The 57671-nt window shown below is 35.9% G+C and carries 61 protein-coding genes and 2 pseudogenes; 47 read left to right on the top strand and 16 right to left on the bottom strand.

Annotated features, from left to right (window positions below; genetic code table 11):
• A pseudogene (locus HCJ50_RS11985) lies at positions 1-221 on the top strand (transposase); the annotation flags it as partial.
• 148 nt (positions 222-369) lie between these two features.
• On the opposite strand, the gene HCJ50_RS11990 reads toward HCJ50_RS11985, so the two are convergent.
• Positions 370-981, bottom strand: coding sequence for a CPBP family intramembrane glutamic endopeptidase (locus HCJ50_RS11990; protein ID WP_185346539.1), 612 nt, complete (start codon positions 979-981; stop codon positions 370-372).
• Positions 982-1125: 144 nt separating this feature from the next.
• Between HCJ50_RS11990 and HCJ50_RS11995 the strand changes: the two genes are divergently transcribed.
• Positions 1126-1917, top strand: a complete 792-nt coding sequence (locus HCJ50_RS11995; protein ID WP_185346330.1) for a DUF422 domain-containing protein — start codon at positions 1126-1128, stop codon at positions 1915-1917.
• A gap of 4 nt (positions 1918-1921) precedes the next feature.
• Here the strand turns inward: HCJ50_RS11995 and HCJ50_RS12000 are convergent, their stop codons facing one another.
• On the bottom strand, positions 1922-3388 hold the full coding sequence (locus HCJ50_RS12000; protein WP_185346328.1) for a phytoene desaturase family protein: 1467 nt from the start codon (positions 3386-3388) through the stop codon (positions 1922-1924).
• Between the two features lie 107 nt (positions 3389-3495).
• Positions 3496-3711 (bottom strand): YkvS family protein, encoded by a 216-nt coding sequence (locus HCJ50_RS12005; protein ID WP_185346326.1) that lies wholly within the window; start codon positions 3709-3711, stop codon positions 3496-3498.
• A 368-nt stretch (positions 3712-4079) separates the two neighbouring features.
• Here HCJ50_RS12005 and HCJ50_RS12010 point away from each other — a divergent pair, with 368 nt between their 5' ends.
• The 4 genes from HCJ50_RS12010 to HCJ50_RS12025 all read left to right on the top strand — a co-directional run bounded on the left by HCJ50_RS12010 (position 4080) and on the right by HCJ50_RS12025 (position 8081).
• Entirely contained in the window at positions 4080-4346 is a 267-nt protein-coding gene (locus HCJ50_RS12010; protein ID WP_003719221.1) for a phosphocarrier protein HPr, read from the top strand.
• Positions 4346-6064 (top strand): phosphoenolpyruvate--protein phosphotransferase, encoded by a 1719-nt coding sequence (gene ptsP, locus HCJ50_RS12015; protein ID WP_185346324.1) that lies wholly within the window; start codon positions 4346-4348, stop codon positions 6062-6064. The genes HCJ50_RS12010 and ptsP overlap by 1 nt, the downstream gene beginning before the upstream one ends.
• Before the next feature lie 109 nt (positions 6065-6173).
• Positions 6174-7208, top strand: a complete 1035-nt coding sequence (locus tag HCJ50_RS12020; RefSeq protein WP_185346322.1) for a YdcF family protein — start codon at positions 6174-6176, stop codon at positions 7206-7208.
• A 12-nt stretch (positions 7209-7220) separates the two neighbouring features.
• Entirely contained in the window at positions 7221-8081 is an 861-nt protein-coding gene (locus tag HCJ50_RS12025) for an NAD(P)-dependent oxidoreductase (RefSeq protein WP_185346320.1), read from the top strand.
• 116 nt (positions 8082-8197) lie between these two features.
• Here HCJ50_RS12025 and HCJ50_RS12030 read toward each other — a convergent pair whose 3' ends face one another.
• A complete protein-coding gene (locus HCJ50_RS12030; protein WP_185346318.1) occupies positions 8198-9343 on the bottom strand; it encodes an aminotransferase class I/II-fold pyridoxal phosphate-dependent enzyme in 1146 nt (381 codons plus the stop codon).
• Positions 9344-9562: 219 nt separating this feature from the next.
• Between HCJ50_RS12030 and HCJ50_RS12035 the strand changes: the two genes are divergently transcribed.
• From HCJ50_RS12035 to HCJ50_RS12060, 6 genes are all read left to right on the top strand, one after another.
• Positions 9563-9784 carry a hypothetical protein gene (locus HCJ50_RS12035; protein WP_185346309.1) on the top strand — a complete coding sequence of 74 codons (222 nt, stop codon included), beginning with the start codon at positions 9563-9565 and terminating at the stop codon, positions 9782-9784.
• A 306-nt stretch (positions 9785-10090) separates the two neighbouring features.
• Complete coding sequence (locus HCJ50_RS12040; RefSeq protein ID WP_003719227.1) at positions 10091-10324, top strand: YkuJ family protein; 234 nt, start codon at positions 10091-10093, stop codon at positions 10322-10324.
• A gap of 201 nt (positions 10325-10525) precedes the next feature.
• Positions 10526-10978 (top strand): cyclic-di-AMP-binding protein CbpB, encoded by a 453-nt coding sequence (gene cbpB, locus HCJ50_RS12045; RefSeq protein WP_185346307.1) that lies wholly within the window; start codon positions 10526-10528, stop codon positions 10976-10978.
• Positions 10975-11853, top strand: a complete 879-nt coding sequence (locus HCJ50_RS12050) for a LysR family transcriptional regulator (RefSeq protein ID WP_185346305.1) — start codon at positions 10975-10977, stop codon at positions 11851-11853. The genes cbpB and HCJ50_RS12050 overlap by 4 nt, the downstream gene beginning before the upstream one ends.
• 47 nt (positions 11854-11900) lie before the next feature.
• On the top strand, positions 11901-12611 hold the full coding sequence (gene dapD / locus HCJ50_RS12055; protein ID WP_185346303.1) for a 2,3,4,5-tetrahydropyridine-2,6-dicarboxylate N-acetyltransferase: 711 nt from the start codon (positions 11901-11903) through the stop codon (positions 12609-12611).
• A 63-nt stretch (positions 12612-12674) separates the two neighbouring features.
• Positions 12675-13790 (top strand): N-acetyldiaminopimelate deacetylase, encoded by a 1116-nt coding sequence (locus tag HCJ50_RS12060; RefSeq protein WP_185346301.1) that lies wholly within the window; start codon positions 12675-12677, stop codon positions 13788-13790.
• A 44-nt stretch (positions 13791-13834) separates the two neighbouring features.
• Here the strand turns inward: HCJ50_RS12060 and HCJ50_RS12065 are convergent, their stop codons facing one another.
• Positions 13835-14680 carry a mechanosensitive ion channel family protein gene (locus tag HCJ50_RS12065; RefSeq protein ID WP_185346537.1) on the bottom strand — a complete coding sequence of 282 codons (846 nt, stop codon included), beginning with the start codon at positions 14678-14680 and terminating at the stop codon, positions 13835-13837.
• A gap of 359 nt (positions 14681-15039) precedes the next feature.
• On the opposite strand from HCJ50_RS12065, the gene HCJ50_RS12070 reads away from it, so the two are divergent.
• The 12 genes from HCJ50_RS12070 (at position 15040) to HCJ50_RS12125 (ending at position 25499) form a co-directional block, all read left to right on the top strand.
• Positions 15040-16233, top strand: coding sequence for a quaternary amine ABC transporter ATP-binding protein (locus HCJ50_RS12070; protein ID WP_185346299.1), 1194 nt, complete (start codon positions 15040-15042; stop codon positions 16231-16233).
• Positions 16226-17074 (top strand): ABC transporter permease, encoded by an 849-nt coding sequence (locus tag HCJ50_RS12075; protein WP_185346297.1) that lies wholly within the window; start codon positions 16226-16228, stop codon positions 17072-17074. The genes HCJ50_RS12070 and HCJ50_RS12075 overlap by 8 nt, the downstream gene beginning before the upstream one ends.
• A gap of 13 nt (positions 17075-17087) precedes the next feature.
• Complete coding sequence (locus HCJ50_RS12080) at positions 17088-17990, top strand: glycine betaine ABC transporter substrate-binding protein (RefSeq protein WP_185346295.1); 903 nt, start codon at positions 17088-17090, stop codon at positions 17988-17990.
• A gap of 114 nt (positions 17991-18104) precedes the next feature.
• On the top strand, positions 18105-18596 hold the full coding sequence (locus tag HCJ50_RS12085) for a PTS sugar transporter subunit IIA (protein ID WP_185346293.1): 492 nt from the start codon (positions 18105-18107) through the stop codon (positions 18594-18596).
• Positions 18597-18710: 114 nt separating this feature from the next.
• A complete protein-coding gene (locus HCJ50_RS12090) occupies positions 18711-19406 on the top strand; it encodes a copper homeostasis protein CutC (RefSeq protein ID WP_185346291.1) in 696 nt (231 codons plus the stop codon).
• A 78-nt stretch (positions 19407-19484) separates the two neighbouring features.
• Positions 19485-20357 carry a CvfB family protein gene (locus tag HCJ50_RS12095; RefSeq protein WP_185346289.1) on the top strand — a complete coding sequence of 291 codons (873 nt, stop codon included), beginning with the start codon at positions 19485-19487 and terminating at the stop codon, positions 20355-20357.
• A gap of 136 nt (positions 20358-20493) precedes the next feature.
• Entirely contained in the window at positions 20494-21207 is a 714-nt protein-coding gene (gene liaF / locus HCJ50_RS12100; protein ID WP_185346287.1) for a cell wall-active antibiotics response protein LiaF, read from the top strand.
• Positions 21204-22262: a sensor histidine kinase gene (locus HCJ50_RS12105; protein ID WP_185346285.1), complete on the top strand. Its 1059-nt coding sequence runs from the start codon at positions 21204-21206 to the stop codon at positions 22260-22262. The genes liaF and HCJ50_RS12105 overlap by 4 nt, the downstream gene beginning before the upstream one ends.
• A complete protein-coding gene (locus HCJ50_RS12110) occupies positions 22259-22897 on the top strand; it encodes a response regulator (RefSeq protein WP_185346283.1) in 639 nt (212 codons plus the stop codon). The genes HCJ50_RS12105 and HCJ50_RS12110 overlap by 4 nt, the downstream gene beginning before the upstream one ends.
• Before the next feature lie 17 nt (positions 22898-22914).
• Complete coding sequence (locus HCJ50_RS12115) at positions 22915-23574, top strand: potassium channel family protein (RefSeq protein WP_003719245.1); 660 nt, start codon at positions 22915-22917, stop codon at positions 23572-23574.
• A 156-nt stretch (positions 23575-23730) separates the two neighbouring features.
• Positions 23731-24651: a hypothetical protein gene (locus HCJ50_RS12120; protein WP_185346280.1), complete on the top strand. Its 921-nt coding sequence runs from the start codon at positions 23731-23733 to the stop codon at positions 24649-24651.
• Positions 24648-25499 carry an FUSC family protein gene (locus tag HCJ50_RS12125; protein ID WP_185346278.1) on the top strand — a complete coding sequence of 284 codons (852 nt, stop codon included), beginning with the start codon at positions 24648-24650 and terminating at the stop codon, positions 25497-25499. The genes HCJ50_RS12120 and HCJ50_RS12125 overlap by 4 nt, the downstream gene beginning before the upstream one ends.
• Positions 25500-25541: 42 nt before the next feature.
• Here the strand turns inward: HCJ50_RS12125 and HCJ50_RS12130 are convergent, their stop codons facing one another.
• The 3 genes from HCJ50_RS12130 to HCJ50_RS12140 form a co-directional block, all read right to left on the bottom strand.
• The gene (locus HCJ50_RS12130) at positions 25542-26507 is read right to left on the bottom strand and encodes an LCP family glycopolymer transferase (protein WP_185395735.1); all 966 of its coding nucleotides are present in this window, start codon (positions 26505-26507) and stop codon (positions 25542-25544) included.
• Between the two features lie 108 nt (positions 26508-26615).
• Complete coding sequence (gene rnjA / locus HCJ50_RS12135; RefSeq protein WP_185348916.1) at positions 26616-28283, bottom strand: ribonuclease J1; 1668 nt, start codon at positions 28281-28283, stop codon at positions 26616-26618.
• A gap of 6 nt (positions 28284-28289) precedes the next feature.
• Positions 28290-28499, bottom strand: a complete 210-nt coding sequence (locus tag HCJ50_RS12140) for a DNA-dependent RNA polymerase subunit epsilon (RefSeq protein WP_003719250.1) — start codon at positions 28497-28499, stop codon at positions 28290-28292.
• A 500-nt stretch (positions 28500-28999) separates the two neighbouring features.
• Between HCJ50_RS12140 and HCJ50_RS12145 the strand changes: the two genes are divergently transcribed.
• Positions 29000-29770 carry a Cof-type HAD-IIB family hydrolase gene (locus HCJ50_RS12145; protein ID WP_185348918.1) on the top strand — a complete coding sequence of 257 codons (771 nt, stop codon included), beginning with the start codon at positions 29000-29002 and terminating at the stop codon, positions 29768-29770.
• A gap of 52 nt (positions 29771-29822) precedes the next feature.
• Here HCJ50_RS12145 and HCJ50_RS12150 read toward each other — a convergent pair whose 3' ends face one another.
• A complete protein-coding gene (locus HCJ50_RS12150) occupies positions 29823-30851 on the bottom strand; it encodes a LacI family DNA-binding transcriptional regulator (protein ID WP_185348920.1) in 1029 nt (342 codons plus the stop codon).
• A gap of 264 nt (positions 30852-31115) precedes the next feature.
• Between HCJ50_RS12150 and HCJ50_RS12155 the strand changes: the two genes are divergently transcribed.
• Genes HCJ50_RS12155 through HCJ50_RS12180 form a run of 6 tightly spaced genes read left to right on the top strand, consistent with a single transcriptional unit; the run spans position 31116 to position 38904 of the window.
• A complete protein-coding gene (locus HCJ50_RS12155; RefSeq protein WP_185348922.1) occupies positions 31116-32519 on the top strand; it encodes an L-fucose/L-arabinose isomerase family protein in 1404 nt (467 codons plus the stop codon).
• 15 nt (positions 32520-32534) lie between these two features.
• Positions 32535-33359, top strand: a complete 825-nt coding sequence (locus tag HCJ50_RS12160; protein WP_185348924.1) for a transketolase — start codon at positions 32535-32537, stop codon at positions 33357-33359.
• Entirely contained in the window at positions 33352-34305 is a 954-nt protein-coding gene (locus tag HCJ50_RS12165; protein ID WP_185348926.1) for a transketolase family protein, read from the top strand. Before HCJ50_RS12160 ends, HCJ50_RS12165 begins: the two co-directional genes overlap by 8 nt.
• On the top strand, positions 34302-35765 hold the full coding sequence (locus HCJ50_RS12170) for an FGGY-family carbohydrate kinase (protein ID WP_185395736.1): 1464 nt from the start codon (positions 34302-34304) through the stop codon (positions 35763-35765). Before HCJ50_RS12165 ends, HCJ50_RS12170 begins: the two co-directional genes overlap by 4 nt.
• Complete coding sequence (locus tag HCJ50_RS12175) at positions 35762-37618, top strand: PTS beta-glucoside transporter subunit IIBCA (protein ID WP_185348930.1); 1857 nt, start codon at positions 35762-35764, stop codon at positions 37616-37618. The genes HCJ50_RS12170 and HCJ50_RS12175 overlap by 4 nt, the downstream gene beginning before the upstream one ends.
• A 20-nt stretch (positions 37619-37638) precedes the next feature.
• On the top strand, positions 37639-38904 hold the full coding sequence (locus HCJ50_RS12180; protein ID WP_185348932.1) for an apiosidase-like domain-containing protein: 1266 nt from the start codon (positions 37639-37641) through the stop codon (positions 38902-38904).
• A gap of 104 nt (positions 38905-39008) precedes the next feature.
• Here the strand turns inward: HCJ50_RS12180 and HCJ50_RS12185 are convergent, their stop codons facing one another.
• From HCJ50_RS12185 to HCJ50_RS12200, 4 genes are all read right to left on the bottom strand, one after another.
• Positions 39009-39824 (bottom strand): DUF817 domain-containing protein, encoded by an 816-nt coding sequence (locus HCJ50_RS12185; RefSeq protein WP_185348934.1) that lies wholly within the window; start codon positions 39822-39824, stop codon positions 39009-39011.
• A 66-nt stretch (positions 39825-39890) separates the two neighbouring features.
• The gene (locus HCJ50_RS12190) at positions 39891-40481 is read right to left on the bottom strand and encodes a molybdenum cofactor guanylyltransferase (protein WP_185348936.1); all 591 of its coding nucleotides are present in this window, start codon (positions 40479-40481) and stop codon (positions 39891-39893) included.
• Entirely contained in the window at positions 40453-41115 is a 663-nt protein-coding gene (locus tag HCJ50_RS12195; RefSeq protein ID WP_185348938.1) for an ATP-binding cassette domain-containing protein, read from the bottom strand. The genes HCJ50_RS12190 and HCJ50_RS12195 overlap by 29 nt, the downstream gene beginning before the upstream one ends.
• 2 nt (positions 41116-41117) lie before the next feature.
• Entirely contained in the window at positions 41118-41789 is a 672-nt protein-coding gene (locus HCJ50_RS12200) for a molybdate ABC transporter permease subunit (protein ID WP_185348940.1), read from the bottom strand.
• Between the two features lie 107 nt (positions 41790-41896).
• On the opposite strand from HCJ50_RS12200, the gene modA reads away from it, so the two are divergent.
• The 7 genes from modA (at position 41897) to moaA (ending at position 46631) form a co-directional block, all read left to right on the top strand.
• A complete protein-coding gene (gene modA, locus HCJ50_RS12205) occupies positions 41897-42667 on the top strand; it encodes a molybdate ABC transporter substrate-binding protein (protein ID WP_185348942.1) in 771 nt (256 codons plus the stop codon).
• A gap of 97 nt (positions 42668-42764) precedes the next feature.
• Entirely contained in the window at positions 42765-43988 is a 1224-nt protein-coding gene (locus tag HCJ50_RS12210; protein WP_185348944.1) for a molybdopterin molybdotransferase MoeA, read from the top strand.
• The gene (gene mobB, locus HCJ50_RS12215) at positions 43967-44452 is read left to right on the top strand and encodes a molybdopterin-guanine dinucleotide biosynthesis protein B (RefSeq protein WP_185348946.1); all 486 of its coding nucleotides are present in this window, start codon (positions 43967-43969) and stop codon (positions 44450-44452) included. Before HCJ50_RS12210 ends, mobB begins: the two co-directional genes overlap by 22 nt.
• Complete coding sequence (locus HCJ50_RS12220) at positions 44449-44871, top strand: molybdenum cofactor biosynthesis protein MoaE (protein WP_185348949.1); 423 nt, start codon at positions 44449-44451, stop codon at positions 44869-44871. Before mobB ends, HCJ50_RS12220 begins: the two co-directional genes overlap by 4 nt.
• Positions 44855-45103, top strand: a complete 249-nt coding sequence (gene moaD, locus HCJ50_RS12225; protein ID WP_185348950.1) for a molybdopterin converting factor subunit 1 — start codon at positions 44855-44857, stop codon at positions 45101-45103. The genes HCJ50_RS12220 and moaD overlap by 17 nt, the downstream gene beginning before the upstream one ends.
• A gap of 15 nt (positions 45104-45118) precedes the next feature.
• A complete protein-coding gene (moaC, locus tag HCJ50_RS12230) occupies positions 45119-45601 on the top strand; it encodes a cyclic pyranopterin monophosphate synthase MoaC (RefSeq protein ID WP_185348952.1) in 483 nt (160 codons plus the stop codon).
• Between the two features lie 28 nt (positions 45602-45629).
• A complete protein-coding gene (moaA, locus tag HCJ50_RS12235; RefSeq protein ID WP_185348954.1) occupies positions 45630-46631 on the top strand; it encodes a GTP 3',8-cyclase MoaA in 1002 nt (333 codons plus the stop codon).
• Between the two features lie 38 nt (positions 46632-46669).
• Here the strand turns inward: moaA and HCJ50_RS12240 are convergent, their stop codons facing one another.
• Positions 46670-47158, bottom strand: a complete 489-nt coding sequence (locus HCJ50_RS12240; protein ID WP_185348956.1) for a MogA/MoaB family molybdenum cofactor biosynthesis protein — start codon at positions 47156-47158, stop codon at positions 46670-46672.
• A 13-nt stretch (positions 47159-47171) separates the two neighbouring features.
• Positions 47172-48176, bottom strand: coding sequence for a ThiF family adenylyltransferase (locus HCJ50_RS12245; RefSeq protein ID WP_311769595.1), 1005 nt, complete (start codon positions 48174-48176; stop codon positions 47172-47174).
• A gap of 87 nt (positions 48177-48263) precedes the next feature.
• Here HCJ50_RS12245 and HCJ50_RS16025 point away from each other — a divergent pair.
• Positions 48264-48430: pseudogene (locus HCJ50_RS16025) on the top strand (flavin reductase family protein); the annotation flags it as partial.
• 49 nt (positions 48431-48479) lie between these two features.
• On the opposite strand, the gene def reads toward HCJ50_RS16025, so the two are convergent.
• On the bottom strand, positions 48480-49031 hold the full coding sequence (gene def, locus HCJ50_RS12250; RefSeq protein WP_185348960.1) for a peptide deformylase: 552 nt from the start codon (positions 49029-49031) through the stop codon (positions 48480-48482).
• 815 nt (positions 49032-49846) lie between these two features.
• Between def and pdhA the strand changes: the two genes are divergently transcribed.
• The 8 genes from pdhA (at position 49847) to HCJ50_RS12290 (ending at position 57470) form a co-directional block, all read left to right on the top strand.
• Positions 49847-50962 carry a pyruvate dehydrogenase (acetyl-transferring) E1 component subunit alpha gene (gene pdhA / locus HCJ50_RS12255; protein ID WP_185348962.1) on the top strand — a complete coding sequence of 372 codons (1116 nt, stop codon included), beginning with the start codon at positions 49847-49849 and terminating at the stop codon, positions 50960-50962.
• Between the two features lie 2 nt (positions 50963-50964).
• Positions 50965-51942, top strand: coding sequence for an alpha-ketoacid dehydrogenase subunit beta (locus HCJ50_RS12260; protein ID WP_185348964.1), 978 nt, complete (start codon positions 50965-50967; stop codon positions 51940-51942).
• Positions 51943-52053: 111 nt separating this feature from the next.
• Positions 52054-53682 carry a dihydrolipoyllysine-residue acetyltransferase gene (locus HCJ50_RS12265; RefSeq protein ID WP_185348965.1) on the top strand — a complete coding sequence of 543 codons (1629 nt, stop codon included), beginning with the start codon at positions 52054-52056 and terminating at the stop codon, positions 53680-53682.
• A 4-nt stretch (positions 53683-53686) separates the two neighbouring features.
• Positions 53687-55090, top strand: coding sequence for a dihydrolipoyl dehydrogenase (lpdA, locus tag HCJ50_RS12270; RefSeq protein ID WP_185348966.1), 1404 nt, complete (start codon positions 53687-53689; stop codon positions 55088-55090).
• Positions 55091-55251: 161 nt separating this feature from the next.
• The gene (locus HCJ50_RS12275; RefSeq protein WP_185348967.1) at positions 55252-55563 is read left to right on the top strand and encodes a hypothetical protein; all 312 of its coding nucleotides are present in this window, start codon (positions 55252-55254) and stop codon (positions 55561-55563) included.
• A 129-nt stretch (positions 55564-55692) separates the two neighbouring features.
• Positions 55693-56646, top strand: coding sequence for a Rossmann-fold NAD(P)-binding domain-containing protein (locus HCJ50_RS12280; RefSeq protein ID WP_185348968.1), 954 nt, complete (start codon positions 55693-55695; stop codon positions 56644-56646).
• Positions 56646-56918 carry a UPF0223 family protein gene (locus HCJ50_RS12285; protein ID WP_185348969.1) on the top strand — a complete coding sequence of 91 codons (273 nt, stop codon included), beginning with the start codon at positions 56646-56648 and terminating at the stop codon, positions 56916-56918. The genes HCJ50_RS12280 and HCJ50_RS12285 overlap by 1 nt, the downstream gene beginning before the upstream one ends.
• Positions 56919-56939: 21 nt before the next feature.
• Positions 56940-57470 carry a DsbA family protein gene (locus HCJ50_RS12290; RefSeq protein ID WP_185348970.1) on the top strand — a complete coding sequence of 177 codons (531 nt, stop codon included), beginning with the start codon at positions 56940-56942 and terminating at the stop codon, positions 57468-57470.
• Positions 57471-57671: the final 201 nt, after the last annotated feature.

The following is a 57671-nucleotide window of genomic DNA, read 5'->3' on the forward strand; positions in this document are numbered from 1 at the left end:
CTGATCAAGGCTGGGCGTATCAAATGAAGACCTATGTACAAACATTAAAGGATAACCGTATCTTTCAAAGTATGTCTAGAAAAGGAACCTGTTTAGATAATTCTCCTATGGAGAATTTCTTCAGTATTCTAAAGCAAGAATTGTATTATGGAAAAGTTTATCGAAGTCAAAATGAGTTACGACAAGCCATTGAGAATTATATTTATTATTACAATCATTATTGAATCAATGAAAAGCTTAACTGGAAAAGTCCGGTAGAGTTTCGACGTTTCAATCAAAAAACTGTATAAAAATAGAGTGGAAAAATCCACTCTATAAAAAGTCTAACTTTTTGGGGTCACTACAAATTAGGAGGCTTTTTAGGTATTATTAATAAATAGGTAGTGCTGCCAATAATAAAAATGCAAAAGTTAGATGAGAAAGATAAACCATGAGTAAGCTAGGACGATAGGAATACATCACATTCCAAGCGAGGGAAGCGACAAATATGCCGATAATAGCAGCAAAATTCCCACTTGGGAGCATCATTACCATACATAATAATGCAGCAAATATATTAGCAAACCAAGGATTAAAATAGTTATTCAAGCGTTTTAAAACAAAACCACGCCAAAATATTTCTTCACCTGGAATAATAGCAACAACTAAAAGTAGCCAAATCACCCAGGAATCTGTTGCATATTTATGGAAAGCGGATGCCACAGAATTTTCTAAACTTCCTGGCATAATTTTAAGAAGAAACGCACCTATGTAAAAGACAATATAGAGAACTATTCCAGAAAAAATACCGGGTAATATTCCTTTAGTAAAGGAATATTCTTTTTTTAAATCATCATTAAAAATCACAAAACTAAGTAAAAATAACATCCCAGCCCCATATAAATACCAAAAAACACGAGGAAACTGATATGTTAATATAACAAGTAGGGCACATAGAATAAGTCCCAGTACAAGTTTATAATCAATCTTGATGCTCTTCAAATACTTTACACCTCTTCTTAACAAATACTTATCATACTACTTTAAAACAAAAGAAAACGTTTGGCAACAATTATACTAAAGATAAGATAAAAGTTGTAGAATTTCATAATTCCTTTATAATGAAAAAATAGGAGTGGTTAACAGATGCTAGAAAAAAACTACAAAATTTTACTATGGATTTATATTTTTTGGTTTTTAGGTAACGTATTACTTGTTTCCTTAAATATTGTTCCACCATATTTAACAACTATCCAATCGCTGTTTCTTGTTTTTACAGGTATTTTTGCGGCAGTTTTCTTTATTATGCAATATGGTAAGTGGCTCGGTTCGGCAATAACATTACTCATTTTTGTTGTAAGTACTTGTATTGAATGGATGCAGTTAAGTTATACAGATGAATATGTTGGTTCTACACTTGGAGGAAGTATTTACGGAATTCCAATCACAATGGGATTTATTTGGGTGGGAATGATTGCTGGGACCCATATTATAGCACGTGAAATTACCTTGAAAATTAATATTGACTGGATTCGTGGTGGTATTTATTCCTTTATAGCTGCAACGATGGTGATGATTTTTGAAGTTTTAATTGAGCCGATTACCATGCAATCAAAACAGCTTTATATTACACAAAATGGTTTTACGATTATGCAACTATCAGATTTTATTAATTGGTGGTTATTAGGGCTTATTTTACATTTAATGATTTACTTTATTTTAAGTTTAACGGATAGCTGGGAACGGCTCAAATACCCCGATTTAAAATCAGAAATTGTCATTGTCTACTGGATTATAATTGCTTTTTTCGTCTTTTTATCTTTCTATCTTGATTTATGGACATCAATTGCAATTATTATTGTTTCAAATATTATTTTTACAGTCTGTTATTTTTTTAGTTTGGAAAAAGAACCCAAAAAAATAAAGAAATCTGAGTAATTAACTACTTGGATTTCTTTTCTTTTTGTAAAAATTTCTTTGTTGCGATTTGCGCATTTTCGATTATATATGGAAGCGAACTACCAGTCATTGCGCCAGCACTAATGACAAATAAATTTTTATAAGTAGGTATTTTTTTAGAGAAATGCAGAAAACCGTGTTGATTCCAAACATGTTGTAAGCCAAATACTGCACCATGTTTGATATGGTATTTTTCTTCCCAGTCAGCGGGTGTGATAATAAATTCTTCTTCAATAAAATCTTCTAAATCTGGAATATCCAGTCTCTCTTTTACAGTATCTAAAATCAATTGTCTAAAAGCCGGTGTTTCTTTTTCCCAATCGATTTGACTGGAATTATTTGGAACAGGAACCATGATTCGAATACTAGAATGATTAATTGGCGCCATGGTGTTATCTGTCGCAGAAGGGTTTGTTAAATGGATGGCCAAATCTTTTGAGAGGACATTCTTTTGCATTATATTGGTAGAAAATTCTCGGTAATTACTAGGAAAAATAATAGACTGATGTGAAAAGGGTAATTCTGTATTTAATCCCAAATAAAGCATGAAAGCAGAAGAGGAATATTCCCTTTTTTCAACATGTTTATTTTTTTCATTTGTCAGCGAATACATAAAATCCAAATTTGTAAAATAATAATCTGCTTCAATTACTTGACCATTTGCCAATCTAGCGCCAGTAATCTCTTTGCCATTTATTTCAAATTCTGTTACTTCTGAGTTGAAATAGAACTTACCTTTATTTTCGGTAATTACTTGTTGCATCGCTTCAACAATTTTATTTTGTCCACCAATAGGATGATAAGTTCCGTAGTAATATTCGGAAAAGGGGATAATACTGTAAGCTGCCGGAATATCCCATGGTGACATTCCTAAATAACGCATCTGAAGCGAAAATGCCAAACGAAGATGTTTACTATTAAAATATCTCGCTAAATCATCCATTAATGATCGGCCTAACGTTAAACTTGGAATTGCACGTATGGTGGTGGGGCGGAAAAAGTCAAATAATGAACTATAATTAAATTGATTGAGAGGTGTTATATACAGCATTTTTTTAGTATTTTCTTTCATAAAACGATCAAAACCTTCTTCTTCACCTGGGAAGTAAGTTGCGATAACCGATTTAGTCGCTGCATAGTCACTGTATAGTGGAAAAGTAATATCTTTAAAATAAAGGGTGTGTATTGGATTAATTGGTAGTAAAGAAACATAATCTAGTATATCTCGTTTGCAATCCATAAAAAGAGAAGTAAGAACGTGCGGCATTGTCAGCGCGGACGGACCAATATCAAACGAATATTTTCCCATTTTATGTAAGGCAGTTCGACCACCTATTCGATCATTTTTTTCATAAATGCTCACTTCATAATCTAACTGACTAAGGAGCATAGCAGCAGCTAGACTTCCAGGACCAGCACCAATAATCGCGATTTTTGTTTTACTTTCCATAAATAAGCCCTACTTTCCCGATTTTCACACATATAAAAAACGCAAAAACATAAAGCAAACGTACTTAAAATGCTTTATTTTTGCGCACTGAAAATGTAATTTGATTTTTATTCTTCGGTTTCTTCTTCATCCGTATCTTCTTCAACAGAATGAATAATTTGATAATTTTTGTGGTTCACAACGGTTTTTTCTTCAATGCCTAAATCTTTGAAATTTTCCATATAAGTTAAGTCGACTATAACAGAGTTTTCGTTTAGTTTTTCAACGATTCCAGTTAAGCCATCCTTAAATTCAATAATGTCTCCAACGTGTGCTTTTGCCATTATTATCACTCCTTCCAATTTCGGTGTTGCCACTATCTTGCTGAAAAAGAATGTATGCTTTTTGAACCTTCCTTAAATTTTGCACTAAAAAACGATGAAAATCAACTATAAGCCTTCCAAAAGTACTATTTTATTCTATAAAAGCGACGATTTCGTGACAATTGTTAAGAAAGTGGTTGCATTTTTATCTATAGAAAAAAGAGAAGGGAAGCACGCGCATGAAAAAACAATCTAAAAAATTTTAATCAAATAGTTGTAACAAAGGGTAAAACATGGTACTCTTTTTAATTGAGGGATAGTCTTTTTTGCTGAAAATTTTTTGGCTTAAAAGGTTACAACAAATTTCTTTACAAAGGAGAATGTAAATTATGGAACAAGCAAGTTTTGTAGTAATCGATGAAACAGGAATTCACGCACGCCCAGCAACTCTATTGGTGCAGGCTGCAAGTAAATACAGCTCGGATGTTCAAATTGAATATACTGGCAAAAAAGTAAACCTTAAATCAATCATGGGTGTTATGTCCCTTGGTATTGGTAAAGGCGCTGACATCACTATTTACACTGAAGGTAGCGATGAAAAAGAAGCAATTGAAGGACTAACTGAAGTTCTTAAGAAAGAAGGATTGGCTGAATAATGGCTAAAGAGTTGAAAGGTATCGCAGCATCTGATGGGATTGCCATTGCGAAAGCTTATCTGCTCGTTGAACCTGATCTTTCCTATGAAAAGGTAGAAGTTACGGATGTTGAAAGTGAAGTCAAACGTTTTGAAAGCGCGTTAGAAGTTTCTAGAACTGAACTTTCAATGATTCGTGAAAAAGCAGCTAAAGACTTAGGCGAAGATAAGGCTCAAATTTTTGATGCGCATCTTTTAGTTTTAAATGATCCTGAATTAACAGGACCAATTGAAGAGAGCATCAAAACTACGAATACCAATGCAGAAACAGCTTTACAAGAAACAACAGACATGTTTATTGGCATGTTTGAATCTATGGACAACGAATATATGCGTGAACGTGCAGCTGATATTAAAGATGTGCGCAAACGTGTTCTTTCACACTTACTTGGTGTAACTATTCCTAATCCAGCTTTAATTGATGAGGAAGTAGTTGTTGTAGCAGCAGATTTAACGCCTTCTGATACCGCGCAACTTAACCGTAATTTTGTTAAGGGTTTTGTAACGGATATTGGTGGACGTACTTCTCACTCGGCTATTATGGCACGCTCACTTGAAATTCCAGCTGTAGTTGGCACAAAAGAAGTTACTGCTAGTGTAGCAAAAAATGATATTGTTATTATTGATGGTTTGGAAGGTAATGTTATCATCCACCCAACAGAAGAACAAATCGCTCATTATAAAAAAATTAAAGCCGATTTTGCTTTACAACAAGCAGAATGGGATAAACTTAAAAATGAAAAAACCGTTTCTAAAGATGGTGTTCATGTGGAGCTTGCAGCAAACATTGGAACGCCAAATGATTTAGAAAGTGTAATTTCTAATGGTGGGGAAGCAATTGGACTTTATCGTACAGAATTTTTGTATATGGGTCGTGAGAATTTCCCAACAGAAGAAGAGCAATTTGAAGCGTATAAAGCAGTGATTTCTGGAATGGACGGAAAATCTGTGGTTGTTCGTACTTTAGATATTGGTGGCGACAAAACGTTACCATACTTAGAACTTCCAGAAGAAATGAATCCATTCTTAGGCTTCCGTGCTATTCGTCTTTGTTTTGCTAATGAAGAATTGTTCCGTACACAACTTCGCGCCTTGCTTCGTGCAAGCGTATACGGCAATTTAAAAATTATGTTCCCGATGATTGCAACAGTAAATGAATTCCGTCAAGCACGTGATATTTTACTAGATGAAAAAGCAAAACTAAAAGCTGCTGGGACAGAAGTTTCTGATTCCATTGAACTTGGAATTATGATTGAAATTCCTGCTGCCGCTGTTCTTGCTGATCAATTTGCAAAAGAAGTTGATTTCTTCTCTATCGGAACAAATGACTTAATTCAGTATACAATGGCTGCTGACCGTATGAACGAACGCGTTTCTTATCTTTACCAACCATACAATCCATCCATTCTTCGTTTAGTGAAAATGGTAATTGATGCTTCTCATAAAGAGGGTAAATGGACTGGTATGTGTGGAGAAATGGCTGGAGATCAAACGGCTGTACCAATTCTACTAGGTTTAGGCTTAGATGAGTTTTCTATGAGCGCATCCAGTGTCTTGAAATCTCGTTCGCTAATTAAACGTCTAGATCAAGCGGAAATGGTGAAATTAGCAGAAGAAGCATTAAACAAATCTACAGCAGAAGAAGTTGTAGAATTAGTTGAAAAATATACTGCAGAGTAAAATCTGACTATTGACCTGGACATTTAATTGTCTAGGTCTTTTTGTGTTGTATTAAAGAAGTTCCCCAAGTATAATTAAAATGGCAATGAGTAAAAAGGGGGCAACAAGAGTGGTTATCTATTTTTTAGCGGGATTTTTCTTACTTCTCTTTATTGTTTTATCTATTATTGATAGACGAAGAATCAGCAATGGGATTTTTTTAACAATTGCTTTATTTTTTATATTACTTTCAATTGTTTATGCCGTTTTCTCCAAAGGAAATGAATTAATTGTTATGATAATAGGGACTGTGTTACTTTTATTGCTACTTCTTACGCCATTTTTTGTCATTGGCTTGGCAACGATGTTAATTGTTAACGGACGATTAATGCTCCAACGTGAAGGGCGAAAATTAGCTAATATGTTACCATTATTTATTGGGTTAGGAATTATTTTGCTTATTATTATTTGGATTGGTAATATTTCACGGGCGAATAGCCCAGTCCTTGCAATTCTAATTGTATTTATTATGACAATTGTAGGTTATTTCTCGTTCTTATTTTTATCCTTTCTATTGTCGACTTTTATCTATCAATATAATTTTCCGAGGTATCACCAAGATTTTCTAATTGTGCTTGGAAGTGGCTTAATAGGCGGTGATAGAGTACCACCATTACTTGCAAGTAGACTTGATCGAGCAATTTTGTTTTATCAGAAACAATTTAACAAAAATGGAAAACGAGCTACTTTTATTGTTTCTGGTGGACAAGGTGCGAATGAGACTATTTCAGAAGCAGAGGCAATGAGAAGATATCTAATAAATAAAGGAATTGATGAGACCTTTATTATCATGGAAGATAAGTCGGTTAATACATTTCAGAATATGCAATTTTCGAAAAAGAAGATGGATGCCATTATGTCTAGTTATTCTAGTCTATTTGCAACAAATAATTTTCACTTATTTCGAGCAAGCTTGTATGCAAGAAAAGCTGGCTTACAAAGTCAAGGTATTGGCGCAAAAACCGCGCTTTATTATTTACCCAATGCACTTATAAGAGAGTTCATTGCGATTGTAGTTATGTATAAAAAAGTACACCTTGTATTTGTTGGATTAATTAGTGTTTGTTTTGCGGTTTTGTCAGTTATAGGAATTAGTTTTGGATAGGAGTTTTTGGAAATGAAAAAAATTGGATTTGTTGGTATTGGTGTCATGGGAGAAAGTATGGCTTCTCACTTGCTTAAGGCGGGTTATGAGGTTTTTGTGTACACGCGCACTAAATCAAAGGCAGAAGCACTATTAGCTAATGGTGCGCACTGGGAAGAGGAACCAAGTCAGCTGGCGGCGAAAGTTGATGTGCTTATTTCGATGGTAGGCTATCCTAAAGATGTGGAGGAACTTTATTTAGGGGATAATGGGTTTTTAAATCATTTAAAAGCTGGCTCGATAGCTATTGATATGACAACATCATCACCATCTTTAGCTCGAGAAATAGCAGAAAAAGGAAAAGAAAACGGTATTGGCGTTCTTGATGCTCCAGTTTCTGGTGGAGATATTGGTGCAAAAAACGGTACTTTAGCGATTATGGTTGGAGGAGAAGAAACGATATTCCAAGAAGTGAAGCCTATTTTTGACATTTTAGGCAGCAGTATTATATTACAAGGAGCTGCTGGTTCTGGACAACATACAAAAATGGTTAACCAAATTGCGATTGCTTCCAATATGATTGGTGTGACCGAGGCCATTATTTATGCAGAGACTGTTGGACTGGATCCAGCGCGAGTACTTACATCTATTTCAGGTGGCGCGGCAGGGAGTTGGTCACTAACCAATTTAATTCCTCGTGTATTAGTGGAAGATTTCTCTCCTGGTTTCTTTATTAAACATTTTATTAAAGATATGGGAATAGCGATTTCAGAAGCAAAACAAATGGGACTTGAATTACCAGGTCTTATCTTAGCAGAAAAAATGTATCAAACGCTTGCTGATCGTGGCTTAAGTGAAGAAGGCACCCAAGCATTAATCAAATTCTATCGTTAAAGCGAGACTAGGTATCATCAGAAAAGCAGAAATCGTATCTAAAGCCATTTTAAAATGAGCTATAGAAGATTTCTACTTTTTGTTTTAAGAATAATTTAACCAAAGTAATGGATTTATTATTTTGCTAAAAAAGCGGCCATTCGGTCAAGTGCTTCTGCAAGTTTATTAAAAGATGTTGCATAAGAAAGCCGGAAATAGCGATCTCCATTTTCTGAAAAAGCATTACCAGGAACAACGGCTACTTTTGCTTCTTCCGCAAGTTTAACTGCCCAATCAAAAGAATTATCGGAAATGTTATCTGGAAGTTTTACAAAGAAATAAAATGCTCCATCTGGTGGAACTACCGTAAATCCCATTTTTTCTAAACGATCTTGCGTGAAGCTTGCTCTTGTTTTATATTCTGTACGCATTTGAAAGGCGTCATCTCTACCGTTTGTGATTGCTTCTAAAGCTGCTTTTTGAGAAATAGAACTTGCGCAAGTAACAGAATACTGATGAATTTTTAGCATTTCTTTTGTGATTGATTCTGGTGCGAGTAGAAAACCAATTCGCCATCCAATCATCGCATGAGATTTTGATAGGCCATTAATCACAATGGTTTGTTCTCGCAGCATTGGAGCGATACTAACATGTTCTTTGTGATAAGTTAATTCACTATAAATTTCATCTGCAATGACAAAAATGCCAGTTTCACGTAATACTTCTGCTAAATCAGCTAATTCTTCTTTCGTTAAACTAACACCAGTTGGATTAGAAGGATAAGGAATAATTAATGCTTTTGTTTTTGGTGTGAGGTGTTTATGTAATTGTTCTGCAGTTAATTTGAAATTTGTTTTAGTTGTGTCTATTTTTATGGGTGTTGCTTTGTTTAAGGTAATTAGCGGTTCATAGCCAGGATAAATTGGGTCCGGTAAAATAACTTCATCACCTGGTTCAAGGATGGTTTGAAGTGCAACGGAAATAGCTTCTGTAGCACCCACAGTAACGATAATTTCATTTGTGCTATATTCTAAATTGTATTTGTCCTGAAAATAGCTTGAGGCCGCTGCTAATAGTTCAGGCATGCCAGCATTAGGCGTATAGTTGGTGAAATTAGCTTGAATAGCTTGAATGGCTGCTTGTTTCACATGTTCAGGAGTTGGAAAGTCTGGTTCACCAAGTGTTAAGCGAATCATATCAGGAATGGTGCTCACTCGATTATTAAAAGTTCTAATCCCACTTACTTCAATATCAAATAATTCTGGACGAATAGATTTAGTCAATGTTATCACCTTTCTTTAGAAGAAAACCCCGATAAATTCAGGCGGGAGTAAGCTTTATAGTTTCATTCCATTATAGCTTAAAACAGGCGAAAAGCAAAATATCTGAAAATTTTCTTAAAAAGCCTTGCACTTTCAAGTAGAATGCTATAAGATAGTTTTAATAATGATAATCATTTTCAGTTAGAAATGATGGGTTGAATTTGGAAGGAGCCAGTGGATATGACGAAAACAGGTAAATATGAAGCTCTCTTTTTTCCAACGAAAGACGGCTTATTGAAAATACATGCATACGGTTTTAATCCCTGTGGTTCTTGGGGTGAGGTTTTTGCTACTATCGGCGACCAAACAATTTGCGTGAAGGGATTTAATCGTCATAAAACGATTGTTCGTGCGACAAAAATGATTATAAGTACTACCGCCAATCGTAAAAATGAGTTTTAATTATAGAAGACTATAAAAAAGTAGAAACCTTTTTTATAGTCTTTTTTTGGGATTAAATGAGTGTAATCAAGAATAAAAAGTGATTTTCTAGTTAGTTTAAAAAAATTACTTTTTCTGAATATTTCCAGAACCCTTGCGTTATACGTGCGGTTTGCGATAAAATTTGGTAGTATAGTGAAAGAAATAAGATATGGCGAAAAAAACCAGTTTTGAGGAAGTATGTAAAAAGCATTGCCATGCCAGTAAAACTGCAAGGTATGCAATATTTTTGCACGTCAGTTGGTGGATTTGAGAGGAGAGTGTAAGATGTCTCAGTTATTGGGAATTATTCAACGGTTACATGCAATGCAAGAAGATGAGTCTGCTGAAACACAAGCAAGACGCTTTGAAAAAAATGGTACGCCCGTGTGCGAAGTGAAGTTTTTTCAAGCCTCTAACTCATTTGAAGTAGAAATTTATGGCGACAATAGTAAATATCAATTTGATGATATTGATATGACAGCTATCGAAATTTTTGAAACATTACAAGAAAATGAATAACGTAGCCTTGTTTTTTAGGTTAGAGCTGTGAATTGTTTTCACAGCTTTTTTTATGTAAAAAATTAACTTTTAAACACTAAATGTAAGAAATCATGCTTAATTGTATGATAGAATAGAAGATGGAAAAAGTTTCAATATCTTTTTTTAGTTGAAAGTAACTTCATAAAGAACATGAAAATACAAGGAAGAGGAAGATTCTAAATGATCTCTAATAGATTTGGACAATTTATTGATAGCGAATTAGCTGATTCGATGATTTCTGCTGAAAAAGTAGCTCACGTACAGCTTGGTAATAATTTAGAACATGCACTACTTGTTTTAACTAAATGTGGCTACTCTGTTATTCCTGTACTAGACTTTGAATTTAAACTTCACGGCTTAATAAGTGCAGCAATGATTACAGATGCAATATTAGGACTTGAACGTATTGAATTTGAACGCTTAGAAGACCTAAAAGTAGAAGATGTCATGCAAACAGATTTCCCAGTGATTAAAGATTTTCTGAATAACGAAAGAATTGTTCATCTGCTTGTTGACCATCCTTTTGTATGTGTAATTGATCATGAGTTTCACTTTGAAGGAATTGTTACAAGACGGGTTGTTTTAAAACAAGTCAATCGTTATATTCATTCGCACGTGGAGGAAAATAGATGATTGTAACGGAATATGAATTACTTGTTTGTCTAGCAGAAGAGCTTAATATGCGTAAAAGCGCGGAAAAACTTTTTTTAAGTCAGCCTGCTTTATCACAGCGCCTACAAACTATCGAAAGTAGATGGGATACAAAGATTTTTATTCGTACACAAAAAGGTCTATTACTCACACCAGAAGGAGAAGCAATCGTTCGTCATGCTTCGAGTGTGATTGAGCGAGAACATACGATTCAAGAAAAATTAGAAGCAATGGAAGGTGTCGTCCGTGGAACTTTGCGAATTGCCTGTGCAAGTGTTGTAGCCCAAATGTGGCTTCCACGAGTTTTAAAAACATTCACTAGCGCCTATCCAAATGTACAAATTTCGCTTGTAACAGGTTGGAGCAGCGAAGTCACACAACAACTAGCTGCTGGAAATGTTCATATTGGTATCGTTCGCGGAAACTCTAATTGGAAAAGTGTCCAAAAACCACTTTTTAATGATAAATTAATTCTCGTAGATACTGAAATTACGAAAATTGAAGAAGTTTTCCAAACAAACCGACCTTTTGTGCAATTTCGAAGTGATTCCAATTATTATCAGGTAATTCAAGATTACTGGCAACGCAATTTTGGGAAAATGCCACGCCAAGCAATGCTTATGGATCAAATGGAAACATCCCGTCAGATGGCTCTTAACGGTATTGGTTTTGCCATTTTACCTGAAGTTACCATGTTAGGCTACCCAGATAAAATCAATAAAATTCCACTAACAGAAAAAAACGGATCCATTCTTAGCAGAGAAACCAATTTACTGACATATGAACAATCGCTTGGCTTACCACAAGTGAAGGCGTTTTTAGAAATAATAGATAAATTCCTTGAACAAGTGAAATAGCTATGGCAAAATAGAAAACAGAACGTATTGGAAGGGGACAATTATTCATGAAACAAATGGATGCACACCAAATTATTTCTTTTATTCAAAATAGCAAGAAAGCAACACCGGTAAAAGTTTACCTAAAAGGAAATTTAGAAAAAATAGATTTTCCAAGTGATGTAAAAACATTCATTACTGGAAACGCGGGAACTATTTTTGGAGAATGGGCAGTTATTGAACCACTTTTAGAAGCAAACAAAGCGAATTTGGAAGATTACGTTATCGAAAACGATCGTCGTAACTCGGCTATTCCTTTGTTAGATATGAAAAATATTAACGCGCGTATTGAGCCAGGTGCAATTATTCGCGACCAAGTAACTATTGGTGATAATGCTGTAATCATGATGGGAGCGAGCATTAATATTGGTTCTGTTATCGGCGACGGTACTATGATTGATATGAATGTTGTGCTAGGCGGTCGTGCAACAGTAGGTAAAAATTGCCATATCGGTGCTGGATCTGTCCTTGCCGGTGTAGTAGAGCCACCATCCGCACAACCAGTTATTGTAGAAGATAATGTTGTAGTGGGAGCAAACGTGGTTGTTTTAGAGGGTGTGCGTATTGGAGAAGGAGCAGTTGTGGCAGCTGGAGCAATCGTAACAAAAGACGTAGCACCAGGGACAGTTGTAGCTGGTATTCCTGCACGCGAACTAAAAAAACTAGATGCAAAAACGGCTTCTAAAACAGAAATTATGCAAGAACTTCGCCAACTTTAAAAAATGAAAGGAACTGTTTCGTCTGTTGGCGGAGCAGTCCTTTTTTAGAAGGAGAGAATAACCATGTTAAATGAATTTATTGCCATTCGACGTGACTTACACCAAATTCCTGAAACTGGATACAAAGAATTAAAAACCCAAGCTTATTTATTAGAATATATTAGCAAATTGCCAACAACATATTTAGAAATAAAAAAATGGCGCACAGGAATTTTAGTTTTAGTAAAAGGAACCAATCCTGAAAAAACAATTGGCTATCGCACGGATATAGATGCACTTCCAATTACCGAAGAAACGGGTCTGCCTTTTGAATCGAAGCATCTTGGAAATATGCATGCTTGTGGTCACGATTTACATATGAGTATAGCGCTTGGTGTTTTGACGCATTTTGCAAGTAAACCAGCAAAAGATAATTTACTCTTTGTATTCCAACCTGCAGAAGAAGGGCCTGGTGGAGCAAAACCAATCATGGAAAGCGCTGAGTTTGCGGCGTGGCGTCCAGACACTATTTATGGACTTCATATTGCACCAGAGTATAAAGTTGGAGAAATTGCGATTAAACCTGGCTTACTATTCGCCAATACATCAGAACTTTTTATCTCATTTAAAGGAAAAGGTGGGCATGCGGCATATCCTCATTTGGCAAATGATATGGTTGTAGCAGCGAGCGCCTTTGTTGGACAAATGCAGACGATAATTAGCAGAAATATTGATCCAATGGATAGTGCGGTAATTACGATTGGACGAATTCGCGGTGGAGAAATTCAAAATGTAATTGCGGAAACTGCCTATTTAGACGGTACGATTCGGACGCTTTCACCAGAAACAATGAAAACAGTGTGGACGCGTTTAAAACAACTGGCAAAAGGGTGGGAAGAAGCTTACCAATGTGAAGTAGAATTTCATCCTGGCTCGAATTATTATCAAGTAGATAATGATCCAGCTGAGACAGAAGAATTTATCCAGTTTTTAAAGGAAAACTATCCTGAAAGCTATACTCCAGCTCGTTCAGCAATGACGGGGGAAGATTTTGGCTACTTTTTATCGGAAATTAAAGGCTTTATGTTTTGGCTAGGTGTGGACTCGGAATATAGTCTTCATCACGCAAAATTAAATCCAAAAGAAGAAGCTATTCCATTTGCAATGGATGTATTAATCCGCTTTTTAGAAAGCAAGTAAAAAAGACGTAAATTCGTTCAATAAATGAGCGAATTTACGTCTTTTTAATTGTTGTTAGGTCCAAATGTACTAACAAAGCGAAGTGGAAGCTCGATTTTGTTTTCTGTTAAAGCTTCGCGAATATTTTTTAGTAAATCTCGTTGAACGGAATATTGTTCGCCGTTCACAGCTTTACCTACCACGCGGATTACCATATTGGTGGCGTCAATATTTTGGACACCAAGCACAACCGGTGATTCCACGATATTTTTGTTTTCTTTTGCTTCTTTTATACAAACTTCATTGATGATTGCGATTGCTTTTTCTGGATCTTCTGTTGGACTTATTTGAATATCCACCATAACACGCATATTACCGCGGGAATGGTTACTAACAATCATAATTTGTCTGTTAGGAATAAAATGTAATGTACCATCAAAATCACGCACCTGTGTTGTTCGTAGACCGAGCGCTTCGACTGTTCCGTTAACCAAGTCAACAGTAATCGTATCTCCAACATCAAGTTGCCGTTCGAGAAGAATAAAAAATCCAGTTACGACATCACTAACTAGTCCTTGTGCTCCAAAAGCAATTGCCAAACTTGCAACTCCAGCGCTTGCGATAATGGCGGTAACATCCATAAAGTTCTGTAATAATAAAATCGCAAAAGTGAAAAATAAAACATACCCATAAAAATTTGAAATTAAGCTTTCAAGTGTATCCGCTCGACCGGCTGAAACAGCTTGTTGTTGCCGATACTTGCGAAAGAAGCTACGAATAATTTTATTACCAACCACGCGAAGTATAAAGTAAAGAACGATTAAGATAGCAATTTTTATTCCAAGTGAAATAATATAATTCCAAAATTTATCCCAATCAATTGAATCGAACCACTGTTTTAGTAAGTTCACTTTCTGGTTCACATCCTTTGAAAGTTCTCCATCCATTTCATTCACCCCTTCCTAATGAAATGTCCTTTTCTATTCTAACAAATATTTAACAAAATTGCTTATATCAAAAATAATTTTTTAAAAATTAAAGCCGTATTTTGTATTGAAATTACTACTTTTTTTAAAATCTGTCAGCCGCTGTTGTTGTAAGATGGTGGCGCTTCCTTAAAAGTTTAAAATAGCCCAAATTAAACTGTAAGATGTGAAACATAAGCGAAACTTGTGTACAATGGTTAATGTTATTGCTTTTTTTAAAAGTAATTTGGGCCAAATTTTTGCCTAGTAAAAAATGTAATTTAAAAAAGAAAGGGGATTTTATTTTGAGCAAGATTAAAGTGGAAGAGCTAACGAAAATTTTTGGAAAAAAAGCTTCTAAGGCATCTTCTTTACTTTCTCAGGGAAAATCAAAAACAGATATTTTGAAGGAAACAGGAGCGACAATTGGTGTTAATAAAGCATCTTTTCGCGTAGAAGAAGGAGAAATTTTCGTTATTATGGGGCTTTCTGGTAGTGGGAAGTCCACTTTGGTGCGACTTTTAAACCGTCTAATTGAGCCATCAAGCGGAAAAATTTGGCTAGATGGAAAAGAACTTTCTAGCTTAAATAAAAAAGAACTTTTGGAAGTTAGAAGAAAAAGTATGAGTATGGTCTTCCAAAATTTTGGCTTATTTCCAAATAGAACGATTAACCGTAATGTAGAATATGGTCTTGAAATTCAAGGAATGGACAAAGAAACGCGTGAGAAAAAAGCAGCAGAATCGCTTGCACTTGTTGGCTTAGCTGGTTATGGTAATCAATATCCTTCGCAACTTTCTGGTGGAATGCAGCAACGTGTTGGTCTAGCAAGAGCACTTGCTAATGATCCAGATATATTGCTAATGGATGAAGCTTTCTCCGCTCTTGATCCGCTTAATCGGAAAGATATGCAAGATCAATTGCTGGATTTGCAAGATAAAATGAAAAAGACAATTATTTTTATTACCCATGATTTAGATGAGGCGCTTCGTATTGGCGACCATATTATGATTATGCGCGACGGTTCTATTGTTCAAACTGGTTCTCCAGAAGATATTTTGGCGCATCCGGCAAATGAATATGTAGAAAAATTCATTGAAGATGTCGATCGTTCCAAAGTTTATACAGCGAGCAATGTAATGATACGTCCAGAAATCGTTAATTTTGAAAAAGATGGCCCTCGAGTTGCTTTAAAACGGATGCGTGAAGCTGGAACTTCCAGTGTGTTTGTTGTTAAACGTAATCGTGAATTAGTTGGAATTGTCCATGCTGCGGAAGTATCTAAGCTTGTAAAAGAAAACATTACTTCTCTTGAGTCGGCAATACACAGTGATGTTCCAACAACTGGACCAGATACACCACTAGCAGAAATTATGGACACTATCTCAACTACTACGATTCCAATTGCCGTAACAGAAGACGGGAAACTGAAAGGAATCATTATTCGCGGATCAGTTCTGGCCGCACTTTCTGGAAATGAGGTGAATGTTAATGCCTAATATTCCAACGATTCCATTAGCTGACTGGATTGATAAATTGGTAGACGGCTTAACGCAATTTGAAGGATTTTTTAATGTTATTACAAATATCATTGGCGGTATTGTCGATGCATTCCAGTGGGTCTTTGACTTAGTTCCACCATGGTTATTTATTATTTTACTTGTACTTGGAACATTCTGGGTTAACCGTAAAGGAAAAAAATGGGGTTTAATCACATTTGAAGTTGTTGGTTTGCTATTAATTTGGAATTTAGATTTCTGGCGCGATATGACCCAAACATTAACACTGGTACTTACAAGTAGTTTAATTGCCTTAGTTATCGGTGTTCCACTCGGTATTTGGATGGCGAAAAGTAATATTGTCGAAAGTATCTTTAAACCGATACTTGACTTTATGCAAACAATGCCAGCCTTTGTTTACCTCATTCCTGCCGTAGCGTTTTTTGGAATTGGAATGGTTCCCGGGGTTGTTGCTTCTGTAATATTCGCGATGCCTCCAACTGTCCGAATGACTAATCTAGGTATTCGCCAAGTATCTACGGAGCTAGTGGAAGCAGCAGATTCATTTGGTTCCACCCCTTGGCAAAAACTTTGGAAAGTACAACTACCAATGGCGAAATCCACAATGATGGCAGGAATTAATCAAAGTATTATGTTAGCTCTTTCCATGGTGGTCATTGCTTCTATGATTGGTGCAATGGGACTTGGAACACGTGTTTACTTTGCAGTAGGACGTAACGATGCTGGTGGCGGATTTGTAGCTGGGATTGCTATTGTTATTGTAGCGATTATCCTAGACCGTTTAACACAAGCTTTCAATAAAAAAGCGAAATCTGAGTAAGGAGGAGAGTAGATTGCTAAAAAAATTAATCACCACTGCAGTTTTGACTATGCTTATTTTCACTTTAGCAGCCTGCGGGACAACCCTTGCTCCTTATGATGCGAAAAAAGATTTAGGCGAACAAATCAATTATACAATTACAGGAATTGATGCTGGGGCAGGAATTATGCTTGCAACTCAAAATGCGATAAAAGATTACCATTTAGATGATGACAATTGGCAGTTACAAACAAGTTCCACTGCGGCAATGACTAGCACACTTCAAAAGGCAATGAAAGATAAGCGCCCAATTGTTGTCACTGGTTGGACACCACACTGGATGTTTACAAAATTCGACTTAAAATTTTTAGAAGATCCTAAAAATGTTTATGGGGACGCAGAAAATATTCACACAATAGTGCGCAAAGGCTTAAAAGAAGATAAACCTTCTGCGTACCAAGTGTTAGATAATTTCTTTTGGACGGCTGAAGATATGTCTGAAGTCATGCTAGAAGTTAATGATGGCGTAGATCCAGAAGAAGCTGCTAAAAAATGGATTAAAAAGCATCCAGAAAAAGTCGCCAAATGGACTGATGGCGTAGAAAAAGTAGATGGGGATGAAATTAAGCTAACTTATGTAGCTTGGGATTCTGAAATAGCATCTACCAATGTCGTCGCCGAAGCATTAAAACAAGTTGGCTATAAACCTACTATTCAAGCGATGGAAATTCAGCCAATGTGGGCATCTGTTGCAACTGATGCAGCTGATGGTATGGTTGCAGCATGGCTTCCAAACACTTCCGGAGTCTACTATAAAGATTACAAAGGAAAGTTTGAGGATTTAGGAGCTAACTTAAAAGGCGCCAAAATTGGTCTAGCAGTACCTAAATATATGACAAATATAAATTCGATTGAAGATTTAAAAGTAAGTAAATAAACGTGAAAAAAGGCAGGAAGAAGTTCAAAAAATATTTGATACTTTCTTCGTGCCTTTTCTTCTTTAAAAAGGTAAAATAGTAATCGACTCATGAATTTGCTAGGAGGATGACGGATGTTTAAAAAATTATTAAAAAAGAATAAAAAGGAAGAAGTATTTGCACATGTAACAGGACAACTTATTGCACTTGAAGATGTGCCAGATCCAGTTTTTAACCAAAAAATGATGGGTGAAGGTATTGCGATTAAACCAGAAACAGGAACCATTGTAGCTCCAGTTGATGGGAAAATTATTCAACTTGCAGAAACAAAACATGCTTTTGGGATTCGTACGGATATGGGACAAGAAATTCTTGTGCATATTGGTTTAGAAACAGTGGCTCTAAATGGAGAAGGCTTTAACGTATTAGTAAATATGGGGGATAAAGTTAAAGTAGGAGATCCAATAGTGGAAGCAGACTTTGATTTTATTGAAAAGAATGCCGCAAGTACTGTTGTTCCTATGGTTGTAACAAATAGTTCAGAAGGTATATATGATTTTGACTTCCATTCAGTTACCAATACAACTGCTGGAAAAACAGAAGTATTTACAACTAACTTAAAATAATTTACATCAAAAATCCATGAGAAGGTAATTTCCTTTTCATGGATTTTTTAGTATTCTTTTGTCTAGTAAAAGGGTAGAATGAAGGTAATTAGATATTAAAAGGAGCGAAATAATATGTTAGAAGTGATAGTTCAAAATCCAAGAGATGCATACTTAGCAGAAAAATATCATGCAAGTAGAATGGAAGTAGTCTCAGCTATAAGTGAAGGTGGATTAACTCCTAGCTATGGTACTATAAAAGAAATAGTGCGCGCTTCTAAATTACCGGCAATGATGATGATTCGTCCACATAGCTTTTCTTTTATATATGATGAAGCAGCAAGGACTGTGATGGAACGAGACATTGAGCTTGCAAAAGAAATTGGTGTGCAAGGAATTGTTTATGGTGGAATAACTGAAGAAGGCAATATTGATCAAGCACTTTTAGAAAGAGTAATTGGCTGGAAAGGTGATTTAGACCTTACTTTTCACCGTGCGCTTGAGGCAACTAAAGATATTGAAGCAAGTTATCAAGTTTTACGCACATATGGAAAAGACATTAATCAATTATTAACTTCAGGTGGGACAAATAGCGCGCTTGATTCATTGCCACGTCTTAAACGTTGGATTCAAGATAGCGAAGAAAACCCAGATTCTTTTCAAATTTTGGTTGGAAGTGGCGTTAAACCAGAAAATATCGCCACCTTTCAAGCTGCATTAAATCATACAGACTATCATGTAGGAAGTGCTGCTAGAGAGGCAAATGATTTTTCAAAGGATATTTTAAAAGAAAATATGGATACTTTAAAGCAGTATATTAATCAAGCTTGATTCAATATAGCAGGTAGCTTAACTTACATAGATACGCTATAATAAAACAAGACTATTATTAAAAAAGGTGGAAAAAAAGTGAATAACTATATTGGCAAAAGCCAAATAATGACAGTAAAAGAAATTCAAGCTACAGGTTGGCTTCTTGAGAAAGAGGGCGTAACTGTTTTTTTAGCTAAATCAAATACACATGAAACGGAGCTTGCTGTTGGAACAGAAGTAACCGTATTTATTTTTGTAGACTATGATCGTGAAATTGCAGCAACAACAATCATTCCCAAAATTCAAGTAGGACATTATAGCTGGGGAACAATAACCGAAGTGCGTAAACATCTAGGGGTTTTTGTAGATATTGGTATTGAAAAAGATGTCGTTGTCTCTTTAGATGATTTACCTGCATTACCGCATTTATGGCCGAAAAAAGATGATCGAGTAATGATTGCCCTTCGAGTAGATGAAGAAAATCGTGTTTGGGGAGTTCTAGCAGAAGAAGATGAATTTCGAGCAATTGCTGTTCGCGCAGACCAAACTTTATTTAATCAAAATATCGAAGGCACTATTTATCGTTTATTAAAAGTAGGTTCATTCGTTTTTACAGATGATTTCCATATTGGTTTTATTCATGAAAGCGAACGAACATCTGAACCACGAATGGGTGAACGTGTGAAGGCGCGTGTAATTGCCGTAAAACCAGATGGCTCTCTTAATTTATCGCTTCGTGGTAGAGCACATGAGGTATTAAATGATGATGCAGAAATGATTTTAACCTATTTACGAAGTGTTGGTGGAGAAATGCCATTTGGAGATAAGTCGGACCCAGATGCGATTCGTGCCAAATTCGGTATTAGTAAAGCGCAGTTTAAGCGTGCAATTGGCACACTGTTAAAAGCAAAACGAATTACCCAAGAAAATGGGATTAATACAAAACTAACAGACGAAAGCTCCGACTAAAGTAGTAGTAGATGTTCCAACTAGCGCGGTTTGTTTCATTTGGCATATGCTCGCTATAATAAATACAGCATGTACAAAGTAGCGCAAAAACAAGAATTAACTTTGTCTAAAGATTGACTTAAGGAGGTGTGTCAGCTTGAAAAAAATGGAAAGCTCGGTTGTTTTTGTATTTTTAATTGCGATTATTGTTGGTGTTGGTCTTGAAATGCTGTTTCAGTGGGAGTTACTAATTCTTTTTGCACTTGGAATATTCTTCTTATTTACATCAAGAAAAGCTAATGCAACAAAGAAAAGTGCTAGAAACTCCTTGTTTATTGGAGTAGTATTTATTATTATTGCGGTACTTTTAACAACCACTTTTAAAGTAGGACTCGTTGTTGCTGGGATTTATGCAATCATCCATTACGTAAGTCGAAAGCGGGCCCCCCAATTATTAATGCTTAAAGTAAGAGAACCCGAAAGTAAAATGGATCGTACGGATAAATTTATTCGTAATCAGTGGTTTGGTAATCAACGGATTCTAGATTTAGTGTACGAATGGGATGATATAAATATTCAAACAGGAATTGGCGATACGATTATTGATTTAGGAAATACAGTACTTCCAACTGGCGAAAGTGTTATTATGATTCGCAGTGTCTCAGGGAAAATTCGATTACTCGTACCGTTTGATATTGGGATTTGTATTGAACATTCGGCTATTTTTGGAAATATACAATATGATAAAGAAAGTACCTCCATTCAAAATAATAGCATCAAGGTATACTCGGATAATTATGAAGGTTCCGCACGTAAAGTAAAAATCATGACGTCTGTTATCTTTGGAGATTTAGAGGTGATTCGACTATGAGTTTTTCTAGAGTGATGATGGTAGTTTGCTCAGGGCTACTGCTTATAGCTTCGATTATCGGGACAGTGGGCTATTACTTTTTAAGTGAAGCCTCATGGTATAAAATTTTAATTGAGCAAAAGATCTTTTACATTCCGTTTGTTGTTTTTGTTCCGATAACTGCCATTTCCATTGGACTGATTATTGGTGGATTACTTGGCTATTTCATCAAGCAAAAATTCGAATCGATTGATTTTTCTATCCGTTTGCTTGGACAAGGCGACTTAGAAAAAAAAATTACTAGCGAAGAAGACGAGAATTTTATTGAGGTGCAGCAAGTATACAAGCAAATCGACCGTTTACGTGATAAAATGAAAGCACAAACAATTTTAACGCAAAAATTAGCGAATGAACGATCTGAATCTTCTGGTCAAACCAAGGAAGCTATTTTATCCGAAGAACGGCATCGTATTGCTCGCGAATTACATGATTCTGTCAGCCAACAATTATTTGCGGCGATGATGCTTTTATCGGCATTAAATGAACAAAGCGAGAAAAGCGCCACACCTGCAATGCAAAAACAATTGAAGATGGTAGAATCTATCGTTAATGAATCGCAGTCGGAAATGCGTGCGCTATTACTTCATCTGCGCCCAACACAGCTTGAAGGGAAATCGCTTAAAATTGGAATTGAACAATTATTAAAAGAGTTAACAACAAAATTGCCAATCGAAGTAGATTGGCAAATTGAAGATATTTGTTTGCAAAAAGGCATTGAGGACCATCTCTTTCGAATTGTGCAAGAGCTATTATCTAACACATTACGCCATTCAAAAGCCAAATTACTAGAAGTTCGACTAGTCACAATGGACAATTTGGCTGTGATGAAAGTTGTAGATGATGGAGTAGGATTTGATATGAGCAATGTTCGACAAGGCTCTTATGGTTTACAAAATATGCGTGAAAGAGTTGCCGAATTTGGTGGCACAATTAAAATAATTAGTTTCCCAGGTAGAGGAACTAGTGTAGAAATAAAAATCCCACTTGTTGCGAAGAAGGACGTGGAAAGCGAATGATAAAAGTATTGCTAGTAGATGATCACGAAATGGTACGTATAGGTGTCTCAGCTTATCTTTCTGTACAAGATGATATGGATGTAGTCGGAGAAGCAGAAAATGGTCGACAAGGTGCTGATATGGCCTTAGAATTACGTCCAGATATAATCTTAATGGATTTAGTAATGGATGAAATGGATGGTATTGAAGCGACGAAAGAAATTATGAAAAACTGGAAAGAAGCAAAAATTATTATTGTAACCAGCTTTATTGATGATGAGAAAGTTTATCCAGCGCTTGAAGCAGGAGCAAGCAGTTACATGTTAAAAACATCTACTGCCAGTGAAATTGCCGATGCGATTCGTGCTACATATGGTGGAGATTCTGTTCTAGAGCCAGAAGTAACGGGCAAAATGATGCAGCGTCTAACTGCCAAACCAGAAAAAAACTTACATGATGATTTAACGAATCGTGAAAATGAAATTCTGCTACTTATTGCAGAAGGAAAGTCTAATCAAGAAATTGCTGATGAACTTTTCATTACACTTAAAACAGTGAAAACGCATGTAAGTAATATTTTATCTAAGTTAGACGTGCAAGATCGTACTCAAGCGGCGATTTATGCATTTAAACATGACTTAGTGGAGAAGAAGTAACAAGGAGGTAGTAGGACATGAAAGAAGGGTTTGCAGTCATCGGTCTTGGGCGGTTTGGTGGAAGCATTTGTCGCTCTTTAGTGGAGCAAGGAATGGAAGTACTTGCAATTGATTCTGATGAAGAAAGAGTCAATGAATATATGTCGATTGCAACACATGCGGTCATCGCTAATTCTACGGATGAAAATGCGCTACGTCAATTAGGAATTCGTAATTTTGAACATGTGATTGTCGCAATTGGAGAAGATATTCAGTCAAGTATTTTAACCACACTGATTTTAAAAGAAATGGGTGTTAAATATGTTACTGCAAAAGCAACAAATGATAAACATGCCAAACTATTAGATAAAATTGGTGCAGATAGAGTAGTACATCCTGAGCGAGATATGGGACGAAGAATTGCTCATTATATCGTATCTAAAAATATGCTTGATTATCTAGAATTATCTGATGAGTATAGTCTAGTCGAAATTTCTGTTTCCGATCCGCGCTTTCTCGGGAAAAGTTTGGTCGACCTAGATTTCCGTAATTCATTTGGTGTTAATATTGTCGGAATTAAAAAAGATAAACAAATGATCATTACACCAGAAGCGAATGATGTGCTTCACGAAGGCGATATTTTAATTGTTATTGGTTCGGATGATGATATCGAACGACTACAAGAAAAAATCCAATAAAAAAAGAGACCTTAGCAATATATAGTGATGTTTGTATAAATCCTTTATATTTCTAGGCTTTTTTTATTTGGAACATTACTCAAATTTGCTATCTAGCCATTTCTTTTCTATTATAGTTACAGAGCTTAAATTGAATAATGGAAAGAGGGGGGAAAGATGAAAAAGTTTTTACTTGATAAAATTGGGGCACGCGGGTTGATTCAAATGTTACAAGTTTTTATTTTTGCTAGTATTTGTGTAGTGTTCCATACAGTTATTTTTCCAGATTTATCTGGTGTACTACCTATTGTAGTTTTGATAGGAATTCTTTCCATGCAGCCAACTTATGCGATTACACGAAAAGCCATACCGAAAATTGCTTTAGCTTTTACATTAGCATGTGTTTTTGTTATAGCTAGCACTATTTTACTCCCTATAAATGTGTATATTTACTATCTTGTTATGGTGATTTTAATATTAGCAGTGAATTTTACTATGCCGCAAAAATACATGGTTATGACACTTGCTATTGGGACGGCGCTTTATTTTTTAGGAACAGAAGATTTACCAATGCCACTTTATACAATGGTTATTGTCGCTCTTATAGATGTACTTATTTTTTTCATTTTAGTTCGGTTGGTTGTTAAATACATACATTTGCCGCTAGAAAAAACGATTCAAACAATTATGAAACAATTAATAGGTTTATTCGAAAAAGAAATCGAAAGCGTATTTAAAAATAATGGAACTTTTGTGAAAAAACCGCTGTACAATATATTTGTTCAATCACAAATGTTTATTAAAGAATATAGTGCTAGTAAAAAAGCAGATCCACACCATGTGAAGATATATCAAGATTTATTGCCCAGCTATTTAGCGCTCTTTTTCCATGTTCAAACAGTACAAGATATTGGTAGAGCGGGTTTGTCGGCTGAAGCTAAACAAGCGCTTCAACAAATGAATATCGCAGTTTCAAATGAGATTAATTCAAGTGAGGCTGACCCGGTTGTATCATATCACGTGAAAAAAATTGTGGAGAACTTTCAAATTATCCAAAATGGCATGTCGGAACTCTTGCAAGGAGGGCCTAAGAAATGAAAAAGATTTCTTTAAAAGAAAGATTAGCTCTTGATCCTCGTGTTGCCAAAAGCCTTATAAGTATAACAATTGTCATTCTATTATTTCCGATTATGGGAGATTGGATTGTTTATCCGACATATGTGTTTAATGCTATTTATATTACTTCTCAAATGACAAAAGGAGCAACTTATAAATCAAGCATCGAACGGATTGTTGGAACGATTATTGGTGGGTTACTTGCGGCATTTCTTTACTTATTAGTTCCAAACCATCATTTTATTATGATTCCGGTTGGTGCAGCGCTGGCAGTAATGTTGAGCTATCTTTTTACAAAAAAATTTACGATGGTTATTGTTGTTATTACTGTGATGGTACTTGTTGGAAAAGGAAACGGCGAGCCAATTGTCTTTTTAAGGGACCGATTATTAGATACAATGATTGGTTTAGTCATAGGTTTTCTTGTATACGCACTATATCCACGAAATAAAACTAAAAAAATGAATCAAGTTTTTACAACACATGAAACAACTATTTTAGCGCAAATAAAAACGATGAATATTACTTCTGAAAATGTGAAACAGTTAGCACCAAACATAAAATCATTATGGAAACAGCTAATAGATTTAAGAAACTTGAGAGAACAAATTATTACGGATAGTAGTTTTGTACCGAGCACAACTTTTGATGACCCAATGTTCCAGTTTACAAGTTTATTTGAAAAAGCTATTAATCATATTGAAATTCTTTATCACGTAACTTTAGAGAAGGATAAAGAAGCGGATTATGAAGTCGTTTTTGAGTATCATCAAAAAGCATGTGCGGAAGTAATAAATGAAATGGAAACATTAGTGGAAGAGCATAAATAAAAAGGATAGTGAAAGCATTGATTTGCTTTCACTATCCTTTTATTAATCAGTAATATCTAAGCTTTTTTTGAACATGGCGATGACTTTTTCTAATGCTTCTTCATCCGGTACAAAATAATATAAATCAAACCCATATGACTCGCTATATATCATTTCTCCTTCACCTTCTAGTTCTTCGGAGTCTACATTTTTAAGAACGGAAGCGTAATTTGTTGCGATTGCAGTAATATCCGTTAAGGTCATATTGGTTTGAAAGTTATCACCAACCGCCTTCATAATACTTTCAAAATTAGAAACACCAGAAGTACTTACCACTTTATTGGCGATTCCGATTATAACATCACGCTGTCTATCTTGTCGGCCAAAGTCGCCTCGAGGATCTTCATGACGAATTCGAACATATTGTAAAGCTTCCGTACCATCTAAAGTGATATTTCCTTTAACGAATTTACTATTTACAGAGGTTAAGTCAATATCGTTATAAACAGTAATTCCTCCAACAGCATCCACTAAATCTTTAAACCCTTCCATGTTAATAGAAATAAAGTAATCTACTGGAACACCGGGCATTAATTTTTCTACTGCTTCAACGGTTCCTGATGGGCCAGCTTTTGAATAAGAGGCATTGATTTTCCCAATATCCCCATTACCATAATCAATTTTAGTATCACGTGGAATACTTACCATTTTTACATTGTTTTGTTGTTTATTAGCTGTGGCAAGGATAATTGTATCAGCACGACCATTTTTTTCACCGGAACGAGCATCGGATCCCATTAATAAGACCGAAAAAGGTTTTTTCTTCTCTAAATCAGAACTGGTTTTATTGCTCGTATCTAGAGGGACATTGATTTTTGACATAGTATTTTGAACCGCAATATAATACTTAGTTGCTAATCCTGTAATAGAGAAAAAAATAAGTCCTAATAAAGTAATACTAGTTATTTTTATAATTTTAGTAAAAAGGGACGTTTTTTTGTGATGCATTTCTTTGCGAGAGTTTGTCATAAAGTTTCCTCATCTTTCTATTTGGGTTGTTTTAAACATACCATCGTCTTTCTAGGAAATCAATAAAAAACGATAAATGAATCTCTAGACCCATTTATCGCTTTCGAACTATACTTCCATGATAATTGGCAATATCATTGGACGACGTTTTGTTTTTTCATATAAGAAAGGTTGCAAAGTATCGGTAATTTCATTTTTGATTTCAGACCATTGTGTAGTTTTTTGCTGCATTACTTTATTTAAGTGGCGTGTAAGCAAACCTTGTGCTTCTCCAATTAAATTACCAGATTCTCGCATATAGATAAAACCACGAGAAATGATGTCAGGACCGGCCATAACACGGGAGTTTTTCATATCAATAGATACAACTACAATGACAAGACCTTCTTCAGAAAGAACACGACGATCGCGAAGGACAATGTTTCCAATATCTCCAATGCCACTACCATCAATATAGACACTTGCTGCATTGATTTTGCCAGCAATATGAGCGGATTCATTGGTTAAAGCTAGGACATCTCCATTTACCATAATAAAGCTATTTTCTTCAGGGACACCACATTCTTCAGCAGATTGTGCATGAATTTTTTGCATTCTAAATTCACCGTGAATAGGCATAAAGAATTTAGGTTTCATTAGTCGAAGCATTAGTTTTTGTTCTTGTTGACCACCATGACCAGAAGTATGGATATTGTTAACTTTTCCATGAATAACTTCTGCTCCTGCTTGATATAGCAAATTGATAGTGCGGTTGACACTAGTTGTATTACCAGGAATAGGGGAGGAAGAAAATACGACTGTATCGCCTGGTTGAATTTGGATTTGACGGTGAGTTCCGTTAGCAATTCTGGAAAGAGCTGCCATTGGTTCACCTTGGCTTCCGGTACAAAGAATAGTGACATTGCCAGCCGGAGTTTTATTTAGTTGATGTACGTCAATAAACGTATCTTTTGGTGCTTGAATATAGCCCAATTGTTTACCAATTTCGATAGCTGATTCCATACTACGACCGAAAACCGCAATTTTACGCCCAGTTTCGATGGAAGATTCTACTACTTGTTGTAAACGATAGATATTTGATGCGAAAGTTGCGAAAATGATTCGACCTTCTACATCGCGGAAAATGTTTTTAATGCTTTCGCCAACTACACGCTCACTCATCGTGAAATTAGGAACTTCGGCATTTGTACTATCAGATAATAGACAAAGTACGCCTTCTTTACCGATTTCAGCCATTTTTGTTAAGTTAGCTGGTTCGCCAACAGGGGTGAAGTCAAATTTGAAATCTCCTGTATGAACAATGTTGCCTGATGGAGTTTTGATGACGATACCATACGTATCTGGAATACTATGTGTTGTACGGAAGAAAGAAATGCTCGTTTTTCTAAATTTGAAAACGTCATCTTCTTCATATTCATAAATTTTCGTTTGACGAAGCAAACCATGTTCTTCTAATTTATTTCGGATAAGTGCGCTCGCAAGTTTTCCGGCATAAATCGGGATATTAAGCTCGCGAAGTAAGTAAGGGACCCCACCAATATGATCTTCGTGACCATGGGTAATAAAAAGTCCTTTAATCTTATCTTTGTTTTTTACAAGGTAACTATAGTCAGGAATAACATAATCAATCCCAAGAAGTTCGTCTTCTGGGAACTTAATTCCTGCATCAATTAGAATAATTTCGTCTTGAAACTGTACGCCATATGTGTTTTTACCGATTTCGCCTAGTCCACCAAGGGCGAAAACAGCTGTCTCATTATTTTTTACGAATTTCATAGAGGCTTATTTTTCCCAGAGCGCGAAGTCTGGGTTTTCCTTTTCATAAGCTAAATGTGCGTCACTGATTTTTTCGACAAATTCAATATGGAAAGGCTCGTCTTTTAAAAGTTGGCGTACTTTTACTTCGCTTTCCGCTTCTACATATAGAGAATGTGTTTTTTCGCGTACAGGTGTTTCTGTAAGTGTTTCTTGATAAAATACTTTAAAAATCATTTTTTTCTCTCCTTAAAATTAAAGTTTAGTGTTTAAAAATAGATTCTCATACAAGCTGAAAATCTAATATTTATTTAATAGTTGTTAGCGCTGCTTGTTAGTTGTGGACGAATTAGCAGGCGGATATGGGTGCACAAGATACGAACAATTTGGCATAAAAAAGACAAAGAAAAATTACCACAGACTACTTGTATAAAAATAGCTGTGCATTTAAGTCAGTTTTCTTATCTGTTATAATTGCATACCTTTATTTTGGGGATTTGAAACAAATTTCCGAGTAAAAGATACAATTATAATCTTTTTTTAACGTTCTATTGTCATTCTAAAAATGTTCATCCGATCTATATCCTTCATTCTAATATACCATAAATCCTAATAATTGCTACTAGAAAGTATAATTAATTTTGTTTATTTTAGGGAATTGTGATTTTCTGGTGTTTTTCTGCTATACTTTAGTTAATTATGTTTTTAAAATGGATAGAGGATAGAGGCGTTTATCAATGAGTAAAATTGTATTTTTTGATGTAGATGGAACACTTGTAGGCGAAACAAAAGAAATTCCAGCATCTGCCAAACAAGCTATCACTAAATTAAAAGAAAATGGTGTTTATACAGCAATTGCAACCGGGCGTGGGCCATTTATGTTAGATGAAATCAGAAAAGAGTTAGGAATAGACTCTTATATTTGCTATAACGGTCAATATGTTATTTTTGAAGGGAAGGAAATATATGCGAAACCACTTCCAACAGAATCGCTTGAACGACTTATTAGTGTAGCATCAGAGCATGAACATCCGATTGTTTTCTCAGGAAAAGAATCAATGCGTGCCAACTTGCCAGACCATGATCGTGTAACTAGAGGGATGGATTCAATTAAACGAGGCTATCCGAAAGTGGATGCTAATTATTATAAAGGACGAGATATTTTCCAATGCTTACTTTTCTGCGAGGAATCTTTTGATGCCTATTACCGGAAAGAATTTAAACAATATAGTTTTCTTCGTTGGCATGAGGTCTCTGTGGATGTTTGTCCTGCAGATGGTTCAAAAGCAGAGGGAATCAAACAAATGATAAATCAACTGGGCTTTTCGATGGAAGATACGTATGCTTTTGGTGATGGGTTAAATGATATTAAGATGTTAGAGGCTGTTGGTACTGGAGTGGCAATGGGAAATGGTCGTGATGAAGTAAAAGCAGTGGCGGATTATGTCACCAGTCATGTGGATGACGACGGTGTATATAACGCATTAAAACATTTAAAACTAATTTGATCAAAGTGAAAAAAGGCCTGTGCTCGAAAATAGAGCGCAGGCTTTTTAATGTTTAATTTTGAAATGGAACACAACTAGTTCGTTCAATTAAGCTAGTGTTTACTTGGATTTGTCTTGTTTCAAACTTTGTATCAGCTTTAATTTGTTTAGATAAAAGTGCAAGTGTTTGTTCAGCGATGTCGCGTTTTTTAACATGTACGGTTGTGAGTTCGGGTGTAATTACTTTGCTTTCATTAATATTATCAAAGCCTAAAACAGAAATTTGTTCAGGTACTTTAATGGATTGGCTTTGAAGCATTTTAATTATACTTATAGCCATATAATCGTTTTCACAAAAAATAGCAGAAGGTAATTCAGGCAATTGCGCAATAGCTTCTTTGACTGAAGGGTCTTCTTGAATTTGCATTGCTGGTAAATGAAAAATATGTTGTTCGGAAACAGTAATTTCTGCTTCTTTTAAACGAGCAAAAAATCCATTTTTTCGTTCTTCAAAATTCTTAATTCGTGGTAGTCCCATTACATAGCCGATTTTTTTATGGGATAGTTGTAAAAGATAGTCAGCTGCTGTATAACCGCCAAGAAAATTATTAATAGAGACAAAATTTGCAGGAATATGTGGGTGATGTGTATCAAGGATGACTATTTTAGGATATACCTGCTGCACTCGACTAATTTCTTCTGCGTCTAAGTTGGTACCGAGCAAAATTAAGCCCGCCGATGTTTGTTCTTTTTCGGCTTCGGCAAGTTCATCTAATATGGTTGTTGCATCAAAGGTAGAGATAATTAAATCATAAGGATAGCTAGCGATTTCAGCGGATAAGTAACTAAGTAATTCACTGAAAAACGGTAATGTCTGATATTGATCTGTAATTAAATCAGGGCTTTTGCAAGCAATAAAACGAATGACGGATTTCTTCTGTCTTTTTTTATTTGTGTTGCGTAGAGGGATGTAATTATTTTCCTCTACAATTTTTAGAATATGTAACCGGGTTTCTTCACTTACGCCGGTTTTTCCGTTCAGCGCAAGGGAAACTGCCGATTTCGAAACATTTGCAAGTCGTGCTATATCTTCAAGCTTCATTTTCATTTCCCCTTGTTTACTAAATTTACTTTATTTAGTATATCATGTTTAGTAAATTAAAACAAAAAAACAGCCGAATAAGTGGGTTTAACCGCTTTGTTTAGTTAAATAACATAAAACAAACTAAAACAAAACATAAATTAATCTAAATATTTATTGACTTAGTTTAGGAGTGGGGCTATAATGAAATGGAAGAAAGCGATTACTAATTGCTTTTTCTAAGAACTAAAGTATTTACTAAACTAAAATAAAGGTGGTTAGAAGATGGAGGCGATTAAGATTGGTTTTGCTCCAACGAGACGTAGCATATTTAGTGCACCAGATGCGGTTAAATATGCTAACCTCACACGAGAAAAACTAAACGAACTAAACATTGAATTTGTAGATATTGCAGAATTTAATGAAGACGGATTGCTGTATGATGACGCGGATGTTTCAAAAATTGCTGAAAAATTTAAAACGGCAGGTATTCAAGGCTTATTTTTGCCACATACTAATTTTGGAACGGAATATGTTTGTGCAAGACTTGCAAAAGAGTTAAATGTACCTGTTCTTTTATGGGGACCTCGTGATGAACGTCCAGATGAAAATGGTATTCGATTACGTGATACACAATGCGGGTTATTCGCAACTGGGAAAATTTTGCGTAGATTTCAAGTACCTTTTACATACATGACGAATTGTCGATTATCTGATCCTGAATTTGAACGAGGTATTCGAGATTTTATTGCAGTTTGTAATACTGTAAAAACCTTTCAAAACATGAGAATTTTACAAATTGGTCCTCGCCCGTTTGATTTTTGGACAACGATGTGTAATGAAGGTGAGTTGTTAGAAAAATTCAATATTCAACTTGCGCCAATTCCGTTACCAGAATTAATCAAAGAAATTCGAAATGTATCGAAGGAACAAATTGATGAAGTAGACGGCACTGTGGAATACTGTGAGGGATGCGCCATCGTTAAAATTAAGGATGTTGATTTACGGATGGTTGCGGCACTTAAAGTTGCCATGAAAAATTTAGCTACAAAATACGGTTGCAGTGCGATTGCAATTCAATGTTGGACAGCGCTTCAGGATGAAATTGGTATTATGCCTTGTGCAGCAAATGCCATGTTGATTGATGAAGGAATTCCTGTAGTTTGTGAAACAGATATCCACGGAGCAATTTCTTGTTTATTAATTGAAGCGGCAAATGTAGGCAAAAATAAAAGCTTTTTCGCTGATTGGACTGTTCGTCATCCAGATAACGAAAATGGCGAATTACTCCAACACTGTGGTTTATTTCCGTTTTCCGTCGCGAAAGAAAAACCAGCAATTGGCTATCCACTAGCATTTGACTCACCAGGAGCAGTAGAAGCAGAAGCGAAAGGTGGGGAACTGACTTTATGCCGCTTTGATGGTGATAATGGGGAATATTCATTATTACTAGGAAGAGCAAAAGGTATTGATGGTCCTTACACAAAAGGAACGTATCTTTGGATTGAAGTTGATAATTTAAAACGTTTAGAAGAAAAAATTGTTACAGGACCTTATATTCATCATGTTAGTGGCATTCATGCTGACGTGGTTCCGATCCTCTATGAAGCATGTAAATACATTGGTATAAAACCAGATTTCTATGATCCTATTGAAGAAGAAGTAAAAGCTTATTTGCGAGGAGAATAGTGAAAGGAGTAAATAATGAGTGAATTAAAGGTAAAGTCGTTTGAAATTAGAAAAGCTGTTATAAAAATGATTTATGAGGCAAAAACAGGACACACAGGCTCCGATTTGTCTTGTGCTGATATTCTTGTCGCCCTTTATTATGGTGGAATGAATATTGATCCAAAAAATCCGGAAGATACGAATCGTGATCGTTATGTGCAAAGTAAAGGTCATGCGGTGGAAGTTCTTTGGGCAGTTTTGGCAGACAAAGGATATATTGAAAAAGAAGAATTAGCTAGTTTTTCAGCATTTGGAACACGGCTAATTGGACATCCAAATAATAAAGTAGCTGGAATTGAGATGAATACAGGCTCACTCGGTCATGGATTATCTGTTTCAGTTGGTATGGCACTTGCAGCAAAAATGGATAAGAAAAGTTATCATACGTATACATTATTAGGAGATGGCGAACTTGCAGAAGGGTCCGTTTGGGAAGGCGCAATGGCCGCGGCAAATTATCAATTAGACAATTTAACCGCTATTATTGACCGCAATTCCTTACAAATTTCTGGTCGTACAGAAGATGTGATGCGTGTAGAGCCTTTAGCAGATAAGTGGCGTGCGTTTGGCTGGGATGTAATCGAAGCAGATGGCAATGATCCTGATAAATTATTAGCAATTTTTAAAACAGCAAATAAATCAGGAAAACCGCGCCTAGTAATTGCAAAAACGATAAAAGGTTACGGTGTTAAAATGGCTGAAAATGTTGCTAAATGGCATCATTATGTACCATCTAAAGAAGAATATGAAATGGCTATAAACGATTTAGATGAAAGAATGGAGGCGAGCCGTCATGAATAAAATTGCGAACCGCCAAGTAATGTGTGAAGTCTTAATGAAAGAAGCAGAAAATGAAAGTGATTTAGTTGTATTAACAAGCGATTCAAGAGGTTCTGCATCATTAGGAGCATTTGCTGAAAAATTTCCAGAACGATTAGTTGAAACTGGAATTGCAGAACAAAATATTGTTGGTATTGCTGCTGGACTAGCCCATAGCGGCAAAAGACCATTTGTTGCTTCACCCGCCTGTTTTCTAAGTATGCGTAGTATTGAGCAGGTAAAAGTAGATGTTGCCTATTCAGGTATGAATGTAAAATTAATCGGAATCAGTGGGGGCGTAAGTTACGGAGCGCTTGGCATGAGTCATCATTCTCTTCAAGATATTGCAGTAACGCGAGCTATCCCTAATTTAGAAGTCATTTTACCAGCTGATCGGTTAGAAACAGAAGCGATCTTTGAATATTTACTTACATCTGACAAACCAGCGTATATTCGTCTTGGAAGGAATGCTGTAGAAGATTGCTATACAGAAAAGCCGACTTTTGAAATTGGTAAGGCAGTTACACTTCGAGAAGGTAATGATGTGGCGCTTTTAGCAACGGGTGAAATGGTTCGTGTTGCATTAGATGCCCAAGAAGCACTAAAAGCGAAAGGGATTCAGGCGCGAGTAATAAACTTTCCGACAATCAAACCTTTTGACCAAGCAGTGGTTAAGCAGGCATTACTGGAAACAAAACTATTAATTAGTTTGGAAGAGCATAGCATTTATGGTGGTTTAGGTGCAGCTGTGAGCGAAGTCGCAAGTAATACGTCAACTAGTATTCGTCATTTGATTTTAGGTATTCCAGATGAACCAGCTATTGCGGGAACAAGTCAGGAAATTTTTGCACACTATGGTTTATCAGCAGAGGGAGTCACAGAAACAGTTATACAAAATTTACCAACTGATAAAGAGGATAAGAGATGAAGAAACGTTATCAAATAGCAATTGATCAAAGCACATCAGGGACGAAAATTTTATTATTTCGAGCAGGGGAACTGATAGATCGTTTAGACAAAAAGCATCAACAACTTTATCCCAAAAAAGGGTGGGTAGAACAAAATCCGGAAGAAATTAGTCAAAATGTCCGCACGTTAATTGCGGACATCTTGGCAAAACACGGACTGGTTGCAGCTGAAATTGAGCGACTAGCCTTAACCAATCAACGGGAAACCATTATTGCTTGGGATAAAGAAACCGGAAAACCTCTGTATAATGCGATTGTTTGGCAATGTGATAGAACGAAAGCGATTTGTGCTGCACTAAGAGAAGCTGGACATGAAAAACGAATTAAACAAATTACTGGACTGAAAATAGATTCTTATTTTTCTGCTCCAAAAATGAAGTGGTTACTAGAAAATGTTCCTGCGGTGAAAGAGGCCAATGAAAATAATCGATTAGCATTTGGAACGATGGATGCTTGGTTGTTATTTTCTCTGACTGACGAACGGCACTTCTACACAGATCGAACCAATGCTAGCCGTACTTTGCTTTATGATATTGAAAAGAATGATTGGTCAGAAGAGCTACTCGAACTTTTTGGTATTTCTCGCTTTCATTTACCAGAAGTGAGGCAATCGTTTGCTGCTTTTGGGAATTATCAGGGGATGGCAATTCAAAGTGTTATGGCAGATTCTGAGGCGGCACTTTATGGACAGGGCTGTAAGGACTTTGGAACGGTGAAAGCGACACTTGGAACAGGTTGCTCGGTTTTGATGCAGACGGGAAATAAACGCCTACCTGAAAATGATACTATTTTGACCACACTTGCATGGGATGAAGCTGGCGTGAATAAATATGCGCTAGAAGGGATTATTCGTTCTTGCGGAGATACGTTAGTCTTTTTGTCCGAACAACTTGAACTATTTGATGATTATCGAATTGCTTGTAAACGAGCATTCCAACTGCCGGATAGCGGGGGAGTCGTACTAATTCCTGGGCAATTAGGTCTAGGTGCTCCTTTCTGGAATACAGATATTCAAGCTGAAATTCTCGGTTTGACTCGCGAGCATACCAAGTGGCACATCATTCGCGCAGGTTTCACAAGTATTGCGTTTCAAATTAAGGCGGTTATCACACAAATGGAATTAATTACAGGTCATAAAATTAAGCGCTTACAAGTGGATGGCGGTTTAACGAAACAACTTGAACTTATGCAATATTTAGCAGATGTTATTAATGCAGAAGTATGTATTAGTCCAGCAGAAGAACTCTCAGCAATTGGTGTATTGCAGATTGCAGAGAAAAATCAATTAGAGAAATCCAAAATAGAAAGAATTTATCAACCAGGAATTAATCAGTTACAAGCCACGGATGAATTTAGGGAGTGGGAAACACAAGTAAAAAGCAGTATTTTAAAATTACAGAAGGTGAGGAACATTAAATGAATAATTCGGATCTTGCAAAAGAGATTGTAAAACTTGTTGGTGGAAAAGAAAATATTTTGAGTGTCATTCATTGTGTAACACGGCTACGCTTTAAGTTGCGTGATGAAAAAATTGCTGAGACAGAAAAAATTAAAAAATTAAAAGATGTGATGACAGTTGTAAAAAGTGGCGGGCAATATCAAGTGGTTATTGGCGACCATGTAAGTTATGTGTATGATGAGGTTATTCAAGTATTAGGTATTAAGCCAGATGATGCAGCTCAAGAAGAGGAAGAACCAGAGAATAAAAGTATTTTTAACAAGTTTGTTGCATTAATTTCTGGAATTTTTATGCCAGTTCTTGGTTTAATGGCAGCATCGGGTATTCTTAAAGGATTTTTAACTGCAGCAGTTACAGTAGGTTGGGTTGATACTTCGGCTGGTATTTATGAAGTTCTTTATGCAGCAAGTGATTCTTTATTCTATTTCTTGCCAATTTTTCTCGGTTTCTCAGCTGGGAAAGTATTTAAAACGAATCAATATCTTTCAGCTGCAATTGGGGCGGCGCTTGTCTATCCAACATTAGTTGAAATGTACAATAATGGGACACATTTAACATTTTTACATATCCCTGTTATTTTGATGAATTATACAATGTCAGTTATTCCTGTTATTATAGCTATTTATTTTATGAGCAAAGTAGAGAAATTACTAGTAAGATTTATTCCAAAAAGTTTGCAATTGATTTTTATTCCACTGTTGTTACTTTTAATTGTTGTTCCAGTGTCTTTGATTATTATTGGGCCAGTTTCAACCTATGCAAGCCAACTACTTGCTAAAGGAGCATTAGGTCTTTACTCACTTAGTCCGATGATTGCAGGATTTTTCCTTGCTGGTATTTGGCAAGTGGCTGTTATGTTTGGGCTTCACTGGGCATTTATTCCGATTTTCATTAACAATATTTCTGTATTAGGTTATGATCCAATTAATGCGATGCTTTATTGTACTGTTTTCGCGCAAACGGGTGCTGTTTTAGCGGTAATGCTTAAAACAAAAAACAAAGAATTGCGCTCACTTTCTATTACAGCGACTATATCTGGATTTTTAGGAATTACAGAGCCGGCAATTTATGGTGTAAACTTACCTTATAAAAAACCATTTATTATGGCGTGTGTTGGTTCAGCGTTTGGTGGAGCGATTGCAGGAATGAGTGCTGCAAAGATGTTTGGTGGATTTGCTTCAGGTGGGGTATTCGGGATTCCAATGTTTATTAATCCAGAGGGGTTAGGTTGGGATTTCTGGGGCTTCTTGATTTCCCTAGTTGTAGCATTTAGTATCTCGCTTATCTTAACTTATTTCTTTGGATTTAAAGATAAAATAGAAGAACCAGTCATTCAAACAGAAAAACCAGCTATTTTAGATGAAGCAATTTATAGCCCAATTCAAGGAGAGTTAATTGCATTAAAAGATGTAAACGATGAAGTGTTTTCAGGTGGGATTATGGGAGCGGGTGCGGCAATTATTCCAGAAAACGGAGAAATACGTGCTCCATTTGATGGGACGGTTGTAAGTATTTTCCAAACAAAACATGCTATTGGTCTTATTTCAAAACAAGGTGTAGAGTTGTTAATTCATATCGGACTTGATACAGTAAACTTAAATGGACAATTTTTCGATATTAAAGTAACTGAATCAGATGAAGTGAAAAAAGGAGATTTACTCGGAATGTTTGATTTGGCAGCAATTCAAAAGGCTGGGTATGATGTTACAACGCCAATCATTGTTACAAATAGTGCGGCTTTAGCAGATGTTATCGTGCTAGACTTAGGAAGTAAAGTGGATAATAGTCAAAAGATTTTAGATGCAAAAGCTTAAGAGAGAAGGGAAGAAATAAGATGTTAAAACTAAGTGCGGATAAGCGTCGGATAGAGAAAAATGAAGAACCGTTTTTCTATCTAGCTGATACAGTGTGGAGTGCATTTACGAATATTGATTTAGCGGACTGGGCTTACTATTTAAAAATTCGCAAAGAACAAGGTTTTAATGTTCTGCAAATAAATATTTTGCCGCAGTGGGATCGTAGTGTTTTAGGAGAGGTGGCAGAACCTTTTGAAGTAAAAGATGGTTATTTACATTTGCCAACTAAAAATGAAGCTTATTTCACTCATGCGGAAAAGATGTTAGAAATGGCTGTTTCTTATGGTTTTACGCCAGCACTTGTTTTACTTTGGTGTAATTATATTCCAGAAACTTGGGCTTCCAAATTCGGCTTTTCGCCAACATTTCGTAAGGAAGATATTAAACCCTATACAGAAATGATGTTGACGCATTTTGATCGTTTTAATCCAATTTATATTATTAGTGGGGATACAGACTTTCCAACTGAAAATGTAACTAATTACTATTTAGATGCGCTGGAAACTGTAGCGGAAAAAGCGCCACAAGCCCTGAAAGTATTGCATATTTGCGGACGCTTAAAAGAAATTCCTGAAAAACTTCAATCACATCCAGCACTTGATTTATATTTCTACCAATCTGGTCATAATTCGGAGCATCAAGCAATGGCGTATACACTTGCGGGACATTTTAGCCAGCTTACTCCTGTTAAACCAATAATAAATTCAGAACCCTGCTATGAATTGATGGGATACAGCCGACAAAAATATGGTCGCTTTAGTCGTGAAGATGTAAGGAAAGCAGCTTGGCAGAGCGTTTTATCAGGAGCTGTAGCAGGAATTACTTACGGTGCACATGGGGTTTGGAGTTGGCATGATGTAGGAAGTACGTTTGGCTCTAATCTTGGAGAGGGATTTGTCGCTCCGTATAATTGGCGGCAAGCTGTTCGTTTTAAAGGTGCGGACGATTATGCGTTCTTAAAATCCTTTATATTGGCAAATGATTTAACCAATTTAATGCCAGTAAATAATATTTTAAATAATACGCCAGAAATTCGTGCAGCAGAAACAGATAAATTAGTCCTAATTTATGTACCTTCTAATGTGCCGATTTATGTAAAAGGGCAATTTTTGTCTGAGGCAGATTATGCAATTGATTTAGAGCAAGGCACACAAGTGAAACTTATAAAAAAACAACATACAAATAAAACAGAAATTCAAATGACGCCATTTCTAAAAGACAGTATTTATGTAATACACAAATAATCGGCACTTTTTTAAGCAGAACATCTTTTCATTAAATGATATAGATGTTCTGCTTTTTTGATTACTAATTTGAAGAGAAATTTAAATAACAGCATAGTTACTCACTATTTTGGTGTAGTTTCCCCTTTTTTCGTTTTGACTGCATGGATTTCTTTTTCGGCAATAGTTTCTTTTATAAATTTTAATTGAGCAACGATGATAATGCTTATAATGACAAGTAAATACCAACTCGTTATTTTAGAAACATGCACTGGACGCCAAGCAATCAGTTGATCTGGATAAGCCCAAGCGCCGTAAAAGCTAGCGATGTTTTCGGCAACATATATAAAGAAAGCAATACATAAAAAAGAAAATGATAATGGCATTTTTAGTTGAGTGGAATTAACTTTAAAATAAACATACGTCTTTCGAAAAAGTACTAAAACTAAAACAATTAACAGCCAACGAAAATCTACTATATAGTGATGTGTAAAGAAATTTGCATAAATAGCTACACAAAGGCAAATAATCAGCCAAATATTTGGCCAGTTCGTCATTTTTAAATCAAATCTTTTCCATGCCTGACAAATATAACTAGCTATACTAGCATACATAAAACCACTATATAACGGAACTCCTAGTATTTTTGCGAAACCTGGTTCTGGATAACTCCAAGATCCCATATGCACTTTATAGATTTCAAGCATAAGTCCGATTACATGGAAAACCATAATTACTTTAAGTTCGTCCCAAGTTTCCAGTCTAAATTTAATTAATAGTAACTGGGTGAGAATGCAAATCAATAAAAGTAAATCATATCGGTCTATAAAAGGAATTTCTAGTAGTTTGGTCAGAGCAAGTGAAATAAAAATAATTCCTGGGAAAATACAACACAATGCTTGTTTGTAAGTAAACGTCCATAGTAATCGGAAAAATGCCATAAAAAAGCCTCTTCTCATTTTTTCTCTAGTTTAACAAAAAAAGCTAAAGAAATGGATAAGAAAAGGTTAATTTAAGTCATCTGGAAAATTAATGTTCCGAAATGGGTGTTCATTTTCAAAAAATAAGGGACGAGAATGAAGTTTCTGTAGGAGTTTTATTACTCGATGTTCCTTATTATGAAGTATTTCAGTGAGTGCGGGCAAGGAGTAAGGGATATTAGCGACTAAATAATGATTAGCTTGATTAGTTTGCGCATAACTATTCGGATTTGCTTCAAGGTGCGCTATTTCTTTGGTGGTTAAAAAGGGCATATCTGTAGGTAGTATGAGGAAATTAGCATGTGTATATTGATTTGCGGCAAGTGTTACTGCATAAATACCTCCAAGCGGTCCATAATCTGAGTAAGCTGGAATGTCTGGAATAATTCGAATAGTTGATGAGGTCTGGAATAATTTTGTTAGTTCCATATAATTAGTTGAATTAGCTGAAATAAAAATCATCTCGCAAAAAGGGGTTAATTTATCCACAGTTAGTTCTACCCAAGTTTTTCCAGAAGCCTTATCTCGGAAAAAGGTTTTTGATTCGCCAAAACGGCTAGATTTACCACCAGCGAGAATAATTCCAACGTTAACTTTTTCGTTTTTCGATTTGTCCATCACGCATCACCACTATTTCGTTTGTCATCATTTCTGCTTCCGAGGCATAATGTGTGACAAAAATAACTGGAATATGAAAATCTTTTGCCATTTGTCCAACTAGCCTCATGCAAATTAGTCGCGTTTCTTCATCTAGTCCATTAAAAGGTTCATCTAATAACAATAACTTTGGCTCAATTATCATAGCTCGAGCCATTGCCACTCGTTGTTTTTCCCCACCAGAGAGTTTTTGGACGGAAGAATAAAGTAAATGTGAAATTTGCAAGTAGTCACTCATTTTCCTCACTTGTTGCTGGATTTCAAGTTGTGCTTTTTTCTTCGTTTTTTGTACTTTTAAACCAAAGGCGATATTTTCATATACATTCATATTAGGAAATAAGGCGAGATTTTGGAATAAGTAGCCAACTTTTCGTTCCGCGGCAGGAAGATGTAGGGATATCGTGGAATCATCCCATGCGGTTCCATCAAATTCAATTGTACCACCATCAATTGTTTTCAATCCGCTGACACACTGAAATAATGTTGACTTTCCAGAACCGCTTGCACCCATCATTGCGGTAACTGGTTGTTCAAAAGCGTAGTCAATATTTAAATCATGAAAAGGAAGTTTTTTATGAAATTGTAATCGAAGCATATTTACATCCCCCTCATTAGTTGGCTTTGGCGAATTGTAAGGATATGAATAACTAATAATGCAAAAACGCCAATAATAAGATTAATTAAACCTAGATAAATGGCGGTACGCATATCTCCTTGTTGCACCATAAAATAAATACTAGAAGCAATCGTATCGGTTTTCCCTTCAATATAACCAGCTACCATCAGACTCGCTCCAAATTCCCCCATAGCTCGGCAAAAACTAAGGAGCACACCTGCTAAAATAGGTTGCCAACAATTCGGTAAAATTATTTTAGTGAAAATTTGTTTTTTATTAGCGGAAAGCGTTTCTGCTGCCCATACTAATTTATGATCAATCGATAAAAATGCTGCTTTTAAGCCCTGATACATAATTGGTAAAATAATAATGCTCGTTGCAACAATTGCCCCACTAAGTGAAAAAATAAAACTAAAATCAAATACATTCCATAAAAAGCTGCCAATAAAGTCATTTCGCCCTAAAACATTTAATAATACAAGCCCAACCACAGTAGGCGGCAAAACAAGCGGAAGTAATATCAAAATTTCAACAAATAATTGAAAAGGCGATTTTCGTCGGGCAAAATAATAGCTAAGTGGAAGCATCGTTATAAATGCAATAAATGTAGAAATAGTGGCAATTAGTAATGTATGCCAAACAGATGTAAACATAACATTCCTCCTGATAATTCCTCTTATACTTCTATTATTATTGTTCTCTCTGGTATAAATTGTCAAACTTAAGTACAATAAATTTAGAGAAAAAAGGGGGAGGAAAGATGAAAAAAATCGGATTCTTTGTAGCATGCAGCCTATTATTTTTACTTACAGCATGTGGCAGCACCCCAGAAAAGCAAGAAACAATAACCATACATATCTCGGCAGCAGCAAGTTTGAAAGACACAATAGATGAAGTGAAGCCAATCTTTGAAAAAGAGCATCCAACAATTAAATTATCTTTTGACTTTGGTGGTTCTGGTCAAATTCGGGAACGTGTGGAAAGTGGGGCACCCATTGATGGCGTTCTATTAGCAAGTAAAAAAGATACAGACACATTAGTAAACAAAACGTTGGCTGAAAAAGAAAAGGAGTTCGCGCATAATCAACTGGTCTTAATCATACCTAAAAGGGCTAAAAAAACAGCAGATGAAAATTTAGAACGACTATTAGATAATGTGGATAAAATTGCTATTGGCGATCCGGAATCAGTCCCAGCTGGCGCCTATGCAAAACAAACGTTAGAAAACTTACACCTTTATACTGCGGAAAAAGAAAAACTAGTATTTGCTACAGATGTCCGACAAGTACTAGCCTATGTAGAATCGGGAAACGCAGACGCGGGTTTTGTATACCAAACAGATGCTGAACTAAGTAAAAAAGTACAAGTTAAAGCTAAAATAAATAGCAAATTTCATGAACCAATTGCATATTATAGTGCGCTTATAAGTAATTCAGAACATAAAAAAGCTACAACTACTTTTTTGGATTTTATGAATCAACAAGAAGCGCAGGAAATTCTTGAAAGATATGGATTCCAAACAGTTAACTAAAGAAAAGTCGCTTTACTTTTTAAAACAAGAAAACTCCTGTATATTGGTACTAAAGAAAACGCATACATATATATAGTTAGAAGGGAAGTGCGCCCAGATGATTGAAAAACGAAATACAATAAGAATGGAACAAGCGAGAGAAATCCTATGTAATCAAGTTACTCACCTTCCCACTCGAAAAATGAGGATAGGAGAGGCGCTAAATCACGTGCTACAAGAGCCAATTTTTGCTCCATTTTCCGCCCCTTACTTTCGACGATCGGGATATGATGGTTTTGCTATCACAGAATTAGATGATCAAAATTATCCGATTACTTTACGTGTTGTTGCTGAAGTCCCTTGTGGTGAAACCTATAATAAACCATTGAAACAAGGCGAAACAATACGAATAATGACAGGCGCAAAAGTACCAGATAATGCAAGTAAAATTATTATGCTCGAACAATCAAAAGAAACAAATAATCCGAACGAAATAATGCTTATAAATACGCAAAAATCTAGTAATATTACTGAAGTTGGTGCTGAATTTGCTAAAGGAGATTTACTTTTAGATAGAGGTCATTTGCTAAATGCTGGATCAATAAGTTTACTTGCTGCATTTGGAGTTAACGAGGTTCAAGTAATTCAAAATCCTAAAGTAGCTATTTTATCTACTGGAAGCGAATTGGTAGCTGCTGGGAATCCCCTTCCAGACGGTAAAATATATAATAGCAATCAACCATTACTCGAAAGTTTATTACATATACATCATGCAGAAGTTTGTGTGGCTGAACAACTACCAGATAATTATCTTGATACAAAAAATCGATTGTTAGAATTAACAAACATAGCAGATATTATTGTAACAACTGGTGGAGTATCGGTAGGTGATTTTGATTTTATAGCTGATATTGCAACACAAGAAGCTGAATTGCTATTTAATAAAATTCAAATGCGCCCAGGTAGTCCGACAACAGGAATGTGGTTAAATAATACATTAATTATTGCCCTTTCAGGAAATCCAGGTGCTTGTTTTACAGGATTTTATTTGCTAGTAGAACCAGTTCTGGCAGTTTTAATGGGAAAAGGTGAAACGGCAACTAAAAAGGTTCAAGCAAAAATGGCAACAGATTATACGAAAAATAATGGTTATGATCGATTTTTACGTGGAATATATCATTTATCAGAAACTGGCGAATATTTAGTAGAACCAGTTGGGAGTGACATGTCAAGCGCACTTGGCAACTTGCATTTAACAACTTGTTTACTTAAAATTCCACGAGGGAAAATTGGGAAACGGAAAGGAGAAGAGGTCGAAGCATGGCTACTATCCTCCAAATAATCGGGTTTAAAAATAGTGGAAAGACAACACTACTTAATGCTTTAATTAAAGCAAGTCGCAAAGAAAATTATACAGTTTCGGCTATTAAACACGATGCACATGACTTTTCCGTTGACCATGAAAAAACAGATTCTTACTCCTTTCAAGAAAGTGGTGCAGAAGCTGTCATTATTGCTAATTCTCGCCAATATGCTGTGATTGAACAGAATGGAATAGACTTAAAAACAGCAATTCAAAAATTACCAAAATCAGATATTATTTTAGTGGAAGGGTATAAACAGGGACCTTTTCCAAAAATTATCCTTATCCGTGAAAAAGCAGAAATAGAACAACTAAAAAATAGCAAAGCGATTCACAAAATTGCGACCTACCATTCTGAGTTGCAACAAGACGCCGTTTTTATTGGTAATGAAGAAAAGTTGCATCAATTTGCAGAAATGATTATCAAGGAGTTCTTACAATGAAATATATTGCACTTCAACGGGATAAAATCGAAATACAAGCACTTTCGGAAAAACTTATTAATAAAAATCACGGAGGTATTAATATTTTTATTGGAACAATTCGTGAGTGGACTGGTGATATTCAAACAGAAGAAATGAAGTATACTGCTTACGAAGAGATGGCGTTGAAAGAATTAGACAAGTTAGCACAAGTGGCAGAGGAGAAATGGGGGGGAGATGTTGTTATTGTTCATCGGTTAGGACTCCTACAAATAACTGATATTGCTGTCTTTATAGGTGTTTCCACTCCACATCGAGCAGCTTGTTATGAAGCTTCTAGATATATTATTGAACGCTTAAAAGTACGAGTGCCAATTTGGAAAGAAGAAAAAGAGCAGGATAAATCAAGGTGGGGTGGCGCTAATGTTAACAACCGTTAAATTTTTTGCTTTTTTAGCAGAGAAAACACATAAAGATGAAGTGAAATTAAACTTGCAACAATGCCGAACAGTTGGAGAAGTAAGAGAGCTCATTAGCAGTGAATTTCCAGAGATTGCAGTGGATCTTGCTGCTTGCATGTTAGCTGTTAATATGGAGTTTCAACAAGATAATGATTTGTTACCTAAAGAATTAGAAGAAATTGCGGTTATTCCGCCAGTAAGCGGTGGATAAGGAAGGAGGATGGCAATGGAAAAAGATGATCTAACACATTTTAATCAGGAGAAAAGAGCGAAAATGGTTGATGTTACCGAAAAATCGGAAACAAAGCGTCGAGCAATTGCTAGTGCAACGATACATATGCAAGAAGAAACATTAGCGAGAATTCATGCTGGTAAAATGGAAAAAGGCGATGTTTTGGCAGTTGCTCAAGTCGCGGGAATTATGGCCGCTAAAAAAACGAGTGAACTTATCCCAATGTGTCATCCGATAATGACAACGAAAGCAGATATTTCCTTCCAAGATGATACAAAAAATAAGCTAACCGTTATATCGGAAGTAGTAACTGTAGGAAAAACAGGCGTTGAAATGGAAGCGCTCACTGCTGTAACAGTTGCTGCGCTGACTATTTATGATATGTGTAAAGCGATGGATAAAGGAATGCTTATAGAAAAAACACATTTAGTAGAAAAAACAGGTGGAAAAAGCGGGACATTTAAAGCAAACATGTAACTATTTTGTAGGATAGGGGTTATGTTTTATGCAATTATTAATGGATAAATTTGGTCGGGTACATGATTATATTCGCATTTCGGTTACAGATCGGTGCAATTTAAGGTGTGTATATTGTATGCCCGAAGAAGGTCTAACATTTTTACCCCATGATAAAGTGCTATCCAAAGATGAAATTGTTGGTTTTATGGAAACGATGGTTAAATTTGGTATAAAAAAAGTACGTATAACTGGTGGTGAGCCATTACTAAGAACGGATATTGTTGAAATTGTTCGAGGTATAGGGGCCGTTCCAGAAATTGAGGATATTTCCATTACAACCAATGCAATGTATTTAGCGAAAAAAGCCGAAGCACTAAAAGAAGCAGGGCTTACACGAGTAAATATCAGTCTGGATTCCCTTCATGCTGATCGTTTTCAAGCAATTACACGCGGGGGACGATTGCAAAAAGTATTAGAAGGTATTCAAAAAGCCGAAGAAGTAGGGCTTTTTCCAATTAAACTAAATGTGGTATTAATAAAAGGACAGAATGACGATGAAATAACAGATTTTCTGCAGTTTACTAAAGATAAAGATATTAATATTCGTTTTATTGAATATATGCCAATAGGTCATGCTGGGACAAGCTGGAAAGAAAAATACTTGTCGCTAGATACTATTTTTGAAGCATGTGAGCAGGCAGGTTTTATGTACGAACCAGTTAATACTATCCGTGGTAATGGTCCTTCCGAAAATTTTCGCATTAAAGGAGCGAAAGGGACTTTTGGTGTAATCCACCCAGTAAGCGCTCATTTTTGCGATAGTTGCAATCGGCTTCGATTAACAGCAGATGGTTATATTAAAGCTTGTCTATATTGGGATGAGGAAATGAATATTCGACCATTTATTAATGAACCAGTAAAATTAATGCAATTAGTACAAAAAGCGATTGATAATAAGCCAGAAAATCATGAAATGGCACTAAAATTACAAGATGAAGTACAATCCAACAAGCCAACTTGGAGGCGAATGAGCCAAATTGGTGGTTAAAAAAATAAACCGATTTGAGATTATTAACTCAAGTCGGTTTATTTTTCACGTTCAGCAACTAGATGAGGAAGCTCAGGGATAATTAAGCTTTCCATCGCTAAACGACAGGCGTTAGTTGAACCAGGTAATGCAAAAATTAATAGACCATTTTCTGTAAAGCCTGCAAATGCACGTGATACCATAGCACGACTACCAACATCTTCATAACTAAGCATCCGGAAAAGTTCGCCAAATCCTGGTATTTCTTGATGTATGGTTGAAAATAAAGCTTCATAAGTAACATCTCTTTTTGCTATTCCAGTTCCACCATTTGTTATTAAACAAAATGGATTATCCGCCACAAGTTCTTCCATTTTTTTAGCTATTAGCGTAGCATCATCTGCAACGACTACACGCGAAATTACTTGATGACCAGCTTTCTCTAAAAATGTTTGAATTAGTTTTCCGCTTTTATCGGTATTTAAATTTCTTGTATCACTAATGGTTAAAATACTGCAACTTGCAGGGATAAATGTTGTTTGTTGCATAATAAGCGCTCCTTTAATTAAAAAATAGCTGATATATTTTTTTCGCTTCTAAAATATTCTCTGTTCCGTGAAGTAAAACACGACCATTTTTAAAAATAATAAATTGGTAATGCAGGTAGTCGAAACTGAGTAGCGCGGGATTTTCAAGATATGTTATTTTCTCAGCTAGAAGTCGGTGTTTGATTATGTCGAAATTACTTTTTTGCGATAAATGAAATTGGACTGTGTCGCGCCCGCAAAGTGCAATAGTTTGTTTAGAAAATGGCTTTTCGATAGTAGCTTTAGAAGAACAGCCTGCGCAATTTGAACGCTTTTTCACTTGAAAGGAACGAAATATAAACTGCCAATTATCTAGTTGGTAATAAGTATTAGCAGAGAAATCTGGTTTTAAAATCATCTGTGTAAGTAGCGAGACTTGCATGCCAGCAACGATAGGGATAAGTGCCCCGTCGACACCAATTACATCACAACTAGCTGTATTCGTTTGCGGCAAGTCACCCATTAAACAATGCAAACAGGCGGAATAAGGTGGGATAATTGGCATGATATTCGCATAATTTCCTGCACAAGAAGTGAAAATCCAAGGAAGTTGATATTTAAAAGAAAACTGATTCAACATTTCCCGCGTTGCAAAATTATCCGTACAATCTAACAGATAATCCACTTCCTCAGCAAAAGGAATAAGGCTCTCCATATTTGCATCATCTACAATGTATTCAATCGTAATATCACTGTTAATTAATTGAAGCGCTTTATATGCAGCATATGCTTTTGCTTGTTTTTCTCTTGCATCTTGTTCAGTAAAAAGTGATTGTCGTTGCAAGTTACTCCACTCGACATAATCACGGTCCATGAGAATTAATTTGCCAAACCCCATACGTGCGCAAATTTCTGCCGCATAAGAGCCAATTGCACCAACACCAATAATTAAAATCGTTTTTGTTAACAGTTTAGCTTGACCAGTTTTGCCAATAGTTGTAACGCGCATTTGGCGATCGTAACGTTCCAAATTTTTCACCAACTTTCTTACTATATTTTACCAGAAAATAATAAAAAGAGCCTGTAATAGAGGTTTTGATTAATATTTGTAAATTGTTTCAGTTCCCATACGATTTTTTCTGAGATTAATGAACGCCTGTTTGAGTCCGAAGTGATTGCCGATGATGGAATTTTTTTCATGAAGCGTTTGATTTAGTCCTTTTTTCAGGTGATGCAAATAAACGAAACTTTAGACAATTAGCTAGTAATATGGAAACAGTTGGTGGACACTAATTTCTAATACAAAACCCCCGCAGAAAATAAATTCTGTGGGGGTTTCGTTTTAACCAAATACATCTACATCAGGTGGTAAATAAGATGGGTTATCTTTATTAATGTGATCATAAAACATAATACCATTTAAATGATCAATTTCATGTTGGATTACGATAGCTGGATAACCTTTAAAACGTAATTTTAAAGGTGTACCATCTTCATCAAAAGCATCAATAGTAACACGTTCACTGCGAACAACATAACCTGGAACTTCACGATCAACCGAAAGACAACCCTCGCCGCCAGATAAGCAAGCTTGTTGAACGGAATGGCTACGAATTTTGGGATTATAAAGTACATAACTATAAAGCCGATCTTTTTCATCATGCACGTGAATGGCAAGGAAGCGTTTTGTTACAGCCAGTTGTGGAGCAGCAATTCCAACGCCACCACGTAAACCGTATTTTTCAGCTAGCTCTTCATCTTGACTATTAATTAGAAATTCGAGCATATCTCGCCCTAATTTTTTTTCTTCATCTGAAAGTGGAAATGTCACTTCATTAGCAACTTCTCTAAGCGCTGGGTGACCTTCTCGCACAATATCGTCCATTGTAAGCATGATTTGATTCTCTCCTGTTCTTTATTAACATACTTTCATTTTAACAAAAGAACGAAAAAAAAGGAATGAAAGAATACTTTTGTAAGAAGAACCAAGTATTTTTATAGGACTAAAGGCATATTTGTTAAAAATAGCCAAGATTAAATAACGAACAATTATTTATATTTATCTTATAATGTTCGTCTAATATCAGGAGATAAAAATTTTCTAAGTTTGTGAATTCACAAACTAATTAAAATCAATAAAAGAAAAGATGAAATAGGTGTGATAATGCGATGGTTACAATATTATATAACAGTTCATATGATTTTAAACTTTTTTTAATACAGAAGTGGAAAGCGAATGATTTAAGTAATAAAGCCATTGTAAGCGATAAAACAATTAGAGATTAACTTATTGACTTCATAATCTGGGTAGTGTAAATTAAAAGAGAAGATTAGTGTATTAATATATTTCTTGTTTCTAACTAAAACAGAAATAAAGTTATAATATAAAAGGAACATTCCTATTTTTCATAAAATATTGTGAAAGAATGAAACTTTTTTCACAAACTCTTCTAAATGCAATGTTTTTATTAAAGAATTTGTGGTAATAACTGGAGAGGCTGTGGAATTAGTTTATAGGAAATTAGAAAAAGCTTCCGGAATTCGCTTCTTTCTATAGAAAAACTTTTCTTTTACTACGCTACTATATTTAATACACAATCAGGATGGCAGTTGTAGCTATATCTTTTTAGTTGGATATGATGACCGGACAAGCCCACTTAATGATATAACGAAACTGTACAATGTAAATGACGAAAGGGTGGATACGAAATGGCTTCTAAAACAAAGAAGGCTATTATCGACGTAAAGAAACAATTTGAGGCTGTTCATAAACAATTTGAATTAGTTCAAATTTTAAATGAAAAAGGAGAAATCGTAAATCCAGATTTAATGCCGGATTTAACAGATGATCAATTAGTAGAGTTAATGACTCGTATGGTTTGGACTCGTGTACTTGACCAACGCTCTATCTCACTTAACCGTCAAGGACGTTTAGGTTTCTATGCTCCAACAGCTGGACAAGAAGCTTCACAACTTGGAAGTCACTATGCACTTGAAAAACATGACTATATTCTTCCGGGTTACCGTGATGTGCCACAACTTATCTGGCACGGTCTTCCACTTACAAAAGCATTCTTGTTCTCTCGTGGACACTTTGTAGGAAACCAATTCCCAGAAGATTTAAATGTATTATCACCACAAATCATCATTGGTGCACAAATCGTTCAAGCTGCTGGTGTTGCTCTAGGTCTTAAAAAACGTAAAAAAGATGCTGTTGTAATTACGTATACTGGTGATGGTGGTTCTTCGCAAGGGGACTTTTATGAAGGTATGAACTTTGCAGGTGCTTATCATGCTCCAGCAATTTTCGTAGTACAAAATAATAAATTCGCTATTTCTACACCACGTGAAAAACAATCAGCTGCTGAAACACTAGCTCAAAAAGCTGTTGCAGCCGGAATCCCAGGTGTGCAAGTAGACGGAATGGATCCACTAGCAGTTTATGCCGTAACTAAATTTGCTCGTGAACGTGCAGTTGCAGGTGAAGGCCCAACACTTATCGAAACAATGACTTACCGTTATGGGCCACATACACTTTCCGGAGATGACCCAACTCGTTACCGTACAAAAGAGCTTGACGGAGAATGGGAACTTAAAGATCCAATCGTTCGTTTCCGTACTTTCTTAGAAGGAAAAGGTCTTTGGAACGAAGAAAAAGAAAATGCTGTAATTGACCAAGCAAAAGAAGAAATTAAAGTAGCTATTAAAGAAGCAGATGCTACACCAAAACAAACAGTGACTGATCTTCTTAAAAATATGTATGAAACACCAACTGCTCCTGTCAAAGAGCAACTGGCAATCTATGAAGCGAAGGAGTCGAAATAATCATGGCGCAAAAAACAATGATTCAAGCGATTACAGATGCGCTTGCAGTAGAACTTGAAAAAGACGAAAACGTATTAGTTTTTGGGGAAGACGTTGGTAAAAATGGCGGCGTATTCCGTGCAACTGAAGGATTACAAGAAAAATTTGGTGACGAGCGTGTATTTGATACGCCCCTAGCAGAATCTGGTATTGGCGGTCTTGCTATTGGTCTTGCGCTTGAAGGTTTCCGTCCAGTTCCTGAAATTCAATTTTTTGGCTTCGTATTTGAAGTAATGGATTCCGTTGCTGGTCAAATGGCTCGTATGCGTTACCGTACAGGCGGAACTCGTACTGCTCCAATTACGATTCGCGCACCTTTTGGTGGTGGTGTTCATACTCCAGAAATGCATGCGGATAACTTAGAAGGCTTAATGGCTCAATCACCTGGCTTAAAAGTAGTTATTCCATCCACACCATACGATGCAAAAGGATTACTAATCTCAGCAATTCGTGATAATGATCCAGTTATCTTCCTTGAACATATGAAATTATATCGTTCTTTCCGTGAAGAAGTTCCAGAAGGCGAATACACAGTAGAAATTGGTAAAGCGGCTGTTCGTCGTGAAGGTACAGATGTTTCCATTATCACTTATGGTGCGATGGTACAAGAATCAGTAAAAGCGGCAGAAGCACTTGAAAAAGAAGGCGTATCTGTTGAAGTTATTGACTTACGTACAATTAGTCCAATCGATGTAGATACAATTGTTGCCTCTGTGAAGAAAACGAATCGTGCTGTTGTTGTGCAAGAAGCTCAAAAACAAGCAGGTATTGCAGCGAACGTTATTGCCGAAATCAATGACCGTGCAATCCTTTCTCTTGAAGCACCAGTTATGCGTGTAGCTGCTCCAGATAGCGTATTCCCGTTCTCTCAAGCAGAAACAGTATGGTTACCAAATCATAACGATATTATTGAACGCGTCAAAGAAGTTATTGCATTTTAATCTATCATACTCATTTTAAAACTTATGGGGAGTTTTAAAATGTAAAAGAATTATTTTCATACTAAGGTTCAGTTTACCTGGACCTTAGAAATTACAGGAGGCTTAATAAAAATGGCATATTCATTTAAATTACCGGATATCGGTGAAGGTATCCATGAAGGTGAAATCGTTAAATGGTTTGTTCAACCAGGTGATAAGATTGAAGAAGATGAGTCCCTTTTTGAAGTGCAAAACGACAAATCGGTGGAAGAAATCACTTCTCCAGTTTCCGGAACAATTAAAGAAATCAAAGTTGCAGAAGGAACCGTTGCAACAGTTGGACAAGTACTAGTAACATTTGATGGCGTAGAAGGTCACGAAGACGGCGCCGAAGAAGAAAGCGCAGCACCAAAAGCAGAAAACACACAATCAGCTCCTGCTCCAGCAAAATCTAGTGGAAAAGGAATCTTTGAATTTAAATTACCAGATATTGGTGAAGGAATTCATGAAGGCGAAATTGTTAAATGGTTTATTCAACCGGGCGATAAAGTAGAAGAAGACGAATCCATTTTTGAAGTTCAAAATGATAAATCAGTGGAAGAAATTACATCTCCAGTAGATGGAACTGTAAAAGAGATTCTAGTGAGCGAAGGAACCGTTGCAACAGTAGGACAAGTACTAGTAACTTTTGAAGGCGATTTTGAAGGCGGACAAAGCCATGAATCCACACCGGAATCTCCAGCAGAAGATGCTGCACTTGTAAATAATGATGCAGCTTCTACACCAACTACAGGAGGAAATGGGACTCCATCATCTAAAAAAGATCCTAATGGCCTAGTAATTGCCATGCCTTCCGTACGTAAATATGCTCGTGAAAAAGGCGTTAATATTGCTGAAGTAGCCGGATCTGGAAAAAATAATCGTGTAGTAAAAGCGGATATTGATGCTTTCCTAAACGGCGAACAACCAGCTGCAATAACTTCTGCACAAACAGAAGAAAAAGTAGCGCCAAAAGCAGACAAAGCAGCTGCAAAACCTGCTGCCATAAGTTCCGAAGCTTATCCAGAAACACGCGAAAAATTAACACCAACTCGTCGTGCAATCGCAAAAGCAATGGTAAACTCGAAACATACAGCACCACACGTTACTTTAATGGACGAAATCGAAGTAACTGCACTAATGGCTCACCGCAAACGTTTCAAAGAAGTGGCTGCCGAAAAAGGTATCAAACTTACTTTCTTACCTTATATGGTAAAAGCGCTTGTTGCAACGCTTCGTGATTTCCCAGTGCTTAACACTACTTTAGACGATGCGACAGAAGAACTTGTTTACAAACATTACTTCAACGTTGGTATCGCAGCAGACACAGACCACGGTTTATATGTACCAGTAATCAAAAATGCGGATAAAAAATCTGTATTTGCTATCTCTGATGAAATTAACGAACTAGCTGGAAAAGCACGTGATGGTAAATTAACAGCTGACGAAATGCGCCATGGCTCCGCAACTATTTCAAATATCGGTTCTGCCGGCGGACAATGGTTCACTCCAGTAATTAACTACCCTGAAGTTGCTATCCTTGGTGTTGGTCGTATTGCACAAAAACCTATCGTAAAAGATGGCGAAATCGTAGCTGCACCAGTACTAGCTCTATCACTTAGCTTTGACCACCGTGTAATTGACGGTGCCACAGCTCAAAAAGCAATGAACAATATTAAACGTTTATTAAACGACCCAGAATTATTACTAATGGAGGTGTAACAAAATGGTAGTAGGCGATTTTCCAGAAGAAAGAGACACCATAGTCATCGGTGCAGGCCCAGGTGGGTATGTAGCCGCAATTCGAGCAGCACAACTCGGACAAAAAGTAACCATTATTGAAAAAGAATATTACGGCGGTGTTTGTTTAAACGTTGGATGTATTCCTTCTAAAGCACTTATCACTGTAGGTCACCGTTTTAAAGAAGCAAATCATTCTGATAACATGGGAATCACAGCTGATAACGTAAGCTTAGATTTCACTAAAGCACAAGAATGGAAAGGAAGCGTCGTTAACAAGCTTACATCAGGAGTTAAAGGCCTTCTTAAGAAAAATAAAGTAGAAATGTTAGAAGGAGAAGCGTTTTTCGTGGATGATCATTCTTTACGTGTGATCCATCCTGATTCCGCTCAAACTTATACATTTAATAACGTTATTATTGCAACAGGATCTCGTCCAATCGAAATCCCTGGTTTCAAATATGGTAAACGTGTATTAAGCTCAACTGGTGCACTTGCCCTAACAGAAGTTCCGAAAAAATTAGTCGTTATTGGCGGCGGATATATCGGAACAGAACTTGGTGGCGCGTTTGCTAACTTAGGAACAGAATTAACCATCCTTGAAGGCGGTCCAGAAATCTTACCAACATATGAAAAAGATATGGTTTCGCTTGTAAAACGTAATCTAAAAAGCAAAAACGTTGAAATGGTGACTAAAGCACTTGCAAAATCCGCTGAAGAAACTGAAAACGGCGTAAAAGTAACTTATGAAGCAAATGGCGAAACAAAAACTATTGAAGCTGACTATGTGTTAGTAACAGTAGGTCGTCGTCCAAATACAGACGAAATCGGTTTAGAACAAGCTGGCGTAAAAGTAACAGAACGCGGTTTAGTAGAAGTTGATAAACAAGGTCGCTCTAACGTTTCAAACATTTTCGCGATTGGCGATATTGTTCCCGGTGTTCCACTTGCGCATAAAGCAAGCTATGAAGCGAAAATTGCGGCAGAAGCAATTGCTGGCGAAAAAGCTGAAAACGACTATACTGCACTTCCAGCAGTTGTATTCAGTGATCCAGAACTAGCAACAGTTGGTTTAACTGAAAAAGAAGCAAAAGAAAAAGGCTTTGACGTAAAAGCTGCTAAATTCCCATTCGGCGGTAACGGTCGTGCACTTTCTTTAGATGCACCTGAAGGATTTGTTCGTTTAGTTACCCGTAAAGAAGATGGCTTAGTTATCGGTGCACAAGTTGCCGGAATGAATGCTTCTGATATTATTTCAGAGATTGGCTTAGCAATCGAATCAGGCATTACTGCGGAAGATATTGCACTTACTATTCATGCTCATCCATCACTTGGAGAGCTAACAATGGAAGCTGCTGAACTCGCTTTAGGTCGCCCAATTCATATGTAATACGAAAGAAGCGGAAATATCCTTTGATGGGTATTTCCGCTTTTTAATTAAAGAATTATTTTTAGTTCATTTTTTGAAATAAATTACCTGTTTTAGAAAAAAAGTAGTATAATATAAAAGGTAAACTTAACAAGTCAAATCTAATTGAATCAGGTGAAAAAATGGAGAAACAAACAGCAACTTGGAAGAAAACGCTATTTTGGTGTGGTTATGTGATTGCAGGAATTTGCTTTCTATTAACTATTGTTGCTTTTATTGTAGGATTTATACACCATATGCATGATACGGGGGGATGGAGATCTGTTATTCAAATTCTTGAAACGCCCATCACAGGTTTTATAAAAATGACTGGCGGCTACATTGGTAATGGAATTTTGGAAGTTATTATCTTAATTATCGTAAGTTATATACTACCGATTTTTTTCTGTTTTGCAACCTATCGTATCAAAGCAAAACGGCGTGAAATGGTTTGATAATGAGTATATTCTGTAAAAAGCAAAGCGAATTAGGCGATGCTTTTTATTTATGTGGTCAAGTTAGTTTATTCTAGCAAGTAAGCATGCTAAAATAATATTACTAGACTTGATGAGGAGGAGATAATCGTGACATCTAAGAAGAAGAAAATTGTCATTATTGGAAGAAGCAATTTACAAAGCCTCTATATTCATACAATTCTTCTGAAAAAAATTTCTGCAGAGATTTACTTAATAGATGAGCTAGCGAAGTCAAGCGTTCAAGATTTTCAGTATGCTAGTTATTATCATCCTGCTGCAACTATTGATATAGGTAGTTTTAACGAGTGTAGAAATGCTGATTTAATGATCTTTTTTCAAGAAGAAATGTCTGATTCTACTATCTCAAAAGAAGAAAACCTGGCTTTAATCAAAGAAAAAGTGAAAAAGATGATGGCAACTGGTTTTCAAGGGAATGTTATTATCGCAACGGCAGAAAGTAATACAGTTGCTTCGCTGGTTAAACGTTTCTCGGGTTTACCAGCAAGCCAAATTATCACGCTTGGAACCATTCTCGCGACATCCTATTTTCAAGTAGAAATAGCAAAATTATTTAAAATTAGCCCCAAAAATGTTCATGGTTATATTATAGGGGATCATTCGAACGATGTCATTCCAGTTTGGAGTAGGGCATTTCTTGGCGGAAAACCAATTTTAAGTTATTTAGCGGAAGAGCCAAAAAGAATAACCTCCGAAGATTTACAAAACCTTGCGCAAAGAATGACAAAGATTCCTGATTTTCCTTTTGAAAATAAAGATGATTGCACGTTTCAATTTAGTACAGTGACCGTGCTTGCAGAATTAACAGAAGTGATTTTACGAGATGAGGCGCGAGTGCTTACAGTAGGCGTGGAGGTTAAGACAGCTTATGGATTAGATGAACCAGTCTTTATTAGCGTACCAGCCGTTATTGGCGCTTCTGGAGTACAAGAATTATTAGAACTTAACCTTTCAGAGGACGAACAAAAAGAATTGAAGCAAATTGCGATGAAAACAACGAGTAAATTAGAAGCGATGCAACTTGATAAAGGAGGAATAAATTAATGGAATATAGTTATCCGCTAAATCCAGACTGGACAACGGAAGAAATGACGATTGTTGTCCAATTTTTAGAGGCTATCGAACGCGCATATGAAAAAGGCATTGATACGTTAGAACTTAAAGAAAAATACCATAATTTTAAACAAGTGGTTCCTTCTAAAGGCGAAGAAAAACGTCTTGGTCTAGACTTTGAAAAAGCAAGTGGCTATTCTGCTTATAAAGTCATGCAATTAGTAAAAGATGCAACCACAAGCAAAATAAAAATGCAACCGTAATTAAAAAGGAGGAAATTTTTCATGGATATTAGTCAAATTAAAGCAAGCATTGTAACGCCAGAAGTAGGGATACACGTAGGAGATAAGGAAGCTCCGGTAAAAGTAATGTCATTTATTAATCTACGTTGCCCATATTGTCGTGAGTGGAACGAAAAATCAAAAGATGTTCTAACAGAGTTTATTCAAGCAGGCAAAATCGAGCTAATCATTAAACCTTTTGATAAAGAAAAAGAATCACTTCAACGTGGAAATGTGGCGCACCGTTATTTAGACTATTCCACACCAGAAAAAACACGCGAAACAATTAATAAAATTTATAGTACACAAGGTGATTGGGGAAATCTATCTTTAGAGGAAGTAGCGACCTATATGGAAGCGACTCTAGGATTAACAGAGCAGGATAATAAAGAAGCATCTGAAAAAATTATCCGTGAAGCAAATGAAGCGAATATTGTATTTGTTCCAACTGTTATTGTTGGTGAACATATTTTCGATGAACACATTAGTCCGGAACAATTACGCACTTTATTAAACGACGAGTTAACTAAATAAAAAGAAAGCATCATAAATAAAATTAAGTTTAACCAATTAGAAATGGATTTGTTTATTCTCTGTATAGAGGATTCCGAATCCATTTTCTATTGATTGGGATTTATCGCGTTAGTCATTTTTTATCACCAAAGAACCTATTATTTAGTTGGAAATAAGAAAAAGTGATTTTTACCCAAATAAAACTAGAGAAGAAAAGAAAGG

It is taken from the genome of Listeria immobilis (assembly GCF_014322765.1).
Lineage (GTDB): Bacteria > Bacillota > Bacilli > Lactobacillales > Listeriaceae > Listeria > Listeria immobilis.

Bases quoted from the DNA above. Each gene is read 5' to 3' on its own strand.
- HCJ50_RS11995 (WP_185346330.1), top strand. From the start codon at position 1,126: ATGCTAGAAAAAAACTACAAAATTTTACTATGGATTTATATTTTTTGG.
- HCJ50_RS12000 (WP_185346328.1), bottom strand. From the start codon at position 3,388: ATGGAAAGTAAAACAAAAATCGCGATTATTGGTGCTGGTCCTGGAAGT.
- HCJ50_RS12005 (WP_185346326.1), bottom strand. From the start codon at position 3,711: ATGGCAAAAGCACACGTTGGAGACATTATTGAATTTAAGGATGGCTTA.
- HCJ50_RS12010 (WP_003719221.1), top strand. From the start codon at position 4,080: ATGGAACAAGCAAGTTTTGTAGTAATCGATGAAACAGGAATTCACGCA.
- ptsP (WP_185346324.1), top strand. From the start codon at position 4,346: ATGGCTAAAGAGTTGAAAGGTATCGCAGCATCTGATGGGATTGCCATT.
- HCJ50_RS12025 (WP_185346320.1), top strand. From the start codon at position 7,221: ATGAAAAAAATTGGATTTGTTGGTATTGGTGTCATGGGAGAAAGTATG.
- HCJ50_RS12035 (WP_185346309.1), top strand. From the start codon at position 9,563: ATGACGAAAACAGGTAAATATGAAGCTCTCTTTTTTCCAACGAAAGAC.
- HCJ50_RS12040 (WP_003719227.1), top strand. From the start codon at position 10,091: ATGTCTCAGTTATTGGGAATTATTCAACGGTTACATGCAATGCAAGAA.
- cbpB (WP_185346307.1), top strand. From the start codon at position 10,526: ATGATCTCTAATAGATTTGGACAATTTATTGATAGCGAATTAGCTGAT.
- HCJ50_RS12050 (WP_185346305.1), top strand. From the start codon at position 10,975: ATGATTGTAACGGAATATGAATTACTTGTTTGTCTAGCAGAAGAGCTT.
- dapD (WP_185346303.1), top strand. From the start codon at position 11,901: ATGAAACAAATGGATGCACACCAAATTATTTCTTTTATTCAAAATAGC.
- HCJ50_RS12060 (WP_185346301.1), top strand. From the start codon at position 12,675: ATGTTAAATGAATTTATTGCCATTCGACGTGACTTACACCAAATTCCT.
- HCJ50_RS12075 (WP_185346297.1), top strand. From the start codon at position 16,226: ATGCCTAATATTCCAACGATTCCATTAGCTGACTGGATTGATAAATTG.
- HCJ50_RS12085 (WP_185346293.1), top strand. From the start codon at position 18,105: ATGTTTAAAAAATTATTAAAAAAGAATAAAAAGGAAGAAGTATTTGCA.
- HCJ50_RS12090 (WP_185346291.1), top strand. From the start codon at position 18,711: ATGTTAGAAGTGATAGTTCAAAATCCAAGAGATGCATACTTAGCAGAA.
- HCJ50_RS12105 (WP_185346285.1), top strand. From the start codon at position 21,204: ATGAGTTTTTCTAGAGTGATGATGGTAGTTTGCTCAGGGCTACTGCTT.
- HCJ50_RS12110 (WP_185346283.1), top strand. From the start codon at position 22,259: ATGATAAAAGTATTGCTAGTAGATGATCACGAAATGGTACGTATAGGT.
- HCJ50_RS12115 (WP_003719245.1), top strand. From the start codon at position 22,915: ATGAAAGAAGGGTTTGCAGTCATCGGTCTTGGGCGGTTTGGTGGAAGC.
- HCJ50_RS12120 (WP_185346280.1), top strand. From the start codon at position 23,731: ATGAAAAAGTTTTTACTTGATAAAATTGGGGCACGCGGGTTGATTCAA.
- HCJ50_RS12125 (WP_185346278.1), top strand. From the start codon at position 24,648: ATGAAAAAGATTTCTTTAAAAGAAAGATTAGCTCTTGATCCTCGTGTT.
- HCJ50_RS12130 (WP_185395735.1), bottom strand. From the start codon at position 26,507: ATGACAAACTCTCGCAAAGAAATGCATCACAAAAAAACGTCCCTTTTT.
- rnjA (WP_185348916.1), bottom strand. From the start codon at position 28,283: ATGAAATTCGTAAAAAATAATGAGACAGCTGTTTTCGCCCTTGGTGGA.
- HCJ50_RS12140 (WP_003719250.1), bottom strand. From the start codon at position 28,499: ATGATTTTTAAAGTATTTTATCAAGAAACACTTACAGAAACACCTGTA.
- HCJ50_RS12145 (WP_185348918.1), top strand. From the start codon at position 29,000: ATGAGTAAAATTGTATTTTTTGATGTAGATGGAACACTTGTAGGCGAA.
- HCJ50_RS12150 (WP_185348920.1), bottom strand. From the start codon at position 30,851: ATGAAGCTTGAAGATATAGCACGACTTGCAAATGTTTCGAAATCGGCA.
- HCJ50_RS12155 (WP_185348922.1), top strand. From the start codon at position 31,116: ATGGAGGCGATTAAGATTGGTTTTGCTCCAACGAGACGTAGCATATTT.
- HCJ50_RS12160 (WP_185348924.1), top strand. From the start codon at position 32,535: ATGAGTGAATTAAAGGTAAAGTCGTTTGAAATTAGAAAAGCTGTTATA.
- HCJ50_RS12165 (WP_185348926.1), top strand. From the start codon at position 33,352: ATGAATAAAATTGCGAACCGCCAAGTAATGTGTGAAGTCTTAATGAAA.
- HCJ50_RS12170 (WP_185395736.1), top strand. From the start codon at position 34,302: ATGAAGAAACGTTATCAAATAGCAATTGATCAAAGCACATCAGGGACG.
- HCJ50_RS12175 (WP_185348930.1), top strand. From the start codon at position 35,762: ATGAATAATTCGGATCTTGCAAAAGAGATTGTAAAACTTGTTGGTGGA.
- HCJ50_RS12180 (WP_185348932.1), top strand. From the start codon at position 37,639: ATGTTAAAACTAAGTGCGGATAAGCGTCGGATAGAGAAAAATGAAGAA.
- HCJ50_RS12185 (WP_185348934.1), bottom strand. From the start codon at position 39,824: ATGGCATTTTTCCGATTACTATGGACGTTTACTTACAAACAAGCATTG.
- HCJ50_RS12190 (WP_185348936.1), bottom strand. From the start codon at position 40,481: ATGGACAAATCGAAAAACGAAAAAGTTAACGTTGGAATTATTCTCGCT.
- HCJ50_RS12195 (WP_185348938.1), bottom strand. From the start codon at position 41,115: ATGCTTCGATTACAATTTCATAAAAAACTTCCTTTTCATGATTTAAAT.
- HCJ50_RS12200 (WP_185348940.1), bottom strand. From the start codon at position 41,789: ATGTTTACATCTGTTTGGCATACATTACTAATTGCCACTATTTCTACA.
- modA (WP_185348942.1), top strand. From the start codon at position 41,897: ATGAAAAAAATCGGATTCTTTGTAGCATGCAGCCTATTATTTTTACTT.
- HCJ50_RS12210 (WP_185348944.1), top strand. From the start codon at position 42,765: ATGATTGAAAAACGAAATACAATAAGAATGGAACAAGCGAGAGAAATC.
- mobB (WP_185348946.1), top strand. From the start codon at position 43,967: ATGGCTACTATCCTCCAAATAATCGGGTTTAAAAATAGTGGAAAGACA.
- HCJ50_RS12220 (WP_185348949.1), top strand. From the start codon at position 44,449: ATGAAATATATTGCACTTCAACGGGATAAAATCGAAATACAAGCACTT.
- moaD (WP_185348950.1), top strand. From the start codon at position 44,855: ATGTTAACAACCGTTAAATTTTTTGCTTTTTTAGCAGAGAAAACACAT.
- moaC (WP_185348952.1), top strand. From the start codon at position 45,119: ATGGAAAAAGATGATCTAACACATTTTAATCAGGAGAAAAGAGCGAAA.
- moaA (WP_185348954.1), top strand. From the start codon at position 45,630: ATGCAATTATTAATGGATAAATTTGGTCGGGTACATGATTATATTCGC.
- HCJ50_RS12240 (WP_185348956.1), bottom strand. From the start codon at position 47,158: ATGCAACAAACAACATTTATCCCTGCAAGTTGCAGTATTTTAACCATT.
- def (WP_185348960.1), bottom strand. From the start codon at position 49,031: ATGCTTACAATGGACGATATTGTGCGAGAAGGTCACCCAGCGCTTAGA.
- pdhA (WP_185348962.1), top strand. From the start codon at position 49,847: ATGGCTTCTAAAACAAAGAAGGCTATTATCGACGTAAAGAAACAATTT.
- HCJ50_RS12260 (WP_185348964.1), top strand. From the start codon at position 50,965: ATGGCGCAAAAAACAATGATTCAAGCGATTACAGATGCGCTTGCAGTA.
- HCJ50_RS12265 (WP_185348965.1), top strand. From the start codon at position 52,054: ATGGCATATTCATTTAAATTACCGGATATCGGTGAAGGTATCCATGAA.
- lpdA (WP_185348966.1), top strand. From the start codon at position 53,687: ATGGTAGTAGGCGATTTTCCAGAAGAAAGAGACACCATAGTCATCGGT.
- HCJ50_RS12275 (WP_185348967.1), top strand. From the start codon at position 55,252: ATGGAGAAACAAACAGCAACTTGGAAGAAAACGCTATTTTGGTGTGGT.
- HCJ50_RS12285 (WP_185348969.1), top strand. From the start codon at position 56,646: ATGGAATATAGTTATCCGCTAAATCCAGACTGGACAACGGAAGAAATG.
- HCJ50_RS12290 (WP_185348970.1), top strand. From the start codon at position 56,940: ATGGATATTAGTCAAATTAAAGCAAGCATTGTAACGCCAGAAGTAGGG.